The organism is Haloechinothrix aidingensis, from assembly GCF_013450155.1.
Classification (GTDB): Bacteria; Actinomycetota; Actinomycetes; order Mycobacteriales; family Pseudonocardiaceae; genus Haloechinothrix; species Haloechinothrix aidingensis.
In genome coordinates this window covers 401,415-459,085 of the sequence record NZ_JACCKD010000003.1, presented here as the reverse complement: position 1 = coordinate 459,085, position 57,671 = coordinate 401,415, and the positions used below count along the sequence as shown (strand labels likewise).

Here is a 57,671-nt window from a genome sequence, read left to right as displayed (position 1 = left end):
ATGGTGCGGTGGGATCCCGCGGGGTACGCCGAGCGTGAGCTCGCCGAGCGCGCCGAGCTGGGCTTTCCCCCTGCCGTGCGGATGGCGAGCGTGCAGGCGCGCGCCGACGTACTCGCGGATCTGCTGCTCGAGCTGCCGTTGCCCGACTCGGCCGAGGTGCTCGGTCCCGTCCCGGTCACGCCCGAGCGCGCGGGGGAGGAGGCGGAGCTCGAACGGGCACTGATCCGCGTGCCGCGCGCCGAGGGCAAGGCTCTGGCGGGCTCGCTCGCTGCGGCGCAGGCGCGCCGGAGCGCCCGCAAGGCGCGGGAGGCGGTACGCATCCAGCTCGATCCTCTCGAACTCGTGTAGCCGCGGCGCCCGGCTCGGCGCTCGCCGCGGCGCCAACGGTGCCCAGTAGACTCGACGCACTATGCGCTTGGTTTTCGCAGGAACCCCTGATACCGCGGTGCCCTCGCTGCGTGCGTTGATCGACTCGTCGCGCCACGAGGTCGTCGCCGTAACCACCAGGCCCGACGCCCCGGCCGGGCGTGGCAGGCACCTGATGCGGTCCCCCGTGGGCAGGGTCGCCGACGAGTACGGAATAGAGGTGTTGACGCCGTCCTGGGCGGGCGACCCGGACTACCTGGCGCGGCTCGCCGAGCTGGCACCCGACGTGTGCCCGGTGGTCGCGTACGGGGGGCTGCTGCCGCGGCAGGCGCTGGACGTGCCCGCGCACGGGTGGGTCAACCTGCACTTCTCGCTGCTCCCGGCCTGGCGGGGTGCCGCGCCGGTACAGGCGGCGATCCGCGCGGGCGACGAGATCACCGGGGCATCGACGTTCCACGTGGTTCCCGAGCTCGACGCGGGCCCCGTCTACGGCGTGGTGACCGAGACCGTGCGATCCGACGACACCGCCGGTTCGTTGCTCGAGCGCCTCTCCTACTCGGGCGCGGAGCTGCTGCTGTCGACTCTGGACGGTATCGCCGCGGGGACCGTGCAGGCCGTGCCGCAGCCCGAGGACGGGCGCAGCTACGCGGAGAAGATCACCGCGCAGGATGCCAGGGTGCGCTTCGGCGAGCCTGCCATCAGCGTGGACCGGCACGTGCGGGCGGTCACACCCGACCCGGGGGCATGGGCGGAGTTCCGCGGCAAGCGCATCAAGCTGTCACCCGTGCGTCCGCTGAACGCCGGCGGGGACGAGGCGGCGAACGCGGGCGACCTGGAGCCCGGAGAGCTGCACGTCGAACGGGACCGGGTGCTCGTGGGTTCGGCGACGGTCCCGCTGCTGCTCGGTGACGTGCAAGTGCAGGGCAAGAAGCGCATGACGGCCGCCGAATGGGCACGGGGGAGCAAGATCGAGCGTGGCGAGAGGCTGGTATGAGCACCGATAAGCGCAAGTCCCCCCGGCCGGCGAACAGCCGCCCCGCGCAGCGGAAGCAGGGGCCGCGCAGGCCGCCCGAGGTGGACGCGGCGCGGCAAGCGGCGTTCGACACGCTGCGCGCGGTACGGAGCAAGGACGCATACGCGAACCTGGTGCTGCCCGAGCTGCTGCGGGAGCGTCGTGTGACCGGGCGGGACGCGGCGCTGGCGACGGAGCTCGCCTACGGTACGGCACGCCTGTCCGGCCTGCTCGACGAGATCGTCGCGGCGTGCTCGGACCGGCCGCCCTCGGCGATGGACGGGGACGTGCTCGATGCGCTGAGGATCGGTACCTACCAGCTGCTGCGGACGCGGATCCCGCCGCATGCCGCCGTGACCTCGACCGTGGACCTCGCCCGGCTGGCAGCGGGGTCGCATGTGGCGGGATTCGTCAACGCCGTGCTGCGGCGAGTGTCGGCGGCGGGGGAGCCGGAGTGGGTCGAGCAGCTCGCGCCCGCCCGCGACACCGACCCGATCGGCCACCTCGGGATGCGCACGGCGCATCCCGGCTGGATCGTCCGGGCATTCGCGGAGGCGCTCGGCGACACCGGTGCGGAGCTGGAGGCCGCCCTCGAGGCGAACAACGTGCGGCCGGACGTACACCTGGCCGCGCGGCCAGGGGCGATCAGTGCCGACGAGCTCGCCGCGATCACCGGAGGTGAGGTAGCCCCGTACTCGCCCTACGGCGTCCGGCTGGAGCCGGGCGGCGGTGACCCGGCAGAATCCGGCCCGATCAGCGAAGGCCTCGCCGCCGTCCAGGACGAGGGCAGCCAGCTGTGCGCCCGCGCCGCGGCCGAGTACCCGCTGGACGGTACGGACGCGCGCTGGCTGGACCTGTGTGCGGGACCGGGCGGTAAGACACGCGTGCTGGGCGCGCTCGCCGCACTGTCCGGCGCCGAGCTGGACGCGGTGGAGCCTGCCGAGCACCGTGCGCGGATGGTCCGTGACGCCGTGCCGGACCTGCCGGTGACGGTGCACGTCACCGATGGCCGCGAGAGCGGCCTGCGGCCCGGTTACGACCGGGTGCTCGTGGACGCCCCGTGCACCGGCCTCGGGGCGCTGCGCAGGCGCCCCGAGGCGCGGTGGCGCAGGGTGCCCGGGGACGTCGCCGGGCTGACCAGGCTGCAGACCGAGCTGCTGAGCGCGGCGATGGACCTGGTACGCCCTGGCGGCGTGGTGTGTTACGTGGTGTGCGCGCCACACCTCGCGGAGACCGAAGGCGTGGTCGCCGACCTGCTGCGCAAGGCCGATGCGCACCGCGTGGACGCGCGGCCGCTCTTCGCGGGCGTTCCCGGCCTCGGAGACGGCCCGGACGTGCAGTTGTGGCCGCACCGGCACGGAACCGACGCGATGTACTGTGCACTCCTCCAGAAGTCGTAAGCGGCTCGGTAGACTGCACGGAGTGTTACCCCGTCCCGGAAGGCACCGGCCGACGCCCGGGCGTGTGAGAAAGAAGTGGAACCCAGCGTGACGAACAGGCCGATGATCGCCCCAAGCATCCTGTCCGCGGACTTCGCCCGGCTCGGTGAGGAGATCGAGGTCGTCTCCGGAACCGGGGACGCGCGGGCCGACTGGGTACACGTGGACGTCATGGACGGGCACTTCGTACCCAACCTCACCATCGGCCTGCCCGTCGTGGAGTCCCTGTCCCGGGTGTCGCGGGTGCCGCTCGACTGCCACCTGATGATCGAGGACCCGGACAGGTGGGCGCCGGACTACGCCGAACGGGGCGCGTACAACGTCACGGTGCATGCCGAGGCCGCGCACGATCCGGTGATGCTGGCCAAGAACCTGCGCGCCGCGGGCGCGCAGGCCGGCCTGTCCGTCAAGCCGGGCACGAGCCTCGAGGACTATCTGGAGGTGCTCAAGCACTACGACACCTTGCTGATCATGTCGGTGGAGCCCGGCTTCGGCGGGCAGTCGTTCATCCCGGAGGTCCTCGACAAGGTCCGGCGGGCGCGCAGGCTCGTCGACACCGGCCACCTGCGGCTGCTCGTGGAGATCGACGGGGGGATCAACGACGAGACGATCGAACAGGCTGCCGAGGCCGGGGTGGACTGCTTCGTGGCAGGCTCGGCCGTATACGGCGCCAAGGACCCGGGTGTGGCGATCGAGCGGTTGCGGGAGCGCGTGAACCGCTGCGGCGCACACCCATGACCCCAGCCGGACGCGTATGCCTGTCCCAGGCGATGCGGTGGTCCGCGCACGACCCGACTTTGAACAGCGGCCCCGAAGTGGGAGCCTGGACAGCACGAGGAGGCAGGCAATGTTCACCGGCATTGTCGAGGAGATCGGTGAGGTCGTCGGCATCGAGCAGGTGCCGAACGCCGCGCGGCTGACCGTGTCGGGGCCCCTGGTGACGACCGACGTACGGCACGGCGACTCGGTCTCGGTGAACGGCGTGTGCCTCACCGTGGTGGACGTGGCCGGGTCGCAGTTCACCGTGGACGTCGTGCACGAGACTCTGGAGCGGAGCAGCCTGGCGAAGGTTCACATGGGCGACCGGGTGAACCTCGAGCGCGCCACCGCCGCAGGCGACCGCTTCGGGGGACACATCGTGCAGGGCCACGTCGACGGGGTGGGCACCTACCTTTCCCGGGATCCTGCCGGCCTCACCCGCTTCTCCCTGCCGAAGCAGCTGAACAGGTACGTGGTCGAGAAGGGGTCGATCGCCGTGGACGGCGTGTCGTTGACGGTGACCGACATCACCGACGACGAGTTCTCCGTCGCGTTGATCCCGACCACGCTCGAGACGACCGTGCTCGGCGCCAAGTCCCCGTCCGACCCCGTCAATATCGAGGTCGACGTGGTCGCCAAGTACGTTGAGAAGCTGGTACGACCGCATCGTGACGATGCTGACTCCACCGACCCGTACCGGTCCGTCTCCGAGCACAATGGCGGTGAGCCGGAAGCCGAGGAGAGCGCATGAGCAACATCGAGCGGGCGGTCGCCGACATCGCCGCCGGTAAGCCAGTCGTCGTCGTGGACGACGAGGACAGGGAGAACGAGGGTGACCTGATCTTCGCGGCGGAGATGGCCACGCCCGAGCTCGTCGCGTTCATGGTGCGCTACACGTCGGGCTACATCTGCGTCTCGCTGACCGAGTACGACGCGGACCGGCTCAACCTGCCACCGATGTTCCACACCAACCAGGACGCGCGCGGTACGGCCTACACCGTCACGGTGGATGCCAAGGAAGGGATCGGCACCGGTATCTCCGCGTCCGACCGGGCCCGCACGATCAAGCTCCTGTCCGACCGTTCGGCGACCGCGGAGGACTTCAACCGGCCCGGTCACGTCGTCCCGCTGCGGGCCAAGGAGGGCGGGGTGCTGCGCAGGCCGGGGCATACGGAGGCCTCGGTGGACCTTGCCAGGATGGCCGGATTGCGGCCTGCCGGTGTGCTCTGCGAGATCGTCTCGCAGAAGGACGAGGGCGACATGGCCCGCTACGACGAGCTTCAGGTCTTCGCCGAGGAGCACGACCTCTGCCTCATCACCATCGCCGACCTGATCGCCTACCGTAAGCGCACGGAAAAGCAGGTGGAGCGAGTCGCCGAGGCGCGGGTGCCCGTGCGGGCGGGCACCTTCCGCGCGATCGGCTACGACAGCCTGCTGGACGGCATCGAGCACATCGCGTTCGTCTACGGCGACATCGGGGACGGCGAGGACGTCCTGGTGCGCGCCCACTCGGAGTGCCTGACCGGTGACGTGTTCGGTTCCCTACGCTGCGACTGCGGGCCGCAGCTCGACGCAGCGCTGGCCGCGGTGGCCGAGGAGGGGCGCGGCGTCGTGCTCTACATCCGCGGGCACGAAGGCAGGGGCATCGGGTTACTGCACAAGCTGCAGGCCTACCAGCTCCAGGACGACAACGGCCAGGACACCGTCGACGCGAATCTCGCGCTCGGGGTGCCCGCTGACGCGCGGGACTACGGCACGGGCGCGCAGATCCTCGTGGATCTCGGAATCAAGTCGATGCGGCTGCTGACGAACAACCCCGCCAAGCGCGTCGGGCTGGAAGGTTACGGGCTCCGGGTCACCGGCAGGGTCCCGCTGCCGACGTCGCCCAACGCGGAGAACTACGGGTACCTGCAGACCAAACGGGACCGGATGGGTCACGAGCTGACCAATCTGGAGCATTTCGACGAGGTGGGTGCCGCGGTGGACGGGGTCAAGCCCGCACGAACCGGTAACCCCCCTATCGGTAACGAGGACGGTGGTGTGCGGACATGAGCGGCCAGGGCAGGCCCGATACCTCCGTTGACCTGACAGGGTGCGAGAACCTGCGGCTGGCTATAGTCGCGACGCGCTGGCACGAGCGCATCACCGGCGGCCTGCTCGAGCGCGCCCACGCGGCGTGCGCGGCCGCCGAGCTGGACGAAGGACCGACCGTCGTGCGCGTCGCCGGTGCGATGGAGCTGCCCGTCGTCGCGCAGTCGCTGGCCAAGCACCACGACGCGGTCGTGGCACTGGGGGTGGTGATCCGCGGCGGAACCCCGCACTTCGAGTACGTCTGTGACTCGGTGACGGCCGGGTTGACGCGGGTGGCCCTCGACGAGTCCACCCCGGTCGGCAATGGCGTGCTCACCTGCGACACCGAGCAGCAGGCCCTGGACCGCGCCGGGCTCGCGGACTCGGTCGAGGACAAGGGGTTCGAGGCCACCGCGGCCGCGCTGGACACCGCGCACGTCCTGCGCGGGCTGCGCCAGCCGTGGACCGAGCGCGGGTTCGTCTAGCAGCCACCGGCACCGGGACCGATGTCGAACGGATGGGGATGTCGTGACGAGTAGCGAGGCTGACGCCGAGAAGGTCCAGTTCCGCCCCCGCCGGGTGATCTGGATGACGGTGCCGTGCGCGATCGCGCTCGTCGTCGTGTTCACCGTTGTCGGCGTGCTGCTGCGCGACTCCGACACCGGTGCGAACTTCTACCTCGCCGATCAGATCGCGATGGTCGTGATCGGGGTGATACTCGCCGGGCTGACGTTGCTCTGGGCGGTGCCGCGGGTGCGCGCCGACACCAGCGGTATCGAGGTACGCAATGTCCTGACGAAACGCACGTTCGCGTGGAGCGAGGTGCTGTCGGTGAGCTTCCCGGACGGCGCATCGTGGGCACGCCTGGAACTTCCGGACGACGAGTACCACGCCGTGATGGCCGTGCAGGCCGTCGACCGCCAGCACGCTGTCGACGCGGTCCGCGCGTTACGCAGGTTGCACAAACAGGCGCGGGAATCCCGGTAGCGAGAAGCCGACCGGCGCGAGCGGCGGCGCCTACAGGGACAGGTCCACCACGACGGGTGCGTGGTCGGAAGCGCCCTTGCCCTTGCGCTCCTCGCGGTCGACGTAGGCATCGGTGACCGCGCTCGCCAGCTGCGCGTTGCCGTAGGCCAGGTCGATACGCATCCCCTTGTTCTTGGGAAAGGCCAGCCCACGGTAGTCCCAGTAGGTGAACGGCTGGTCGTACTTCAGCGGGCGCGGCACGATGTCGCGCAGCCCGGCGTCCTGGAGCACACCCAGCGCCTTGCGCTCCGACTCGGTGATGTGCGTTGTCTGCGCGAACTCGGCGAGGTCCCAGACATCGTGGTCGGCAGGCGCGATGTTGAAGTCCCCGAGCACCCCGAACGGTACGGATGTGGTCAGCTCGGCGGCCGCCGTCGCGTGCAGCGCATCCAGCCAGCGCAGCTTGTACGCGAAGTGCGGGTGCTCGACGTCGCGGCCGTTGGGCACGTAGACCGACCACAGCCGGAGATCGCCGCAGGTCGCACCGATCGCACGTGGCTCGACCGTCTCGTCGGTGCCGTCGTCCGCCGCGTAGCCGGGCTCGTCGCGCAGGCCGCGGGTGACATCGGACAGGCCGACACGGGACACGATCGCGACCCCGTTCCAGCGGCCGGTGCCGTGCGCGGCGACCTCGTAGCCCAGCTCGGCGATCTCGTCGGTGGGGAAGTTCTCCGCGGCGCACTTCAGCTCCTGCAGGCACAGTACGTCCGGCGCGGCCGACCGCAGCCAGCTCACCAGGCGGGGCAGCCGCGCACCGACGGAGTTGACGTTCCAGGTGGCGATGCGCATGCGATGGGACCCCTTTCGTTCATCCGGTCGTCGCGAGGCGTGCTCCGGCAGCCGTGCCGCAGTGCAGCAACCAGGCTAGCCGACGTGCCCGGCAGGCGAGGAACAACCGTACGGCTATCCCCAACGGATCCGGACCGCCTCGGGCCATCGCCGGGGCAGCTCCGCGCTGCCCGCGACGTCGAGTGCGGTCAACGGCAGCCGGTTCCACAGCGCGAGGTAGACGTCGGAAGCGGCGCCGGAGACCACGGTGTCGGCGGGTGCCTGTGAACGCTCGACGGTGACAGGCCCGGAGCTGACGTGCAGCAACCAGCACGCCCCGGTGTCGGTGGTGCGTACGGACATCGACGTCGGAGGGTCGCTGTGCAGTCCCGTGCGGTCCCGCGGAACGAACGCGCCGAGCAGCTCGTCGATGCCGTCGGTGGCCACGTCCGGCCCGACCGGCTCGACCGCGCCGTCCGCTGACTCGACGTCCACCCGGTGCACGGTGGTCTCGTGTGCCTGGCGCCGTGCCCAGAACGCCAGCGGAGTCGGCGCGGTGAGGAACGCCCAGCACCGCAGGTCCTCCGGTGCGTTGCGCAGTGCCTTCAGCAGGTCCGTATGGCCACGGCGGAACCAGTCGATCAGCTCGGCGTCCGCGGGCAGGTGCGCGGAGATGTCCTCTGCCCGCTCCAGGTGCAGTGGTTCGCGACGGGGCTCCGTGACCACCGTGCCCGCCCAGCGGTGCACGCCGCCGATGTGCAGCAGGAGGTCCCGTACACGCCAGCCGGGGCAGGTGGGCACGTCCGCGTCCACTCCGACCCGTTCCGCGGCGCGCGCCAGGCGGTGCCCTTCCGACTCCAGCGTGGCGATCAGCTCGGAAACGTCCATGCGCCGGATGCTGCCATCCGGCACCGACGATCCGGCACGCGTCGCCGACCGCCACGGGGCGCCACAAGGCCGCTTACGGGGCCGCTTACGGGGGAGCCACCGGAGGTCCGTCCGCTACGCGGGCGCGGACGGCGTCGAGATAGTCTGGCGACGTGGCCGATCCGTCCACCTACCGACCAGCACCGCGAGACATCCCCGACGCGCCAGGGGTGTACCGGTTCCGCGACGCGCGCGGTCGCGTCATCTATGTCGGCAAGGCGAAGAGCTTGCGCAGCAGGCTCGGCTCGTACTTCGCCGACCTGGCCGGTCTGCACCCGCGTACGCGGCAGATGGTGACCTCGGCGGCGGGCGTGGACTGGACGGTGGTGAACACCGAGGTCGAGGCGTTACAGCTGGAGTACACCTGGATCAAGGAGTTCGACCCCCGGTTCAACGTGCGCTACCGGGACGACAAGTCCTACCCGGTGCTTGCGGTGACCATGAACGAGGAGTTCCCCCGACCGCACGTCTACCGGGGTCCGCGCAAGAAGGGCGTGCGCTACTTCGGGCCCTACACGCACGCGTGGGCGATCAGGGAGACGCTGGACCTCCTGCTGCGCGTCTTTCCCGCCCGTACGTGCTCGAACACCGTCTTCCGCAGGCATTCCCAGATCGGCAGGCCCTGCCTGCTCGGCTACATCGACAAGTGTTCGGCGCCCTGCGTCGGCCGGATCAGCGCCGAGGACCACCGCACGATCGTGCGGGACCTGTGCGACTTCCTCGGCGGCAACACCGACAGCATGGTGCGCTCGCTCGAGCGGCGGATGGCGCAGGCCTCCGAGGAGCTGGACTTCGAGCGGGCGGCGCGGTTACGCGACGACGTCGCCGCGCTACGCAAGGCGATGGAGAAGCAAGCGGTGGTGCTCGGTGACGGCACCGACGCCGACGTGGTCGCCTTCGCGCACGACGAGCTGCAAGCGGCTGTACAGGTCTTCCACGTGCGCGGCGGCCGGGTACGCGGGCAGCGCGGCTGGGTCGTCGACGTGGACGAGGACCCGTCCGCCGGGCAACACGGAGAGGACACGCAGGAGCGGGTGCTGGCGGGACTGGTGGACCAGTTCCTCACCCAGTTCTACGGTCAGCAGGCCGAGCTGGCCGCCGACGCCGACGGCAGTGGCCCGCCGGTACCGAAGCAGGTACTGGTCCCCGCGCTTCCCGGCGACTCCGATGCGTTGACCGCGTGGCTGAGCGAGCTACGCGGCTCCCGGGTCGACGTCCGGGTGCCGCGGCGCGGGGACAAGCGAACCCTCGCGCAGACGGTCCAGCGCAACGCAGCCGAGGCGCTGGCGCAGCACAAGCTGCGCAGGGCGGGGGACCTCACCGCGCGTTCCGCGGCGCTGTCCGAGCTCCAGGAGCATCTGGGGCTGGATACCGCTCCGCTGCGCATCGAGTGCGTGGACATCTCGCATCACCAGGGCAGTGACGTGGTCGCGTCGCTCGTGGTGTTCGAGGACGGAGCGCCGCGCAAGTCCGAGTACAAGCGGTTCGAGATCAAGGAGGCCGCGCGGCACGGTGACGTCGCCTCGATCGCCGAGGTCGTGCGACGCCGGTTCGCGCGCTACATGGCTGACACCGCTCAGGCTGCGAGGGACTCGGACGGGGAGCAGGCGTCCGGCAAGCCGGGCAGGTTCGCCTACCCGCCGAACCTGCTCGTGGTCGACGGCGCCGGTCCGCAGGCCACGGCAGCCGCCGACGCCCTCGCCGACCTCGGAGTCACCGATGTGGCCGTCGTCGGCCTCGCCAAACGGCTCGAGGAGGTATGGCCGCCGGCCGAACCCGATCCGGTGATCCTGCCGCGCTCCTCGGAATCGTTGTACCTGTTGCAGCGGGTGCGCGACGAGGCGCACCGGTTCGCCGTGCGGTACCACCGCACGAAACAATCGCGCCGGGTGGCTGCTTCGGAGCTGGACGGCGTACCGGGTCTGGGGCAGACAAGGAAGACCGCGCTGATCAAGCACTTCGGCTCGGTCAAGAAGCTCAAACAGGCCGGTGTGGACGAGATCGCCGCGGTGCGCGGGGTCGGACGGCACACGGCCAGGACCGTGTACACCGCGTTGCACGGTGAGGCAGGAGACGATGTGGCGAACGCGTCCGGTGCCGATACGGCTCACCGGCCGGACGCGCCCCCTTCGGACCCTGGAACGGACGGCACAGCGAACGGACAGGATCGGCGTGAGCGATGAGTAGCAACAGCGGACCGGCGGCTCCCAGCGACGTCGGCAGCCCGACGGGAATGGACGTCGCGGTCGTTACCGGGCTGTCCGGCGCGGGCCGCAGCACGGCAGCCAAATGCCTTGAGGACCTCGGGTGGTTCGTGGTCGACAACCTGCCACCCGAGCTGATCGTCACGATGGTCGAGCTCGGCGCCCAGGCACGGGGTGCGATCACCAAGATCGCCGTTGTCATGGACGTGCGCTCGCGCGCGTTCACCGACGACCTGTCCTCGGTGATCAAGGAGCTGGACGGCACCGGCTACAAGCCGCGCGTGCTGTTCCTCGAGGCCGCCGACTCGGTCCTGGTGCGCCGGTTCGAGGAGGTGCGGCGCGGCCATCCCATGCAAGGTGACGGCAGGCTCGCGGACGGTATCACCGCTGAGCGTTCGCTGCTCGAGCCGCTGCGTGACGAAGCCGACCTGGTGGTCGACACCTCCGCGCTCTCGGTGCACGAGCTACGCGCGAAGATCGAGGACGCGTTCGGCTCGGAGTCCAGCATGCGTACCCGGGTCACGGTGCTGTCGTTCGGCTACAAGTACGGCCTGCCGATGGACGCCGACCTGGTGATGGACGTGCGCTTCCTGCCGAACCCCTTCTGGATCCCCGAGCTGCGCGAGCTCAGCGGTGTCGACGGGGAGGTGCGCAACTACGTGCTGAGCCAGGAGGGCGCCGAGGACTTCCTCGACCAGTACCAGCAGCTGCTCAGGCTCGTCGGGGCAGGCTACCGCAGGGAAGGCAAGCGGTACCTCACCCTTGCCGTGGGATGCACCGGTGGTAAGCATCGCAGTGTCGCGCTGTCCGAGGAGCTCGCGCGCCGGATGTCCGCCGAGGACGGCACGACCGTGAAGGTCGTGCACCGGGATCTGGGACGCGAGTGAGGCGGTGGTATGCCGGACGAACGCCCACTCCGCGCCGTCGCGCTCGGCGGCGGCCACGGCCTGCACACCACGCTGACCGCGTTGCGCCGCATCACCAGCGATGTCACCGCGGTGGTCACGGTGGCGGACGACGGTGGCTCATCCGGCCGGCTGCGCCGCGAGCTGGGTGTGCTGCCGCCGGGTGACCTGCGACAGGCGTTGTCCGCGCTGGCCTCGGCCGAGGACGGTGATCCGCTGTGGCCACGCGTGTTCCAGAGCCGTTTCGGTGGGACGGGGGCGTTGGCCGGGCACGCCGTCGGCAATCTCCTGCTCGCCGGGCTCTTCGAGGTGACAGGGGACCCGGTCGCCGCGCTGGACGAAGCGTGCCGGCTGCACGGGATCTTCGGTCGTGTGCTCCCGATGTCGGCGGAGCCGTTGTGCATCGAAGCACAGGTGTCCGGCCTGAACGGGGAGGATGAACTTCACACGATCCGGGGGCAAGTGGCGGTTGCCAGCACGCCGGGAAAGGTACGGCGGATCAGCCTGACCAGTGAGCGGCGGCCCGGACAGAATCCGCATGCCTGCGATGATGCCGTCCAGGCTGTGCTCGACGCGGACGTCGTCCTGCTCGGACCGGGGTCGTGGTTCACGAGCGTTCTGGTGCACCTCCTGTTACCCGAACTGCGGCGGGCCCTGGTATACAGCCAAGCGGTCAAGGTGGTGATCTTGAATCTCGTCCCTCAGCCGGGCGAGACCGCGGGATTCTCGCCGGAACAGCATCTGGACGTACTCTGCGACCATGCCCCTGAGCTGACGATCGATGCTGTTATCGCCGATCGCGCGTCGGTCCCCACCCCTGACCGGCTGTACCGTGCGGCCGCGGAGATCGGCGCGCAGGCACAGCTCACGGACGTAGCCGCTCCCGACCAGCCGGGGCGGCACGCTCCGGATGCGTTGGCGACGAGTGTGCGAAAGGCTCTCGGGATACCCGAGGTCGGAATGGAGGGGTCATGGCGATGACCGCGGCGGTGAAGGACGAGCTCAGCCGTCTGCAGCTGAGCAAGGTCGGGCCGCGCCGGGCCGAGGTCGCGTCCATGTTGCGTTTCGCGGGGGGACTACACATCGTCTCCGGCAAGGTGGTCGTCGAGGCCGAGCTCGACACGGGTTCGGTCGCCCGCAAGCTCCGCAAGGAGATCTACGATCTGTACGGCTACCAGTCGGACGTGCACGTGATCAGTTCGAGCGGGCTGCGCAAGAGCACCCGCTACGTGGTCCGGGTGGTCGCCGACGGCGAGGGACTCGCGCGGCAGACCGGCCTGATCGATCAGCGCGGGCGGCCGGTACGGGGGCTGCCCGCGACGGTGGTGTCGGGTGCGCTGTCGGAAGCCGAGGCCGCGTGGCGGGGTGCGTTCCTCGCGCACGGCTCGCTGACCGAGCCGGGGCGTTCCTCGGCACTGGAGGTCACCTGCCCCGGTCCGGAGGCGGCACTGGCACTGGTCGGAGCCGCGCGCAGGCTCGGTATCACCGCGAAGTCCCGCGAGGTCCGGGGTGCGGACCGGGTCGTGGTGCGGGACGGCGACGCCATCGGCGCGTTGCTGACCAGGCTCGGTGCGCATACGAGCGTGCTGTCCTGGGAGGAGCACCGGATGCGCAGGGAGGTGCGGGCGACGGCGAACCGGTTGGCCAACTTCGACGACGCGAACCTGCGCCGGTCCGCCCGGGCCGCGGTGGCCGCGGCGGCGCGCGTGGAACGTGCGATGGACATCCTCGGCGAGTCCGCACCGGAGCACCTGAGCAGGGCGGGCCAGCTCCGCCTGTCCAACAGGCAGGCCTCGCTCGAGGAACTGGGGCAGCGGTCCGACCCGCCGATGACCAAGGACGCCATCGCCGGCCGGATCCGCAGGTTGCTGGCGATGGCCGACAAGCGCGCCAAGGAGCTCGGCATCCCGGACACCGAGTCCGCCGTCACCGACGATCTCCTCGAAGAGGAGAACGCTGAATGACGCTTTCGGTCCACGAGACGGACTGAAGGCGCCATTCAGCTCGACCAAGGGTGGGCGGGTGGTCGGGGAGTGAGCGAGGAGCGCTAACGTTGCGCGCTGTGCGTGAAGATGTGACCGAGCACCACGGGGCTACCGTGGACGGCGCGCTGTCTCGCAGGTTGAAGGCTCTGGCGTGCACCGCACCCCTGCACGATCTCGACGCGCGCAAGGCCAAGCTGGACTGGGCCGACGCGGGCGTGTACCAGATGGCGGAGATAGCGCTGCACACGATCGACCAGGTCACCGTAGCCATGGACTTCGACACCGGCGCGGACCACGAGCAGATCGTGCAGCGGCTCCTGCCGTTCATCGCCGCGCAGGCGCCGGAGCGCCCGCCGGCCGAGCACGAACGTGTCGCCCGGTGGGTGCTGGACAACCTGATCAACGTCGGCACCGTCGAGCGCGGCTTCCGGCACGTCTACGGCGCGGTCGGCTCGGACGGCAGCTACCAGCGCCGGGCGTTCGACTTCAAGTTGCTCGTCGAGCTCGCCACGCCCTCGGGTGAGGTCTACCTGCGGGCCAGCGACGAGGCGATCAACGTGCTCGTCGGAGCGTTGGACACCGACGTGGAGTCGGCGCAGGTGGCTGCCGAGGTCAAGCTGGAGAACCTCATCACGCGCGGGCGGCTCGCCGACGCCAAGCTGGCCGCGGAACAGGCCCGTTACCGCACCGTGCAGTACGGGGAGACGCTGCGCTCGATGCTGGAGGCCACCCGCAGGGACGTACGTACGGTGGACTGGGAAGAGGCCATCCCGCAGCTGCTCGACAGCGCGCTCGAGCACATCGAGTCCCGGTTCCGTGCCGAGAACGCGATCCTGCGCAACATCACGGCGGCACGGGACGAAGCGGACGACCCGGATCACAAGAAGCGCGCCGCGGAGCTGGTGGAGATCGTCTCGGACTGCATCACCCGGCATACCCAGCTGCAGGCCCGGCTGCAGGCCGCGGGTGCGACCTTCCGCGCGGAGCAGGACCGGCAGGAGTTCTCCGGTCCGGCGAGACGCGGCGGTGTGGACCTCTTCGGCCAGCTTCTCGTGCCGGCGCTGGGAGTGCCGGTCCGTGACGCAGTCACCCCCGTCGAGGAGTACTTCACCGCGGCGAGCGGAACCTCGGTCCCGGGGGCCGCGACGCTGCCGTCGCTGGTGTCGATGCTGCTGCGGCCCGCTCCGGAACGCGAGAAGGTGGTCGGCGAGATTCCCGACCCCGAGCTGACGCCGTCCGATCAGTCCGGCAGGTTCACCGACCGGCACTGGGAACTGGCCGATGAGCTGTTCAGCCGCTACGAGGCTCCCCGCAGACTCTCCGAGCTGCTGGAGGAAGCACGTGCCGTCGATGGCGAGCTTCCCCTGCTCGTCGCCCTCCGGGCGACGCACTCCTACGGTGCCGACGTGGCGACGGCGTTGCGGCAGGGTTCCGGTGCGGCACTGCTCGCCGTCGACGACGGCACGCCGTTGCGCGACGGCCGGTTCGGCGGCAGCGACCTGCTCGTGGCTATGGTCGCGCTGGACAGCGGGAGCGGCGACGGCGATGCGGAAGCCGACCGTGCCGTGGCCGCCGATGCGGCCGCGGTGGCGGTACCGGAGTGACGGCGGCGGTAGGCGCGACGACCCCGGCGCATGACCCCGGTGAGCGAACCCTGCGAACGACTCCGGGAACGTGACCCACGTGAACGAACCGTGCTTGAGGAGGTGCAGTGATGGGCGCGGCGGATGCCGAAGCAGCTGCCCGGTTGATCGCCTACGGCCTGCGGCCCAAACAGGTACCGGCACGGGACGCCGGTTACTCCGACCTGGTGCGGAAGTATCACGCGGACAGCCAGTTCAAGCAGCTGACGCACTCGGTCGCTGCCGGGCTCGGACTGCTGGTCCTGGAGGTGAACCAGCAGGCGGGCGCGGTCCTCGCGGCCACGGACGAGTCCGTCTTCGAGATCAAGATGGACAACTACGCGCGCCAGAGCAAGATCCGGGAGAGGAGGGAGACCGAGAAGGTGCTGCACGGTGTCATACACCTGGCCACAGCCGCGCTCGCGTTCCCCCGTCCGGATGATCTTGCCAATGACACCTACGTCGGACGAGTGTCGGTCGAGCAGGTGGACAGCGTGGTCCGGGAGGCGTGCCGCATCCTCGACGAGCGAGCCGCACAGGCCGACGAGAACGACGACCCCCTTTCCGACGCCCCTGAGCTGGAGCAGGCGTGGCGGGTATACGCTCGCAGACCCGCGGCCGCCGCCACCAAGGACGGCAGGCTCGCGCCGGACACCACGCGTGGCATGATCAGCCGTGCACTGCGGTTCCTCGCCGAGCAGGGATTCCTGGTGCACATCAACTCGGATCGCGGGGGCACGTACCGGACGACTCCGCGATACCAGATTCAGGTCCGTGAGCTCGCGGCGGACCGCGCGTTCAGCGAGCTGCTCGACCTCGACGTGGTCGCGGTCGCCGACGACGTCGGAACGTTGCGCGCAGCCAGCAGTGAGACGCTCTAGCGGTTGGACCGACCGCCGTCCGGTGGACGGGGCCTCCCTGTGGGGAGGTCGCGGCCGCCGGAACACCCCCATGGTGGTCGGACCAGAGCTCGAGGTGTATCAGTGGTTGGGCCGACGACAGTCCGGAGAGCGGGGCCTCCCCGTGGGGAGGTCGCGGCAACCGGAAACGCTACGGCGTTCGGACCGGAGGTCGAGGTATGTCAGCGGTCGCGTCGATCGCAGGACCACTCCGAGCCGGGCTGAGCGAGGGGACCTGACGCCGTCGCGGCGAGGGCGGGCCTGCGGGCGAACATGGAGCAACGGAGGTGCCGATGTACGAACTGTCCCGGGTGCGGCTGCACTCGGTCGGTCCGGCTGGGGCGCGGTACCAGGATGTCGTGCTGGACCTCAGCGGTGTCGGCGAGGTCGTGTCGGCGCCCGCGCAGGACGCGTTGTTCAGCGCGGGGGTGCAACTGTCCTCCGGCGCGGACGCCGAGGCGGCCGCGCCGGTCCGCAGGCCTTCCCCCGCGAGCGTGCTGTTCCTGGAGAACGGCGGCGGCAAGTCCGTGTTGATCAAGCTCATCTTCTCGGTGATGCTTCCCGGTAGACGGCAGGTCGTCGGCACGACGAACACGCGCGTGCTGGAGAAGTTCGTCGAGTCCAAGGACGTGGCACACGTCGTGCTGGAGTGGCAGCACACCCGGACCGGACAGCGCCTGATCACGGGAAAGGTGTCCGAGTGGCGTGGCCACGTGGTCTCCTCGGACCCGGCCAACCTGGTCGACTCGTGGTACTGCTTCCGGCCGAGCGTGACGCTCAACCTCGACTCGCTGCCGCTGACGTCGAACGGGCAGCTGCTGACCGTGTCGGCGTTCAAGGAAAGCCTGGACGCGCAGCACAAGGCCGAGCCGGAAGTGGACCTGTTCTGGACGCGCAAGCACAGGGACTGGACCGACCGGCTCGCGCAGCTGGGCTTGGACACCGAGCTGTTCCGCTACCAGCGCGCGATGAACGCGGGCGAGGGCGAGGCGGTCGACGCCTTCGCCTTCCAGACCGACGACGCCTTCGTCGAGTTCCTGCTGCGCGCGGTGATCGACGAGCAAGGTCCGGCGGACCTGGCCGACGTGCTCAGCAGTTACGCGGACAACCTCGCGCAGCGCGGCGAGCTGCTCGTCGAGCGCGACTTCGTCGCGGGTGCGCTCGAGCTGCTCGAGCCGCTCGTCGAGTCCTCCGACGCAGCGGCAGGCGCTCGCCAGGAAAGCGAGCGTGCGCGGGAGCAGGCGCGGGAGTTCGCGGCAGCGGTCGCCGCGCGGCGGCACGCGGAGTCCGAACGGTTGCAAGGGCTGCGCGACCACGTCGAGGAGCTGCGTACCGCGGAGCGCCTGGCCGAAGGAGACCACAGGAGGAAAGGCGCCGTGGTCACCGAGCTCCGCCGGGTCGTCGCCCTGCTGCGGCTCGACGCGGGGCAGGCCGATGCCGACCGCCTCGCCGAGCAGGTCGCCGAGGCCGACACCACGGCACGGGCATGGCGGGCCACCTCGACGGTACTGGCACATCTCAACGCCGCGCACAAGGCGAAAGCCACCCGCGAGCTTGTCGGCAACAGGGAAGAGCGCGCGCAGCCCGCGCTCGCTGCCAAGAACGCGGCGGCGACGGCGCTGGCCAGGGGACTGCTCGCGCTGGCAGAGGATGCCAGGGCGGACGCCGAGCACGCGGAACGGGCGGCCGAGTCGGCGCGGCGGTCGGCGGCGGACGCGCAGCACCAGCGGGACGAGGCGATGGCCAAGGCGGCCGAGCACAGCGCGCGTGCCGAGTCGCTCGACTCCCGGATCGCCGAGGTCGAGCAGCGCGTGCGGGAAGCTGTCGAGGCGGGAACCCTGCCGGAGGGCACCGACACCGACGGCGTCGCCGCGGCCGAGCGCAGCGCGCGCGAGGCGGCCGAGCGTGCCGAGCGTGACCTCGCCCAGCACGAGCGTGAGCTCGCCGAGATCGAGACGGAACACGCCGAGGCGACCGGGGCACTGCATACCGAGCAGCAGCGACGCAGCAGTGCGCGTGCGCGTGCCGAGTCCGCGCAGGCCGAGCTGGACCGGGCGAACGAACGCACCGAGGCACTCGCCGCGGACCCGCGCCTCGCCGAGTTGCTCGGCGGGGAGAGCGTGCACCTGGACGTGGACCTGCCCGTGCTGCTGAACCGGTTGTCCGAGGCGCGGAACAGGGCGGACCGGGAGGCCACGGAACTGCGGATGGCCGAGTCCGCCGATGAGCGCGCGCTGCAGGCGCTCGGGTCGGCAGGCCTGCTTCCCCCGCCCGAGGACGTGCAGCAGGTGCTGGACGTGCTGGAGGACGCCGGGATCACCGCGTGGTCCGGCCTGCGTTACCTGTCCACATTGAGCTCGGCACGTGCCGGGGACGTGCTGAACAGGTTCCCGCAGCTGGTGGGCGGGGTGCTGATCAACGATCCGTCCCGGGTCGAACGCGCGCGGGAGGTGTTGTCCGAGACCACGCTGTTGCCGCGCGCCGCCCTCGCTGTGGGGTGTACCCAGGCGGTCTCGGGCCCCGGGGACTCCGGTGGCTCCGGCGACACCGCCGCCCCTGACGGTGCGGGCAGCGCCGTGGCTCCGGGTGTGGAGTTCGTCATCCCACCGAACCCGGCGCTCTACGACGAGGATGCCGCCGACAGGGAACGTACCGCGATCACCAGGCGACAGGCCGAGCGCAAGCAGGAGCTGGCCCGGCTGGCCGAGCAGTCCTCATCGGACGCCGCTCTCGAGTGGAAGCTGCGTGCCTGGCGCGAGGAGTACCCGGCCGGGTCGGTGGCCACCCTCGCCGAACGGGCAGAGGAGGCCTGGTCGGAGTACGAGCAGGCAGGCGTCGCCGAGGCCCGCGCGTCCGAGACCGTCGAGTACGTGGCCCGTCGCCGCGCCGAGCTGCGCGAGCTGATCCCCGAGCTGCGTGCCTCGGTGCGGTCGGCGACCGAGCGCGTCCGCGAGCTCGGCGAGCTGTCCGGATCCGTGGCACGGGTGGGGCAGTGGCGCGACGAGGCCCGGGCGGCACGTGAGCAAGCCGAGCGGCTGCAGTCCGAAGCCTCCGACGCCGAGGCTGTCGCCGGGCGGTGGCGCGAGCAGGCGGCCGAGGAGCAGCGCACCGCGGACGGGCATCACCGCACCGTGGCCAGCGCGCGCGCCGAACTGGCCGAGGTGCCGGGGGGCGGGTCCGTCTCCACGGATGAGCCGGTGCCCGAGGAGCCGATCGACGTGCTGCGCCGGAGCCTGGCCGCGGCCGACGACGCCTACGCCAAGGTGGAGGTGGGCAACGACCTGCGCGCCGAGCTCGACCACTCCGAGCAGGCCGAGGCAGCGGCGCGCGCCGAGCTCGAGGCCCTCGACCCGGACGTGCGCGCGCTCGCCGAACACCTGCTGGAGACTCCGGACGGTGCCGACGCGGCATCCCGGGCGGCCGCGCAGCAGCGGGCCGAGCGGGAGCTGGACTCGGCGCAGGCACAGCGGTCGGATGCGGTGGCCGCTGTGGCCACCCAGCGGGCCGAGCTGGAGGCGTTGCCCGCTGCCCCGTCGGTTCTCGACGACTTCCAGCGACCCGGTTCGGTTGCCTACGGGCTCGAGCTGATCAGTAACGCGCGGGACGAGGTCGCGGCTGCCGCGCGCGAGCTGGAGGACCTGCAGCAGAAGCTGACCGAGGCCGAGGACGTGCTCGACGATGCCGAGTCGGCCGCGGCCGGGTTCGCGATGCTCGGCGACTCGATGGCCCCGATCGTCGGCGCGGGCGCAGGCGAGCGCACCGACGAGGTCGAGGCCTACGACGGGGACATCGAGTCGGCACGCTCGCGCTGGTCGGTGCTGAACTCCGCGCTCGCGGCGGCGGACGAGGCGGTCGCGGAGGCGGACAGGCGGGTGCGTGGCCAGGCCGACGCCCTCGTGGAGTACGCGGCAGAGGAACGCTTCGAGAAGCTGTCCAGCCCCGTCCGGCGGCAGATCGTCTCGGTGCGCAGGGACAAGCTCGGCGAGCATGCCAGGGAGTGGATCTCGGCGCTGCGTCCCCGGCTGCGCAGCCTCACCGGTGATCTCGAACAGATCGACAGGCACCGCTCGGGGATCGTCACGCGGCTGCAGGGCATGGTCGAGGGCGCGCTGCGGGTACTGCGCTCGGCGCAGCGGCTGTCACGCCTGCCCGATGGCCTCGGCGACTGGTCCGGTAGCGAGTTCCTGCGCATCCGTTTCACCGACCCCGACGAGTCGATGCTGGTCGAGCAGCTCGGTCAGGTCGTCGACGAGGTCGCTGCCGGGAAGTCGCCGGACGGCAAGGACGTCCGGCGCGACGGGATGTCCTTACTGCTGCGGGGCGTGCGAGCCGCCGTGCCGAAGGGGTTCCGTATCGACGTGCTCAAGCCCGATTCGGTGCTGCGTACCGAGCGGCAGCGGGTCTCGGAGATCAAGGACGTGTTCTCCGGAGGCCAGCAGCTGACCGCCGCGATCGTGTTGTACTGCACCATGGCGGCGCTGCGCGCGAACGACAAGGGCCGCACGCAGGAGTCGCATTCGGGCGTGTTGTTCCTGGACAACCCGATCGGCCGGGCGTCGGCGGGGTACCTTCTCGAGCTGCAGCGTGCGGTGGCACGCGCGCTCGGGGTGCAGCTGATCTACACGACGGGACTGTTCGACGCCGGGGCCCTGAGCGAGTTCCCCCTGATCATCCGCATGCGCAATGACGCCGACCTGCGTGCGGGCCGGAAGTACCTGGCCGTGGACGCCACGATGCGCGAGGCGGTCGAGTCGCTCGGCGAGCCGGACGGGGTGGGGCGTGTGTCGGCCACGCGCGTCTACGACCGGGGTGAGGCGTGAGGACTGACACGTCGGGACGGCCGGTCGGGCAGCGTGCTTCTTGATCGATCAACCTCTTCGGTATAGGCTGCGTGACCGGTACGGCGAGGCGCGCGGGGGCGCTCGGATCGACGCTGGCCAGCACGCTAGGCTGGCTGCGAGCTTTAGCCGCCGCGTGCAGCTGGGTACGCCCGGCCCGTAAGCAACCTGAGCAGACAAGGAGACCAGTGCAGTGACGGTTCGTGTAGGTGTGAACGGCTTCGGCCGGATCGGCCGCAACTTCTTCAGGGCCGTGCAAGCGAGCGGCCAGGACATCGAGATCGTCGCGTTCAACGACCTCGGTGACGTCGCCACGATGGCTCACCTGCTCGCCTACGACAGCGTCCTCGGCAGGCTGTCCGAGGAGGTCACCGTCAACGACGAGGGAATCTCCGTCGGCGGCAAGACGATCAAGACCTTCGCCGAGCGCGACCCGGCCAACCTGCCGTGGGGCGACCTCGGGGTGGACGTCGTCGTGGAGTCGACCGGCCTGTTCACCCAGGCCGACGCCGCGCGCAAGCACCTCGATGCCGGGGCACGCAAGGTCGTCATCTCGGCGCCCGCGAAGGGTGAGGACCTGACTGTCGTGCTGGGTGTCAACGACGACCAGTACGACGGTTCGCAGTCGATCATCTCCAACGCCTCGTGCACCACCAACTGCCTCGGGCCGATGGCCAAGGTGCTGCACGAGAACTTCGGCATCGAGCACGGGCTCATGACCACCATCCACGCCTACACCGCGGACCAGAACCTGCAGGACGGCCCGCACAAGGACCTGCGAAGGGCCAGGGCCGCCGGACTGAACATCGTTCCGACGAGCACGGGAGCGGCCAAGGCGATCGGCCTGGTGCTTCCGGAGCTCAACGGCAAGCTCGACGGGTACGCGCTGCGCGTCCCTGTCCCGACGGGCTCCACGACGGACCTCACCGCGACGTTGCGCACCGAGGCTTCGGTCGAGGAGGTCAACGCGGCGTTCAAGGCCGCGGCGGACGGCCCGCTGAAGGGGATCCTGCGCTACAGCGAGGAACCGATCGTCTCGACCGACATCGTGACCGACCCGGCTTCGACCGTTTACGACGCACCGCTGACCAACGTGATCGGCAACCAGGTCAAGATCGTCGGCTGGTACGACAACGAATGGGGTTACTCCAACCGCCTCGCCGACCTGGTCACGCTCGTCGGTTCGAAGCTGTCCTGACGTCATGGGCGAGCTCAAGACGGTCGATGACCTGATCTCGGACGGAGTCGCCGGGCGGAGCGTGCTGTTGCGCGCGGACCTGAACGTGCCGCTGGACGAGACCTCCGATACCGCCGTGGTGACCGACGACGGCAGGATCCGGGCGATGCTGCCCACCCTTGGCAGGCTGGTCGATGCGGGCGCGCGGGTCGTGGTGGCCGCGCACCTCGGACGCCCGAAGGGAGCTCCGGACCCGCGATACTCGCTTGCACCTGTGGCCGCGCGACTCGAGCAGCTGCTCGACCGTCCCGTCCGGCTCGCCGCCGACGTGACCGGTGCGGGCGCGCGGGCAGCCGTCGGCGAGATGACCGACGGCGCGGTCGTCGTGCTGGAGAACGTCCGGTTCGACGCGCGGGAGACGAGCAAGGACGACGCCGAGCGCGCGGAGCTGGCCGGGGAGCTCGCCGGCCTGCTCGGCACGAACGGCGCGTTCGTCTCCGACGGCTTCGGGGTGGTGCACCGCAAGCAGGCTTCGGTCTATGACGTCGCGCGGCTGCTTCCCGCCTACGCAGGCGACCTCGTGCTGTCCGAGGTCGACGTGCTTCGCACCCTCACCGGTGATCCCGCGAGACCGTACGCGGTCGTACTCGGCGGGTCGAAGGTCTCGGACAAGCTCGGCGTGATCGACGCGCTGCTACCCACAGTGGACCGCCTGCTCGTCGGGGGAGGGATGTGCTTCACGTTCCTCGCCGCGCAAGGCCACGAGATCGGTGACTCCCTCGTGGAGTGGGAGATGCTCGATGCCTGCAAGCGGCTGCTGTCCGAGGCCGGTGACGCGCTGATCCTGCCGAGCGACGTCGTGGTAGCCGACGCGTTCGCGGCGGACGCCAACACCCGGGTCGTCGCGGCGGACGCCATCCCGCACGGGTGGATGGGCCTGGATATCGGCCCGGACAGCGTGCGAACCTTCGCAGGCGCGCTGGCACCGGCACGGACGGTGTTCTGGAACGGGCCCATGGGCGTGTTCGAGATGGCCGCGTTCGCCGGGGGAACCAGGGGTGTGGCCGAGGCGATCGCCGATGTCGACGGGTTCAGCGTCGTCGGCGGCGGAGACTCGGCCGCGGCGGTGCGTACGCTCGGACTGCCCGACGAGCGGTTCGGGCACATATCCACGGGCGGCGGAGCGTCGCTCGAGTTTCTCGAGGGCAAGGAACTGCCCGGGGTCACGATTCTCGAAGAAGGGGGTGCCGCGTGACCGACAAGCCGTTGATCGCGGGCAACTGGAAGATGCACCTGAACCATCTCGAGGCGATCGCGCTGGTGCAGAAGATCGCGTTCACGCTGCCGGAGAAGTACTTCAACAGCGTGGACGTCGCGGTGCTGCCCCCGTTCACCGACATCCGCAGCGTGCAGACCCTGATCGAGGGGGACAAGCTGTCCGTCACGCACGGCGCTCAGGATGTCTCGGCGCACGAGTCGGGCGCTTACACCGGCGAGGTGTCCGGCGCCATGCTGGCCAAGCTCGGGTGCTCGTTCGTCGTCGTCGGGCATTCGGAGCGGCGTGAGCATCACGGTGAGACGGACGAGCTGGTCAACGCCAAGGTACGTGCCACGCTGGCCAACGGGATGACGCCGATCCTGTGCGTGGGGGAGAGCCTGGAGGTGCGGGAACAGAACGCGCATCTCGAGCACACCACCGAGCAGCTCGGCGCCGCGCTCAAGGGTGTGAGCGCCGCGCAGGCAGGCAACTGCGTCATCGCTTACGAGCCCGTATGGGCGATCGGTACGGGGCGGGTCGCCACACCGGCCGACGCCGAGGAGGTCTGCGCCGCGCTTCGGGAACGGCTGTCCGGTGACTACGGTGACGAGGTGGCCCGGCAGGTCCGGGTGCTCTACGGCGGCTCGGTGAAGTCGAAGAACATCGGTGAACTCGTCCAGCAGTCGAACATCGACGGGGCGCTGGTCGGGGGAGCCAGCCTCGACGCCGAGGAGTTCACCAAGCTCTGCGCGCTCGCCGCTGGTGGCCCGCTGCCGTAACCTGCTCGTCACCGGGTAGCCTGGTAGCCGATACGGTCCACTGGGGTCGGCCCGGCTGGCTCGACGTCACATCGTGAGGACGACATGGAATTCTTCCTGCGGGTACTTCTGGTGCTCAGCAGTCTCGCGCTGATCACAGCGGTACTCTTGCACAAGGGCCGCGGCGGGGGGTTGTCGTCGCTGTTCGGCGGCGGAACGCAGTCCAGCCTCGCCGGTTCGAGTATGGCCGAGAAAAATCTGGACAGGATCACGTTGGCCATCGGTGCCGTGTGGGTGATCTCGATCGCCGGTATCGGCCTGCTCATGAAGGTGTAGTGAAGCATGGCAGACGGGCAGGCAATTCGAGGCTCCAAGGTCGGGTCCGGTCCGGCGGGGGAGGCGGAGCGTGGTGAGTCCGCGCCGCGCCGCGTGGTCTCCTACTGGTGTGCCAACGGGCACGAGTCGACTCCGGCGTTCGCGACCGACGCCGATGCTCCGCGGGAATGGGAGTGCCAGCGGTGTGGCGTACCCGCCGGCCGTGACCGGGACAACCCGCCGGAGGCCCGGCGTACCGAGCCGTACAAGTCGCACTTCGCCTACGTTCAGGAGCGGCGCAGCGAGGAGGAGGGCCAGGCCATCCTGGCCGAGGCGCTCGAACGGATCCAGGAACGCCGCGGACGGTAGGCGCCAGGCAGGCACACGGTGCGGGCCCGGCCCGTCATCGCCGTAGCGGGTACCGCGCCGACACCTCGAAACCCCCGTCGTCTGTCGATCGTGCGTGGAACGTGCCATCGAGCTGCATGGCTCGTTCCGCGAGCCCGGCGAGCCCGTAGCCGCCGGACGGCGCCGTATGCGCCGGGCCGGTTCTCGGCGAGTTGCGGATCTCGACCCAGACGGCTTCGTGATCCGAGCCCAACCGTACGGTCGCCGTAGCCCCGGGCGCGTGCTTACGCACGTTGATCAACGACTCCTGCACGGTGCGGTAAATCGCCGTGCTCACGTCCTCGGGGATCCGTTCCGGCGGCATGGTGGGCTGCATCCGCACCGGTACCCCGATCGTCTCCGCCAGCTCCGCGAGCTCGTCGAGCCCGTGCCGCCGGGGCTCCTCGGCGGGGTTGTCCCGCAGCATGCTGATCACCGAGCGGAGCTCGTGGAGCGTGCGGGAGCTGAGCTGGTGAATGACCGAGCCCGACTCCCGAGCTGATTCCAGCGTCGGTGCCGACTCGAGCACGTTGGCCTGCATGGTGATGAGCGTGATGTCGTGCGCGACCACGTCGTGCATCTCGCGAGCCAGCCGGGCACGCTCCTCGTGCCGTGCGCTGCGCTGGTGCGCTTGCCGGTCCTGCTCCTGTAGCTCGGCGGCCTCGGCGGCGCGTTCGCGCCAGGCACGACGCTGCGCCGCGAGCACGCCGATGGCGTAGGCACCGGCCGCAAGGATGATCGAGGTCCCCGTGCCGAGCACGCGCTCGCGCCAGCCCCCGTCGAAGCCCGGGGTCACCAGCCAGGCCGGGACGGCAGCGAGCACGACCAGCGCCAGCGCGGCGTACGACCGGTGCGGCGAGCTCGTACGGTAGGCGACGTGGCCGAGCGCGATCATGGTGGCAAGCAACGACCAGCCGAGGACCATACCCGGCATGGTGGCCAGCAGCGTCACTCGCGGGTAGGCGTTGCGCGCGAGCAGTACGGCGCAGGCCAGGGCCGAGCACACCACGGCGGGTACGGGCGCGTCGGGGGGAAGGCGGAGCGGAACCTCGAGTGCGGCCACCATCACGACCGCTGCGTGGGCCGCGCACGCGCGCATGAGCCGCCAGGACGGCAGGCTCGCCGATCGGGTAGGCGTGCACGAGTGGCCGGTGCGCTCGCTCAGCCGGACGTTGTGTTGCAACGCCGACCCCGCCAGTCCGTACGTCTGCACTGTGGCAGGCCTCCGGTTCCTCAGCTGTCGCTGTCAGTCCCTCTACGAGAGGGGGAGTCCGTCACAGCGAGTCCGGGACGCGCGAACCGCCACCGACTACGGAAATGTGCGCGTGCAAACACCCCACGTGTGTGCTGAATGACGCTGTCAGTCCACGACGCGAGCTGAACGCGTCATTCAGAGCGCGGGAGACCGGCGGCGGCGTCGCGATCGAGCAGCCAGCGGGTGTGCGCGCGGCCGCACGCGCCTGCGACCGGCATCCGGCTTTCCGGCGCTCCGGCATAGGCGTCCGCGAGCACGTCGGCCTTGCCGGCACCGGAGGCGATCACCCACACCTCGGTGGCGCTGCGGATGGCAGGCAGGGACAGCGAGATCCTGGTCGGGGGAGGCTTCGGGCAGTCGCGCACGGCCACGACCAGCCGTTCTGTCTCGCGTACGGCAGGTGATTCCGGGAATATCGAGGCCACATGGCCCTCACCGCCCACGCCGAGCAGGACCACGTCGAACCACCCTGTCCCGCCACGCGCCGTCTCGGCACCGCCGGTACGGCCGTGCCCGCGGATCCGGCGTTCGTACCACTCGGCCGCGGCATCGGGGTCGCCTGCGAACTCGCCGTCCGAGGGCGGCATCGCGTGGATCCGCCGCGGGTCGGCGGGGACATGGTCCAGCAGCGCTTCCCTGGCCTGCTTCTCGTTGCGTTCCGCGTCGCCCGCGGGAACGAAGCGATCGTCACCCCAGAAGATGTCGAGGCGATCCCAGTCGACGGCCTGTGCCGCCGCGGACCGCGCGAGCTCGGCGAGCACGGCGATTCCGATGCCGCCTCCGGTAAGAGCGATCGACGCCGAACCGCGCGCGGCCTGCGTGTCGAGCACGGTGGTAACCAGCCGCGCGGCGCCCGCCGCGGCGAGCGCCTCCGCGTTGTCGTGCACGAGCACCTGCGGTGTGGTCGTCATGAGTCCGTCCCCGTTCCGTCGTCGGTGCGGTTGGCCGTGCCATGCAGCGCCACCCCGTAGACCTCGTCGGTCTCCAGCCGCCGCAGCTCCTCGGTAAGCGTCTGCGCCGTCGTGCGGCGTGGCAACGCGATCGTCCTGGGCGGCTGGTCGGGTTGGGTGAGCGTGCCGACGCGACCGTCGGGACGGTACAGCTCGACGGGCCCCGACGGGCGGTCGAGCGCCACGGCGGTGATGCCGCCCACTGTCGCGCCGCTCGCGGGATTGTCGGATACGCGCACGCGCACGCCCAGGTACTCGGCGAGCCAGCCCGCGAGCAGATGCACCGAGGGCGACCGTGGCTCGCCGGTGATCCTGGCCGCGGTCACGTCCTCGTACGGCGGCAGGTCGAGTGCCGCGACCAGCTGGGCACGCCAGTATGTCAACCGCGCCCACGCCAGGTCCGTGTCGCCGGGGCAGTACGAGCGTGCCCGTGCGCGCAGCGCGGTGAGAGGGTCGTGCTCGGCCTCCGAATCAGTGATCCGTCGCTGCGCGAGCGCCCCGAGCGGGTGCCGGATCGGGGCCTGCGGCCCGAACGACGGCCACCACGTGACGATGGGCGCGTCCGGAAGCAGCAACGGTACGACGGCACTCTCGGCGTGCCGCACGAGCTCACCGGACAGCCAGAACACGACCACCTCGCTCGCCCCGGCATCGCCGCCGATGCGGATCTGCCCGTCGATCCTGGTGGCGGCCTCCGGTGAGCCGCTGACCGTCACCAGGATCCGGCAGGGATGTTCCCGGCTTGCCTCGTTCGCGGCGCTGATCGCCTGCTCCACACCGTCGTGGCCGTCGAGGGGGACGACCAGGGTGAGTACCCTGCCGAGGGCCACCTGGCCGCCGTGCTCGCGCAGCTCGACGAGGCGCTCGTTGACCTGCGATGTGGTGGTCTCGGGAAGGTCGACGATCACGGTCGCCTCCAGTGCCTGCCGTGGCGGGTGAGCATCGTCTCCGCGGCGGACGGCCCCCAGCTGCCCGGGGAATAGGGCTCCGGCGAGCCGTGGTGGGCCCAGTGCTCCAGCACGGGGTCGAGTACCTGCCACGACAGCTCGACCTCGGCGTTGCTGGGAAACAGGGAGGGCTCACCGAGCAGGACGTCGAGAATGAGCCGTTCGTAGGCCTCCGGGGAGGACTCGGTGAACGCGTGCCCGTACCCGAAGTCCATCGTCACGTCGCGTACCTCCATGGCGCTGCCCGGCACCTTGGAGCCGAACCGCATCGTCACACCCTCGTCCGGCTGCACCCTGATCACCAGCGCGTTCTGACCGAGGTCGGAGGTCGACGTCGGTTCGAAGGGCTGGTACGGAGCGCGCTTGAACACCACGGCGATCTCGGTGACCCGCCGCCCGAGACGCTTGCCGGTACGGACGTAGAACGGCACCCCTGCCCAGCGCCGGTTCCGCACCGCCAGCGTCAACGCGGCATAGGTCTCGGTGCGCGAGTCGGGGGCGAACCCTTCCTCGTCGAGCAGGCCCACGACCCGGCGACCGCCCTGCCAGCCACCCGTGTACTGGCCCCTGGCGGTCGTGTGGCCGAACGGTTCGATCGCCTGCGTCGCGCCGAGCACCTTGGCTTTCTCCGCGCGGAGATGGTGCGGAGCGAACGTGAGCGGCTCCTCCATCGCCGTCAGCGCGAGCAGCTGCAGGAGGTGGTTCTGGATGACGTCGCGTGCGGCGCCGATCCCGTCGTAGTAGCCCGCGCGGCCGTCGAGGCCGATGTCCTCGGCCATGGTGATCTGCACGTGGTCGACGTGGTTGGCGTTCCAGACCGGCTCGAACATCTGGTTGGCGAAGCGCAGCGCCAGGATGTTCTGCACCGTTTCCTTGCCGAGGTAGTGGTCGATGCGGAACACCGACTCCTCGCCGAACACGGCATTGACCGCGGTGTTGAGCTCGCGCGCGCTGGTGAGGTCGTGACCGAACGGCTTCTCGATCACCACCCTGCGCCAGGAGTCCGCGCCGGGCTCGGCGAGACCGACCGCGGACAGCCCGTGGATGACGGAGTGGAAGGCGGACGGCGGGACCGAGAGGTAGAACGCGTGGTTGTTGCCGGTGCCGCGTTCGGAGTCCAGCTCATGGACCGTACCGGCGAGCCGCCGGAAAGCCTCGTGGTCGTCGAAGCTGCCTGAGACGAAGCGCAACCCGTCGACCAGGCGATGCCACACGGCGTCGTTGAACGGGGTACGCGCGTGCGCGGTCACCGCCTCAGCCATCATGTCGCGAAACTGCTGATCGGACCAGTCCCGTCGCGCGAAGCCCACCAGGGAGAAACCCGGTGGGAGCAAGCCGCGGTTGGCGAGATCGTAGACCGCGGGCAGCAGCTTCTTGCGCGCGAGGTCGCCGGTCACCCCGAAGATGACCAGGCTGGACGGCCCGGCCGTGCGGGGCAGGCGTTTGTCCCTCCGGTCACGCAACGGGTTGGCGTAGGCGGGTTGCACCCGCGCTCCGGTGTGCGGCGCCTGGGACGAGCTCATCGGCCTACAGGCGCTCGATGGCGGCGACCAGCTGGGCGAGCCCGGCGGCACGATCGGTCAGGTGCACGCGCAGCACGTCGAATCCGCGCTCGGCAAGCACCTGACCGTCGCCCTCGGCCTGAGCCAGCTGCAGCTGTGCCAGCGAGTACGGCATCTCCGGGACGGCGAGGTCGTGGTCGACGTCCCCGGTGATCTGCAGGAAGGCGCCGTTGGGATGGCCACCCTTGTGGTACTGGCCGGTGGAGTGCAGGAACCGGGGTCCCCATCCGAAGGTGACGTGCACACCGGCGCGCTTGGCCAGCTCCGGACGCAGCAGTGACGCGGACGCGTCGTCGAGCCTGTCGAGGTAGGCCTGCACGGCGAGGTAGCCGCGTACGGGCACGGCCGCGAGGAGCTCGCGCAGCGCCTCGTCGAGGGTCCCGGCCGCCGATCCCGTTCCGGTGTACACCTCGACGGCCCCGTCGACGACGCCGGGGCTTCCCGCCGAGCGCGCCCGGCCGGCAGCACCGCCGGTGCCGCCGTCGAGCAGTGCACGGGTGGCATGCTTGGCGGCCTCGACATCCGGCTGGTCGAAGGGGTTGATGCCGAGTAGCCGTCCTGCGATCGCCGTGGCGTACTCCCAGAGCAGGAACTGCGCGCCGAGAGGTCCTTCTGTCGAGAGCGCGGCACCGTCACGGGCGGGCCCGATCGCGACCGGCGTCGCGTCCGCGCCGGGTGTCCGGAAGCCCGGCGCGTCCGGGCTCTCCACCACGACCGGCAGCAGGCCCGTCCCGCGCTTGCCGGTGGACTCGGCGAGCAGCTGTTCGACCCAGTCACAGAACCCGGTGAGCGAACCGGGAGCACCCAGGTCGGTGTTGGTCAGCACCACCTTCTCGGCACCGGCGGTGTGCGCCGCCGCCAGCGCGCAGCCCAGCCGGTGCGCGGGGTTGTCCGCGGAGTCCGCGGACAGCGCGTCCGCCGCGCCTGCGGCCTGATCGAGCAGCCTGGCCACATCCGCTCCGGCCAGGCCGGCGGGGACCAGGCCGAAGGCCGTCAGCGCCGAGTAGCGCCCACCCACGTGCGGGTCGGCCAGGAACACCCTGCGGTATCCCTGCTGTTCGGCGAGCTCGGCCAGCGGGGTACCGGGGTCGGTGACCACGATCATGCGCGCGGCAGGGTCGATCCCGTCGGCTGCCATGGCCTCGGCGAACACCCGGCGCTGGCTGTCGGTCTCGACCGTGCCGCCGGACTTGGACGAGACCACCAGCGCCGTCCGGCTCAGATCCCCGGCGAGGGCGTCGGCGACCTGACCGGGATCGGTGGTGTCCAGCACGGTCAGCGCGACGCCCTCGGTGTTGGTGATCACTTCCGGTGCCAGCGACGAACCTCCCATGCCCGCCAGCACGATGCGATCGATGCCGTCGGCGTGCAGCTCGTCCCGCAGGGCGGAGATCTCACCGATCAACGCCCGGGAGGTCTGGTGCAGGGTGGTCCATCCGAGCCGGATCGCGGCTTCCGCCTCGGCCCCGGTTCCCCACAGCGTGGCATCTCCTGCGCCGATCCGGGAGGCGACTCCGTCCGCGACGACCTCGCCGATCAGCGGTTGTGCGGCGGCGTCGAGATCCGCGCTGACGATGTTGACGGCGACGGCCTCACCCATTCGCGCGCTCGCTGTCGTACGCGCGGTCGAGCTGGTCGCGCACGGTGTCGAGCAGCTCGGTCCAGGACTTCTCGAACTTGACGACGCCTTCCTGCTCGAGGGTGGCGAACACGTCGTCGACGTCGATGCCTGCCGCGACGAGGTCGTCGAAGACAGCCTGGGCCCGCGCGGCCGTCCCCGTCACCGTGTCGCCGCGGATCTCGGCGTGGTCGGCGACGGCGTGCAGGGTGCCCTCCGGCATGGTGTTCACCGTGCCTGCCGCGACGAGCTCGTCGACGTAGCGCGTATCGGAGTACGACGGGTCCTTGACCCCGGTCGAGGCCCAGAGCGGTCGCTGCGGACGTGCGCCGGCGCCCGCGAGCGCGGCCCACCGCGTGCCGGAGAACTCCTCGGCATACGCGGCGTAGGCCAGCCGCGCGTTGGCGATCGCCGCCTTGCCGAGCAGCGCCGTAGCGGCATCGCCACCGAGCCGCTGGAGCCGCTTGTCGATCTCGGAGTCGACGCGGGAGACGAAGAACGAGGCGACCGAGGCGATCGAGGCGATGTCGTGCCCGTTCGCTCCCGCCTGCTCGAGCCCGGTCATGAACGCGTCGATGACCTGCCTGTACCGCTGGATCGAGAAGATCAGGGTGACGTTGACGCTGATCCCGCTCGCGAGCGTGCGGGTGATCGCAGGCAGCCCTTCCTCGGTCGCAGGGATCTTGACGAGCAGGTTCGGCCGGTCGACCGTCTTCCACAGCTCAGCGGCCTCGGCCACGGTGCCCTCGGTGTCGCGGGCGAGGCGCGGGTCGACCTCGATGGACACCCGGCCGTCGACGCCTCCCGAGGCGTCGAACACGTCCCGGAACAGGTCGCAGGCGTCGGCGACGTCGGCCGTGGTGATCTCCCGGACAGCGGAGTCGACGTCGGCGCCGCGTTCGGCCAGCGAGCGGACCCGATCGCGGTATGCGGCACCGGAGGCGAGCGCACCGGCGAAGATCGTCGGGTTGGTTGTCACCCCGGTGACCCGGAAGTCGCGGATCAGCTCGGCCAGGTTGCCGGACTCGAGCCGCTCCCGCGACAGGTCGTCGAGCCAGACCGACACTCCGTGCTCGGTGAGCCGGGTCAGTGGATCAGTCGAGGTCATTCGTACCGAACTCCCTTCGTCGTGAGGTACGGTGCGCCCTCACCGGCCAGTGTTGCCGATCGTGCGGCGGGCGGCATCCGCGACGGCTTCGGCGGTGATGCCGAACTCGCGGTACAGGGTCTGGTAGTCGGCGGAGGCACCGAAGTGTTCCAGCGAGACGACCTCACCGGTGTCGCCGACGAGGCGGTGCCACGACTGGGCGATGCCGGCTTCCACGGCCACCCGGGCCCGCACCCGCTTGGGCAGGACCGACTCCCGGTAAGCGGCGTCCTGGGCATCGAACCACTCGACGCACGGCATCGACACGACCCGCGCGCCGACACCGTCGTGCGCGAGGGCCTCGCGGGCGGCCACGGCGAGCTGTACCTCCGAGCCCGTGGCGATCAGCACGACGTCCGGGTCGCCCTCGGTGTCGGCCAGCACGTAACCGCCGCGCCGGACCCCGTCCGCGTCGGTGCCCTCGAGTACCGGCACGTTCTGGCGGGTCAGCGCCATGCCCGTCGGGGCGTCGGTGGTCTCCAGCGCGCACTGCCACGCGGCCGCGGTCTCGTTGGCGTCGGCGGGACGTACCACGTTCAGCCCGGGGATCGCACGGAGCGCGGCCAGGTGCTCGACGGGCTGATGCGTGGGGCCGTCCTCGCCGAGACCGATCGAGTCGTGGGTCCAGACGTAGATGACCGGCCTGCGCATCAGCGCGGCCAGCCGCACGGCGGGGCGCATGTAATCGCTGAAGATCAGGAAGGTCGCGCCGTAGGGCCGCGTGTGGCCGTGCAGGGCGATGCCGTTGAGGATGGCCCCCATGGCGTGCTCGCGCACGCCGAAGTGCAGGTTACGGCCGTAGGGCTGGGCGGTGAACATCTTGGTGCTCGCGCTCTCCGGCCCGAACGAGTCGGAATTCTTGATCACCGTGTTGTTGCTCTCCGCGAGGTCCGCGGATCCGCCCCACAGCTCGGGAAGCACGTCGCCGATGGCATTGAGCACCTCGCCGGAGGCCTTACGGGTCGCGATCGGGCTCGCGCCGGGTTCCCAGGAGGGAAGCCGCTGCGTCCATCCCGCCGGCAGCTCGCGTGCGGCCAGCCGCTCGGCCAGCGCCTTGCGTTCCGGGTTCGCGGCCGCCCACGTGTCGTACCGCTGCTGCCACTGTGCGTGCGCCTGCCGTCCCCGTTCGACGACGCCACGGACGTGCGCCAGCACGTCGTCGTCGATCGGGAACCGGCGCTCCGGGTCGAAGCCGAGTGCCTTCTTGACCTCGGCGACCTCGTCGGCGCCGAGTGCCGCGCCATGCGCCTTGCCGGTGTTCATCGCCGTCGGTGCCGGGTAGCCGATGACGGTACGCAGCACGATCAGCGAGGGGCGGTGGACCTCCGCCTTGGCCGCGTCCAGCGCGCGCTGGATGCCGACGACGTCCTCACCGCTGTCGACGACCTCCACGTGCCAGCCGTAGGCCGCGTAGCGCGCCGCGGTGTCCTCGTCGAGCGCGATCGCGGTGTCGTCCTCGATCGAGATCTGGTTGTCGTCGTAGATCACGATGAGGTTGCCCAGCTCCTGCCTGCCGGCCAGCGAGGACGCTTCCGCCGTGACGCCCTCCTCGATGTCACCGTCCGAGGCGATCACGTAGATGTGGTGGTCGAATACGCTCGCACCACGGGGGCTGTCCGGGTCGAACAGGCCCCGTTCCCGCCTGGCGGCCATGGCCATACCCACCGCGTTGGCCAGTCCCTGGCCGAGCGGGCCGGTGGTGGTCTCCACGCCGGTGGTGTGCCCGTACTCGGGATGGCCCGGTGTGCGCGACTCCCAGCGGCGCAGTTGCTCGAGGTCGTCGAGCTCGAGCCCGTAGCCGGAGTAGAACAGCTGGATGTACAGGGTGAGGCTGCTGTGACCCGCGGAGAGAACGAACCGGTCGCGACCCCACCAGTCGGGACTGGTCGGGTCGTGCCGCATCACCCGCTGGAACAGCGTGTAGGCGACGGGGGCGAGGCTCATCGCGGTGCCGGGGTGTCCACTGCCACAGTGCTGTACCGCATCCGCGGCGAGTACTCGCATGGTGTCGACCGCCCGGGTATCGAGCTCGGTCCAGTCCGGCGGTGTCGTCCGGCGCAGACGTGGGTTCTCCTCGCTGACTGACGTGATGTCCGACACTGAATTCCTTCTTCGTTTCACGGTGTACCTGTGTTGTGTCTGTTCGCCTGCCGTTCGCTACCTGACCGTCGACCGTTCCTTCAGCGGGGAAGGGGTGTGCCCGCCGCCGTCCGACCACCGGTCACCGCCCACGGTCGTGCCCGGTAACCGGTGGTCGCCGGGGGTGACCGATGGTGCGGCACGAAGGCAGTGGAGCGTTGCGAGCACGGGGCAACGGTCAGCGCCGCACGACACCGGTCCAGCGTAATGGTTACCGGCGCGTAGCAGGCAGCGCGAGTGCCGCGCGTCTCGCGCACGTACCCGCCGCAGCCGCTACCCGGCGACGTGACTACCATGAGTTTTCGTGAGCTGAGAGGGCTGTTCACTCGACTGCGGGCTCGCGTCGGCGGTGGAGCCGCGTGGGCGGGGCGACGTGGTCGCGGTGATCTGCCCGTTTCGTGGACAAGGTGGCGGGCGAGGTTCCTCGTGTGCCGAGGGAGGCCGGCACACTATGGCGCGGGGCCCGAAGGGAGCGACATGACGTTGGTCAACGCTGGTGAATCCAGCGAGGCGGACGCCAACGTTTCCGGGGCGTGTGCCGGCGGGCCGGGCAGCACCGGGCGTGTCGGCCCGGTGACCGGGGCCTTGCGCGCCGCGTCGCGCCGCGCGGGTGCCTACGCCGCGCTGGCCAAGCCGCGAGTGATCGAGCTGCTGCTGGTTACCACGATCCCGGCCATGTTCCTCGCGGGCCGCGATATTCCCTCGCCCGTGCTCGTGCTGGCCACGTTGCTGGGCGGCACGATGGCCGCCGGCAGCGCGAACGCGTTGAACTGCGTGCTCGACGCGGACATCGACCGCGTGATGAACCGGACCAAGAAGCGTCCTCTCGTGCGCGACTCCGTTCCCCGTGGCCGCGCGCTGATCTTCGGGCTGGCACTGGGCGTCGCGTCGTTCACGGTGCTCTACGTCACCGTGAACCTGCTCGCCTCGATCCTGGCCGTGGCGACGATCGCGTTCTACATCCTGGTGTACACGCTGGTCCTCAAGCGGCGTACCGCGCAGAACGTCGTCTGGGGCGGGGCGGCCGGATGCATGCCCGTGGTCATCGGCTGGGCGGCGGTGACAGGCACGGTGGAATGGCCCGCCTTCGTGATGTTCGGGGTGATCTTCTTCTGGACACCGCCGCACACCTGGGCGCTGGCGATGCGCTACCGGGAGGACTACGAGCGCGCCGGGGTACCGATGCTGCCGGTGGTAGCCACGCCGCAACACGTTGCCCGGCAGATCGTCATCTACTCGTGGGTCATGGTGGCCTGGACCCTCCTGCTGGTGCCCGCCACGAGCTGGATCTACACGCTGTTCGCCATGCTGGCAGGCGCGTGGTTCCTGTTCTACGCGCACAGGCTGTACGCCTCGGTACGGGACGGGGAGAAGACCAAACCGATGGCGCTGTTCCACCGGTCCAACACCTACCTGATGATCGTGTTCTGCGCTCTGGCCGTGGACTCGGCGATCGGGCTACCGGTCCTCGGGCTGCCGCTGTAGCGCACGCTTGCCGGGTGGGGCATCCGGCCGCGGCGCGGGGCTAGCGCGGCCGTCGCCGTTTCCTGGCACCGCTTCGTCGAGTTCTGTACGTTGGATGGTCGGCCTCGTCCCCTCAGGGACCGCACGAGCAGGAGTGGGGGTTCATCGCCGATGACGCGGGAGCGCGCGGGCAACTCGACGTCCTCGCCCGACGGGCACGCCACAGCGGGACGGCACACCGGCGACGAGAGCGCGCTGGAGTACGAGCAGCGGTACGTGACCATGCTCTACGGCAAGCTCGACCGGGAGCGCGCCGCCACGTCGGCGGAGCTGTCCAGGACGCTCGGCAATACGGGCGGGACCCCGCAGGAGCGCACCGAGCGGGACGTCGCGGCGACGATGCTGCGCGAGCGGCACGCACAGCTGGAAGGGGTCGAGGCCGGCCTGTGCTTCGGCAGGCTCGACAGCACCGACGGAACCAGCATGCACATCGGGCGTATCGGGCTGTTCGATGAGGACGACGACTACGAGCCGTTGCTGATCGACTGGCGGGCCCCGGTCGCCCGGCCGTTCTACCTGGCTACCGCGGCCTCGCCGCAGGGCGTCCGGTTACGGAGGCACCTGCGGCTGCGGCTGCGCGCCGTGACGGAGATCGACGACGAGGTCCTCGACCTCGACGCCGAGGACACCGGGCACGATCTCGGCCTCGCGGGGGAGGCCGCGCTGCTCGCGGCGCTGAACAAGCAGCGCGGCGAGCACATGCAGGACATCGTGGCGACGATCCAGGCCGAGCAGGACCGGATCATCCGGGCGGAGGCGACCGGAACGCTGGTCGTGCAGGGCGGTCCGGGGACCGGGAAGACGGCGGTGGCGCTGCACCGTGCGGCGTACCTGCTCTACGAGCACCGCTCCGCGCTGTCCAGCAGGGGTATCCTCGTGCTGGGTCCGAACTCGACGTTCTTGCACTACATCGGCCAGGTACTGCCCTCGCTCGGGGAGACGGGCGTGTTGCTGGCCACCATGGGTGAGTTGTTTCCCGGCATCAGGGTCCGGGGGGTCGACAGCCGTGCCGCCAGTGCGGTCAAGGGCCGGGAGTCCATGGTGGACGTATTGCGCGCGGCGGTGGCCAACCGGCAGCTGGTGCCGGACGAGCCCGTCACGGTGCGGGCCGAGCGGGACACCCTCGTGCTCGATCCCGACACGTGCGGCAAGGCCAGGCAGCAGGCACGCGACAGCGGCAAGCCGCACAACCTCGCCCGCAGGGTGTTCCACGGCGTCATGCTCGACGCGCTCGCGAGACAGGCAGCGGAGCGCCTGACCAGCGAGGTCCTGGACGACGTTCCGGAGGCCGGATACACGGAGGACGAGGACCCCACCGCGCAGCTGCTGGACAGTACCGACGTCGCCGAGATCGAGGCGGAGCTGGCCCAGGACGGCGCGGTGCGTGCCGCGCTGGATGAGCTGTGGCCGGAGTACACCCCGCAACGGCTGCTCGGTGAGCTGCTCACCGACCGGCGGGATCTCGCGGCCGCCGCCGCGGGCCATCTCGACGACACCGAGATCGACGCCGTGCTGCGCACCAAGTCCATCGCGTGGACTGCCTGCGACGTACCGCTGCTCGACGAGCTCGCCGAGCTGCTCGGTGTGGACGACACCGAGTCACGTGAGCGGCGCGCGCAGGCCGAGCGCGAGGAACTCGCCTATGCCCAGGGCGTGTTGCACGTCATGGAGCAGGACGACGAGCTCGCCGACGAGGAGCGCTTGCAGGTCGGGGACATTCTCGACGCCGAGCTCCTCGCGGAACGGGAACGCCAGCGCAGCGAGATGACGGCCGCCCAGCGTGCCGCGGCGGATCGCACGTGGACGTTCGGGCACGTCATCGTGGACGAGGCGCAGGAGCTCACCGCGATGGACTGGCGGTTGATCATGCGCAGGTGCCCCAACCGATCCATGACCGTGGTGGGCGATGTGGCCCAGACCAGCGCGCCCGGTGGGGCCTCGTCGTGGGGCGAGATGCTGTCGCCCTACGTGGCGGACCGGTGGCGGCTCGCGGAGCTGACCGTCAACTACCGCACGCCCGCCGAGATCATGGATGTCGCCAGCACGGTGCTGGCCGAGTTCGCGCCGGAGGTGCGGCTGCCGGACGCCGTGCGCGAGACCGGGGTTGCCCCCTGGGAGATCGAGGTGGCAGGCGAGGACGTCGCGGGCGAGGTACATGATCTGGTCGTCACGGAGCGGCGGGAGGTGGGGGAGGGCACGCTTGCCGTGGTGTGCCCGCGACATCGCGAGGAGGATCTCGCCCGGTCGATCCAGTACGAGCGCGTGTCGGTGCTGCGGGTCGAGCAGGCCAAGGGGCTCGAGTTCGACGGTGTGATCGTCGTCGCGCCGGAGGAGATCATCCGGGAGTCCGCGCGCGGGCACAACGACCTGTTCGTCGCACTGACGCGATCGACCCAACGGCTCGGCATCGCGCATCCGGCCGGTGACCACACCACCGGTGCTGGGACGGGGCGTGCGTTGACCGGTGCGGTGCGCCGGAGATCACACGGCTGAGCAGGCTGGACGGGACGGCCCCGTCCGGCGCAGGGCGGAGCGGGTGAACCGATAAGCTTGCTGCCATGCGGAAACCAGGCAAGATCATGACCGCGGTCGCTGCCGCGCTTGTCATCGGGGCGTGCAACCCGCCCGGTGAACAGCCTTCCGAGGAGCCGACCGGTGCCGATATGACCCCGATCGAGGAAGCCGACGGCGGTGAGAACGCGGACGGCGGGCAGGAGTGCACGGCGGACGACTTCACCGTCGATGGCGAGCCCGGTGAACGGCCGGAGATCACAGCTCCTGACGAGTGCACACCGCCCGACGAGCTGCTGATGGAGGACCTCGAGGAGGGCTCGGGGGAGGAAGCCCGGGAAGGCAGCTCGGTCGAGGTGCACTACCACCTGGTTAGCTTCTCGGAGGGCGAGGTGATCGATACCTCGTGGGACCACGACAAGACGTTCACCGTCGACAATGTCGGGGCCTCCGAGGAGGTCATCGACGGGTGGAACGAGGGACTACTCGGAATCACCGAGGGCAGCCGGAGGCTGCTGGTCGTTCCGCCGGAGCTGGGCTACGGGGAGCAGGGCAGCCCGCCCGATATCGAACCAGGCGAGACGCTGGTTTTCGTCATCGATGCCATGTCGGTGAGCGGTCCGGCCGGGTAGCGTCTCCCGCGTACCGACGCACGACGTCCCGGGAGTCCCCGGCGGCGTCGTGCGTCAGGTGCTCGCACCTCACGCACACCGTCCCTGGCACTCCTTTCACGGGACGAGCAGGAGCTTCCCCGTGGTACGGCGGCCTTCCAGGTCCTCGTGCGCCCGAGCGGCGTCGGAGAGCGCGTATGTCCCTCCGATCCGGACGGTGACAGCGCCGCGGGCGACGGCATCGAAGAGCTCGCCTGCTCGCCACTCCAGCTCGTCCCGGGTGGCCAGGTAGTCCGCCAGCTTGGGGCGGGTGAGAAACACCGAGCCCGCGCTGTTCAGGCGCTGCGGGTCGACGGGCTCGACCGGCCCGCTCGCGGCGCCGAACAGCGCGACCGTGCCGCGCCTGCGCACCGCGGCGAGGCTGCCGTCGAACGTCGCGCGCCCGACGCCGTCATAGACGACATCGGCCCCTGCTCCGCCGGTAAGCGTGCGTACCCGGCTGCCGAAGTCCGGGTAGCCCACCACCAGGTCCGCGCCCGCCCGGGTCGCGAGCCGTTCCTTGTCCGGAGTGGATACCGTCGTGACGACGGTGGCCCCCCGGGCTTTCGCCAGCTGGATGAGCAGCAGACCCACCCCGCCCGCGCCGGCATGCACGAGTACGGTCTCGCCTGCCGACACCGGATGCACCGATGCCACGAGGTAGTGCGCGGTCATTCCCTGCAACATCAGTGCCGCCGCCGTGCGGCTGTCGACCGCGTCCGGGATCGGCACCGCCTCGGCGGCCGGGACCCGCACCCGCTCGGCGTAACTGCCCTGGACACCCGCCCACGCGACCCGGTCGCCGGGTGCGAACGCGGACACCTCGCCGCCGACGGCGCGGACCGTGCCCGCCCCTTCCATACCGGCCACGAACGGCAGGTCGAGCGGGTAGGCGCCGCTGCGGTGGTAGGTGTCGATGAAGTTCACACCCGCGGCATCGGTATCCACGAGTAGCTCCGCGTCGCCGGGACCGCCTGCGGGCTCCTCGGCGAGCTCCAGGACCTCCGGTCCACCGGTACGCGTGACCCTGACCACTCTCGGCATGTGTACTCCTTTCCGCCGCGGAGCCTGTGGCGCGGTACGCCTGCGCTGCCCCTACACTAGGGTGCCGTGGCTGACACGACTGAGCAGAGTAGCGAGGCCGAGCAGGCCCCGAGGAAGAGGGACATCGCCGTGGCGCGGCAGTTCGTCGAGGAGCACGGCAGCCCTGCGCGTGCGGTGGTGCAGGCCATCGGCCGCAGCGGCGCACGGGTCGTCCTCGTCGGCGGGGACGGTGCGATGGGCGATGTCTTCGTGCCGTCGACAGCGGCAGGCAACGCGCTGGTCGGCGCGGTAGCCGACCTGGACGAGTCGAGCTGGGACGCCGAGACGGTGAACGCCACCGAGATCGGGGCGGAGCATCGCCGCAAGATGGGCCGTTCGTTGACCCGGCGCTGATCCGATGCCCGCGCTCGTGTACCTGGCAGGGTGTTCCGCCCTGCCGCACGGGGACGGTGACGAGGCCGACCTGCTGGTCGCACTGTCCGAGCTGGACTGCGAGGCCCGGTGGATCGTCTGGGACGACCCGGACAACCGCGCGCATGAGGCCGACCTGGTGGTGTTGCGCGCCACCTGGGACTACGCCGAGCGGCGTGCCGAGTTCCTCGACTGGTGCGCCTCGGTGCCGAACCTGCTCAACCCGGCAGGTGTCGTGCGGTGGAACCTGGACAAGTCCTACCTCCTCGACCTGGCTGGCACGGGCCTGCCGATCGTTCCGACCGAGGTGATCCATCCCGGCGAACGCCCCCGCTGGCCGGAGACCGAGTTCGTGGTCAAGCCGGTCGTCGGAGCGGGCTCGCGGGGAGCGCGACGGTTCGCGGCAGGGTCGTGGGACGGGGCGGAGAAGCACCTGGCGAGCGTGCACGGCGGCGGGGTAGCCGCCCTCGTGCAGCCGTACCAGCCGCGCGTCGACAGCGAGGGCGAGACGGCGATGGTCTACGTCTCCGGCGCGTACTCGCACGCGTTCCGTAAGGGGCCGATGCTGGCAGGCGGGGACTGGGACGGTTCGGGGCTGTTCGCCAGCGAGAAGCTCGCGGTGGCCGAGCCCGGCCCGGCTACGCGGCGGCTGGCCGAGGACACGCTCGACGCGGCGAGTGGCGTTCTCGGCATCCCGCGCCGGGATCTGCTGTACGCGCGCGTCGACGTGGTCTCCTCGGCGGACGGGCGGCCGTTGCTTCTGGAGCTGGAGCTGAGCGAGCCGTCCCTGGGGCTGACCCACGCGGGCGGGGATGCCTCGGCGCGGTTCGCCTCCGCCATCAGGTCACGCTTGCGGTCCTGAGCCCGCCCGCCACCGGGCAGGCTCGCAGGGGGTTTACCGGGGTTGCTCAGCGGGCCCGATCGGCGAGACCGGGCACGGCAGCGGGTCCGGAGACCTCCCGTGGCGCCGGACCGCGGTCCCGGCCCGCGCACCAGAGCGTGGCCGTTGTGATCAGCACGGCGAACGAGCCGAGCACGTGCAGCGAGACCAGGGGGTCCGGCACGCCCAGCCGGTACTGCACCACCCCGAGCGAGCCCTGCGCGAGCACCACGCCGCACAGCAGGGCGTATCGCCGGGTGAACCGGGTCGGTGCGCCGCGCGCGACGAGCAGGCCGAGGGCCGCCAGGACCAGCAGGAACACCGCGACGGCTGCGGCGTGCACCGTGGTCACCACGTCCAGCGGTACGTCCAGCCGCTCGGTGTCGGGATCGCCAGCGTGCGGGCCCGCGCCGGTGACCACCGCACCGGACACCACGATGGCACCGATCACCACCCCGAGCGCGACCAGCAGCGCGCGCCCCCGCTCGCCGAGATGGAACCGGCCGGGCCGGTCTCCCTCGTTGAACGCGTGAGCCAGCAGCACGGCGAGCCACACCAGGATCGTGGAGGCAAGGAAGTGGGTCGCGACCATCCACCAGACGAGGTCGGCCTGCACGGTCAGCGCCCCGATACCACCCTGGAGGGCGACACCGCCGAGGATGACCCACGCCAGCCGCACGGGCCGGTCGCGTCCCGGATGTGCGCGGCGGATGCGCAGTGCCGTGATGAGCGCGGCGACGGCGACGAGTACCACGACCACGGTCAGCAACCGGTTACCGAACTCGATCCACTGGTTGAGCATCGGGTAGTCGGGATGCGGTCGCGGGGTCATCGCCCCCGTGTGGCACTGCGGCCAGGTGGGGCAGGCGAGACCGGAGTCGGTGACCCGTACCACGGACCCGGTGACACCGATACCCGCCTGCGTCGCGACGGTGGCCGCACCGACGACGGCGAGAACCCTCGCGGAGGGATGGGGGAGCCGGTCGAGCAGCGACCGGGCGACGGTGGATACGGCGAGAAGCACGCGGGCAGGCACGGAGCCGGCAGGCAGCCGATCGAGCCGGGATTTCGCGGACACGGTTCGATGGTATGGCGCACCGTGGCCGGTCCCCGCCGCGGGTGGGTATCAGGTCAGCCGCGTGGTGCGGGTCGCAACGGCCGCCGCGGCCGCGGCCCAGACCATGAGGACTGCCAGCGAGGTCCACGCCGTGGCGCCGTCGATCAGCGCGGCACGGAGCCCGTCGGCCAGCGCGCCGGACGGCACCAGCGTGACGACGTGGGCGATGCCTTGCGGGAACGCGGACGGGGCGAGCAGGATGCCGCCTGCCAGCAGCAGCACGAACCACACGACGTTGGCGAGCGCCAGCACGATGTCGGCCCGCAGCGCGCCGCCGAGCAGTACGCCGAGCGCGCCGAAGGCGGCGGTTCCCGCCACGAGCAGGACCGTGGCCGGCAGCACACCGGAGAGCTCGGGTCGCCAGCCGAGAGCCAGCGCGACGAGGGTGACCAGGCACACCTGAATGAGCACCACCACCAGCGCCGCCACCATGCGCCCGCAGACGAGCAGCCAGCGCGGCAACGCGGTCGCCGCGAGCCGCTTGAGCACCCCGTACTTGCGGTCGAAGCCCAGTGCGATGGCCTGCCCTGTGAACGCCGAGGACAGCACGGCCAGCGCGAGTATGCCGGGGGCGACCTCGTGCACGCGAGCGCCCGTGCCGCCGGAGCCTGTGACCGCGCCGTCCACGCCGGGCAGCACGTCCAGCAGGCTGAGCGCTACCAGCAGCGCGATCGGGATCAGCACCGTCAGCAGCAGCTGCTCACCGTGCCGCAGCGTCAGCAGTGTCTCCACGCGCGCGTGCTCGAGCAGCATCCTGATCCGGCTGCCCGCGCCGGGCGCGGGCGCGAACGTTCCCGGTGCGAACCGGCTCGGGGGGTTGCCTGCGGAAGGCCCTGCGGTACTCACGAGCGCAACTCCCGTCCGGTCAGCTCGAGGAAGACCTCTTCGAGGTCGCGCCCCCCGACGTGCAGGTGCTCGGCGAGCACGCCCTGTTGGGCACACCACGCCGTGACGGTGGACACGACCTGCGGGTCCACATGGCCGTCCACCCGGTAGGTACCGGGCGTGAGCTCGCGCACCAGGTAGTCCTCCGGGAGGGCGGCGGCGAGCAACCCGGTATCGAGGCCGGCCTTCGCGCGGAACCGGATGTGCCCGACGGCCGGATCGCTCGCGGTGAGCGTCCGCGGCGAGCCGTCCGCGATGACCCGGCCCCCGTCGACGATCACGATGTGGTCGGCCAGCGTCTCGGCTTCCTCCATCATGTGTGTGGTGAGCAGGATGCTCACGCCGTCCGCACGGAGAGCGGCAAGCAGGTCCCACACCAGGAGGCGGGCCTGCGGATCCATACCGGCGGTCGGCTCGTCCAGGAAGACGAGCTCCGGCCTGCCGACGATGGCGCAGGCCAGTGACAGTCGCTGTTGCTGGCCACCGGACAGGCGCTTGAACGGGGTGCGCCTGCACTCCCGCAGGCCGAGGGTGTCCAGCAGCCACCCGACGTCGAGCGGGTGACGCGCGCAGCTGGCCACGAGCCGGAGCATCTCCTCGGCCCGCACCCCGGGGAACGCGCCGCCGCCTTGCGGCATCGCACCGATCCTGCTGCGCAGCGCGGCACGCTCGGCAAGCGGATCCCGGCCGAGTACCCGGACCGTTCCCGTGTCCGGCCGGATATGGCCCTCGCACACCTCGACGGTGGTGGTCTTACCGGCCCCGTTCGGGCCGAGCAACGCCAGCAGGTGCCCCCTGCGCATGGTGAGCCCGATGCCGTTCACGGCGGTGACGGTGCCGAACCGCTTGACCACTCCGGTGATCTCGAGTGCCGGCGTCGCGGCGTCCGCCCGGTCACCGGTACTGTCCCGCGCCGATTCCGCGGGTAGATCCCCGTCGGCGAGGCGTACGGATGGTGTCGCGGGCTCGTTCACAACTACCAAGGGTAAAACGTGGCCGTCGTCCGCCGCTGGTCGGCGGTACCTTACCGGCGTTACCGCGCCCGGTGGCCGGTCCGGGGCGCGTCCACCCGGACCCGGATGGTGATGTGCCTCACCTGACGCAGGCCCGGCTTTGCCGTTGGGACAGAAATACGACACACTTGTGTTGTGAAATTACGCGAAGCCGTCAGCGAGTCGACCGAGCATGGCCGTGGCCCACGTGACCATGCAGGTGCTGGCGCGCCCGCGCAGTTCACCCATGACGGCCGTACTCGCGACGAGGTGGCTCGGTTGCTGCTGGAGCAGGGCCCGATCTCCGCGGGAGCGGTGGCTCACACGCTCGGCATCAGCCCCACCGCGGTGCGCCGTCATCTCGACGCCCTGCTCGCAGACGGGGAGGCCGACACCCGGGACGCTCCGGCGCGAGCACGCCGAGGCCGGGGGCGCCCGGCGAAGCTGTTCCTGCTGACCGACGCCGGCAGGGCCAGGTTCGGGCACGCGTACGATGATCTCGCCGTGTCGGCGATCCGGTTCCTCGCCGAGCACGGTGGCGAGGAGGCCGTGCGACGGTTCGCCGAACACCGCGTCGCCAAACTCGTCGGCCCGTACCGCGACACGGTCGCCGGCCAGCCCGATCTCGAGAGACGGGCGGAGGCGCTGGCGGGAGCGTTGTCCCGGGAGGGTTACGCTGCATCGACAGCCGAAGTGGGTGTCGGGGAACAGCTGTGCCAGCACCACTGTCCCGTCGCTCATGTGGCCGCGGAGTTTCCACAGCTGTGCGAAGCGGAAACCGAGGCGTTCGCCGAGCTACTCGGAACGCATGTGCAGCGCCTGGCAACCATTGCGCGCGGGGACGCCGCGTGCACCACGCACGTACCCGCGGAGGACCCGCAGGGTAGACAAGCACCAACTCCGAACGGAGGGGAGCCCGCATGACTGCCGCTCCAGAGCAGCCCACCACAGCGGCGCCCGCGACCGCGGGGCAGGACCAGCTGTCCCAAGAGGAAACGATCGCGGCGCTGGGTAAGTACGAGTACGGCTGGGCCGACTCCGACGACGCGGGCGCCAAGGCGCGCCGCGGCGTGGACGAGGATGTCGTCCGGGAGATCTCGCAGAAGAAGGACGAGCCCGAGTGGATGCTGGAACGGCGTCTGAAGGCCCTGAAACTCTTCGATCGTAAGCCGATGCCGACCTGGGGCGCCGACCTCTCGGAGATCGACTTCGACTCGATCAAGTACTTCGTGCGTTCCACCGAGAAGCAGGCGCAGAGCTGGGACGACCTGCCGGAAGACATCAGGAACACCTACGACCGGCTCGGCATCCCCGAAGCGGAGAAGCAGAGCCTGGTCGCCGGTGTGGCAGCCCAGTACGAGTCCGAGGTCGTCTATCACCAGATCCGCGAGGACCTGGAGAAGCAGGGCGTGCTGTTCCTGGACACCGACACCGGCCTGCGGGACTACCCGGAGCTGTTCGAGGAGTACTTCGGCTCGGTGATCCCCGCCGGGGACAACAAGTTCTCGGCGCTGAACACGGCCGTGTGGTCCGGCGGCTCGTTCATCTACGTGCCGAAGGGCGTGCACGTGGACATCCCGCTGCAGGCCTACTTCCGGATCAACACCGAGAACATGGGCCAGTTCGAGCGCACGTTGATCATCGTCGACGAGGACGCCTACGTGCACTACGTGGAGGGCTGCACCGCGCCGATCTACGACTCGGACTCGCTGCACTCCGCCGTGGTCGAGATCGTGGTCAAGAAGGGCGCACGGTGCCGGTACACCACGATCCAGAACTGGTCGGGCAACGTGTACAACCTGGTCACCAAGCGTGCCAAGGCCGAAGAGGGCGCCACCATGGAGTGGGTCGACGGCAACATCGGCTCGAAGGTGACCATGAAGTACCCCTCGGTCTTCCTCACCGGCGAGCACGCCAAGGGTGAGGTGCTGTCGGTGGCGTTCGCTGGCGAGAACCAGCACCAGGACGCCGGGGCCAAGATGGAGCACCTCGCCCCGCACACCTCCTCGTCCATCGTGTCCAAGTCGGTCGCGCGCAACGGGGGGCGGACCTCCTACCGTGGCCTGGTCAAGGTCGCCAAGCGCGCCCACCACGCGAGCTCCACGGTCAAGTGCGATGCCCTTCTCGTGGACACGGTCTCGCGTTCGGACACCTACCCCTACGTCGACATCCGCAACGACGACGTCTCGATGGGGCACGAGGCGACGGTGTCCAAGGTCAGCGATGACCAGCTGTTCTACCTGATGCAGCGGGGCCTGACCGAGGACGAGGCGATGGCGATGATCGTGCGTGGCTTCGTGGAGCCCATCGCACGGGAGCTGCCCATGGAGTACGCGCTCGAGCTCAACCGCTTGATCGAACTGCAAATGGAAGGAGCCGTCGGCTGATGACAGCCACGGGTGTGGAAGAAGACCACTCGGGTGCCGGTTCCGCGGCCGGCACCGACAACAACGTCGCCACCGCCGTGGAGGCGGCCGTTCCGGCCGCCTCCCGGGGGGAGCGTTTCACCGGGTTCGACGTCGAGGCCTTCGAGGTGCCCGGCGGACGGGAGGAGAACTGGCGCTTCACCCCGATGAAGCGCCTGCGCGGGTTGCACGACGGCAGCGCGGTCGCCGACGGCAAGGCTGTCGTGGACGTGGAAGGTCCCGAGGAGATCACCGTCGAGACGGTGGATCGCGCCGACGGGCGGCTCGGTCAGGCCGGCGCGCCGAGCGACAGGGTGGCCGCGCAGGCCTTCAGCGCGTTCACCCACGCGACGGTCGTGACGGCTCCGGGCGACACGAAGCTGAGCAAGCCCGCGACGGTCCGGGTCACCGGCCCCGGCGAGGGCAGGACGGCTTACGGTCACGTGCAGATCCGGGTGGAGCCGTTCGGCGAGGCGGCCGTGGTGCTGGACCATGTGGGATCCGGGACCTACGCCGACAACGTGGAGTTCGTGGTCGGCGACGGTGCGAAGCTGACCGTGGTGTCGGTCCAGGACTGGGCCGACGACGCCGTGCATGTCTCCGAGCAGCATCTCCGGCTGGGACGGGACGCCACACTCAAGCACACCGTCGTCACGCTCGGCGGCGACCTCGTGCGGGTGTCGCCGACGGCCCGGTTCGGCGACTCCGGTGGCGACGTCGAGATGCTCGGCCTGTACTTCGCCGACGCGGGGCAGCACCAGGAGCATCGCCTGTTCGTCGACCATGCGCAGCCGCACTGCAAGTCCAACGTGCTCTACAAGGGAGCCCTGCAGGGTGACGGTGCGCACTCGGTGTGGATCGGGGATGTGCTCATCCGCGCCGCGGCGGAGGCGACGGACACCTTCGAGCTCAACCGGAACCTGGTGCTGACCGAAGGTGGGCGTGCCGACTCGGTGCCCAACCTGGAGATCGAGACCGGCGAGATCGAGGGCGCGGGGCACGCGAGCGCGACCGGCAGGTTCGACGACGAGCAGCTGTTCTACCTGCAGTCCCGCGGGATCGCCGAGGACCAGGCTCGCAGGCTCGTCGTCCGCGCCTTCTTCCACGAGATCCTGATGAAGATCGATGTCCCCGAGGTGCGGGAACGGCTGGAGGCCTCCATCGAGGCCGAGCTCGAAGCGGTCAACGCGTAGTACCGAGCACGTCCCCACATACCCATCACGTTCCGGCAAGCGGTGAGAGTAGGAAACGAACACACATGGCCACACTGGAAATCAAGGACCTGCACGCCAGCGTCGTGACCGACGAGGGCGCCAAGGAGATCCTCGCGGGCGTCAACCTGACCATCCGGTCCGGTGAGACGCACGCGATCATGGGGCCGAACGGCTCCGGCAAGTCGACGCTGTCGTACGCCATCGCCGGTCACCCGCGCTACAAGGTCACCTCCGGCGAGGTACTGCTCGACGGGGAGAACGTGCTCGAGATGGGCGTCGACGAGCGGGCTCGCGCCGGGCTGTTCCTCGCGATGCAGTACCCGGTCGAGGTGCCCGGCGTCTCGATGTCCAACTTCCTGCGCAGCGCGGCGACGGCGGTGCGGGGAGAGGCACCGAAGCTGCGCCACTGGGTCAAGGAAGTCAAGGACGAGATGGGCAAGCTCGACATCGCGGGCGAGTTCGCCGACCGCAGCGTCAACGAGGGATTCTCCGGTGGTGAGAAGAAGCGGCACGAGATCCTGCAGCTGAGCCTGCTCAAGCCGAAGTTCGCGATCCTGGACGAGACCGATTCGGGCCTGGACGTGGATGCGCTGCACGTGGTCTCGAAGGGCGTCAACGAGTTCCGGGAGAACAACGACGCCGGGATCATGCTGATCACCCACTACAGCAGGATCCTCAAGCACGTCGAGCCGGACTACGTGCACGTCTTCGCCGAGGGCAGGATCGTCGAGTCCGGCGGCAAGGAGCTTGCCGACGACCTGGAGGCGAACGGCTACATGAAGTTCACCGGGCAGGCGGAGCCGGCGAAGGCGTGAGCCACGTCCTGATACGAACCCGGGACGACGAGCACGGACGAGAGGAGGCGGCACGATGACAACCAGCACGGTTGATCACGAGCAGCGCCACGTTCCGGAGCCGCTGGACGTCGCCGCCCTCCGCGCCGACTTCCCGATCCTGGCGCGCACCGTGCGAGACGGGAGTCCGCTGGCGTACCTGGACTCCGGTGCGACGTCGCAACGCCCGAACCAGGTGCTCGACGCGGAGCGGTCCTTCCTGACGACCTGCAACGCCGCGGTGCACCGGGGGGCTCACCAGCTGGCCGAGGAAGCCACCGACGCCTACGAGCACGCACGTGCGACGATCGCCGCGTTCATCGGTGCGGATGTCGGTGAGCTGGTGTTCGTCAAGAACGCCACCGAAGGCATCAACCTGGTGACCTATGCGATGGGCAACGCGGCGACCGCCGGGGACGAGGCGGCCCGGTTCCGGCTCGGACCCGGCGACGAGGTCGTGGTCACCGAGATGGAACACCACGCGAACCTCGTTCCGTGGCAACAGGTGTGCCGGCGTACGGGTGCGACCCTGCGGTGGCTCGGCGTCACCGATGACGGGCGTCTCGACCTCGACGACGTGCCCGAGGTGATCACCGACCGCACGAAGGTGGTCGCGCTGACCCACCAGTCCAACGTGCTCGGCACGATCAACCCGCTCGCGCCCGTCGTGCGTCGCGCCAACGAGGTCGGCGCGCTGACCGTGCTCGACGCGTGCCAGTCGGTGCCGCACGGCGCGGTGAACGTGGCGGAGCTGGGTGTGGACTTCGCCGTGTTCTCCGGGCACAAGATGCTCGGCCCGTCGGGCATCGGCGTGCTCTACGGCCGCCGCGAGCTGCTCGAGGCGCTTCCGCCGTTCCTGACGGGTGGCTCGATGATCGAGCAGGTCTGGATGGAGACCTCGACGTTCGCGCCGCCACCACAGCGGTTCGAAGCCGGTGTCCCCATGACCTCTCAAGCGGTCGCTCTGGGTGCGGCCGTGGACTACCTCTCGGCGATCGGCATGGACCGTATCGCTGCGCACGAGCACGCACTGACCGAGGCCGCGGTCACCGAGCTCGACGCGATCGACGGCGTCCGCATCATCGGGCCCACGGAGGTCGTCGACCGCGGCGGGGCGGTGTCGTTCGTGGTCGACGGTGTGCATCCGCACGACGCCGGGCAGGTGCTCGACAGCCTGGGCCTTGCCGTACGCGTCGGCCATCACTGCGCGTGGCCGTTGCATCGCAGGATGGGCGTGCCCGCGACGGTGCGGGCGTCGTTCTACCTGTACAACGAGCACTCCGAGGTCGAAAGGCTCGCCCGGGGGGTGCGCGAGGCGCAACGATTCTTCGGGGTGGTGTGACGCCGTGCAGCTGGAGAGTATGTACCAGGAGATCATCCTGGACCACTACAAGAACCCGAACGCCAGGGGGTTGCGCGAGCCCTACGACGGCGAGTCGTTCCAGGTCAACCCCACGTGTGGTGACGAGGTCACGCTCCGTGTGAAGGTGGACGGTGACAACGGCGAGTCGCGCGTGACCGACGTGTCCTACGACGGCCAGGGATGCTCGATCAGCCAGGCCTCGGTCTCGGTGCTGACCGAGCTGGTCACCGGGCGTACCGTACGGGAAGCCTGTACCACCATGGAGGCGTTCGTCGAGCTCATGCAGGGACGAGGCCAGGTCGAGCCCGACGAGAACGTGCTCGCCGACGGCGTCGCCTTCGCCGGCGTCGCCAAGTACCCTGCGCGGGTGAAATGCGCCCTTCTCGGGTGGATGGCGTTCAAGTCCGCGCTCGTGGAGGCCGGGCAGAGTCCGGAAGCGAATGGAGTTGAAGTGACGTGACCCAGGACCAACAACAGGCGCCTGAAGCCGCAACCACCGATCCGCGCGCGGGGCGTACGGCTGCCGACCTGCCGGAGCCGGATGCGCCCGCGACGGGCGAGGTCGCCAAGATCGAGGACGTCGAGGAAGCGATGCGCGACGTCGTGGACCCGGAGCTCGGCATCAACGTCGTCGACCTCGGCCTCGTCTACGGCATCCGGGTCAGCGAGAGCAACGTCGCCACCATCGACATGACTCTCACGTCGGCGGCGTGCCCGCTGACCGACGTGATCGAGGACCAGACGTCCTCGGTGCTGGTGGGCAACGCCCCCGTCGTCTCCGACTACGAGATCAACTGGGTGTGGACGCCGCCGTGGGGTCCGGAGAAGATCACCGACGAAGGCCGCGAGCAGCTCAGGGCGCTCGGCTTCACGGTGTGACCCACCCCCTCTCGGTCGGGGCACCTCGGTGCGGTGCTGGATCGAGCACGACGCGGGGTGTCACGACCAGCTGTCGGTGAGGCGCTCGAACCGTGCTGGTGATTCCCGCAACCGCTGCGTGGCCCGAGCGTACGACTGGCGGGAGTTGGCCTGCGAGGATTCCGGCGTCTCGGCGATCGACCGGTGGTCATTGCCGAACACCGCGCGCAACACGAACACCGCCCGCTCGGCCGGTGCCAGCTGTTCGAACGATGCCAGTAGCGCCATCGACACCGATTCGCGCTGCGGTGCGAACTCCAGCGGGCCCAATGTCCCGTCCTCGGTACCCACCGGCTCCGGCAGCCATGGACCCACATACTGCTCGCGCCTGACGCGCGCCGAGTTCAGGTGATTCGGACACCGGTTGGTCACCGCTTTCGCCAGCCACGCTCCGGGTGATTCGATCACAATGGAACGCTGCCGAATACCTGTTCGGCAGCGTTCCGGCCGGACACCACGCCGTCCCGTCCGCTACGGTGCGATTTCGCATGTGCGACCACGCGCGGACGCCCGATGCTAGGCTCGGCGCAGCGCGCTGGCGCAGGTCGACACGCACGTCGGCTACCTGGGCGTATCGTGTGCCGCGTAGGCACGGTGACCGAATTGACGGGTACGTCGTAGACCCGCTTTGGAGGAGAGTTTCATGGGGATAGCTTTGATCCTGACGCTCGTCGGGGTGCTGCTTCTCGCTGCGATCATCGTCTTCGTGGTGATCTCGACGTACAACGGACTCGTCCGGCTCCGCAACGCGTACAAGAACGCGTTCGCGCAGATCGATGTGCAGCTGACGCGGCGTCACGACCTGATCCCGAACCTCGTCGAGACCGCCAAGGGGTACATGCAGCACGAGAGGGAGACGCTCGAAGGCGTGATCTCCGCCCGCTCGGGCGCGGTCGACGCGCAGGAGCAGGCACGCAACAACCCCGGTGACCCGAACGCCATGCAGGAGCTGTCCGGGGCGGAGAACATGCTGACCCAGTCGCTCGGCAAGCTGTTCGCGCTGTCCGAGTCGTACCCGGACCTCAAGGCGAACCAGAACATGATGCAGCTGTCCGAGGAGCTGACCTCGACCGAGAACCGCGTCGCGTTCGCCAGGCAGAGCTTCAACGACGCGGTGATGGCCTACAACAACAAGCGCGAGGCCTTTCCTGGGAGCCTCATCGCCGGGACGTTCGGCTTCGAGGCGGCCGCACTGCTCGAAGTGGATGATCCCGGGAAGCGCGAGGCGCCCGAGGTATCGTTCTGATCCTTCGAGTCGAGACGGGCTGTAGATGAACTTCTTCGAACGCCAGCACCAGGTGCGGCGGATCTCGCACCGGCTGGTGCTGCTCTTCCTGACCGCCGTGCTCGGCCTCGTCCTGCTGGTCAACCTGATCGCGCTGACCGCGTTCGACGTCTGGTCCGCACCGGCGGCGGACCTGTTCACCGCCATCATCGTCATCAGCGCGATCACGATCGCGATCATCGGCCTGACCTCGCTGGTTCGCATGGCCTCGCTCAAGAACGGCGGGGGTGGCGCGGTCGCGCGGAAGCTGGGAGGTGTCTACGTACCGGAGGACACCCGCGACCCGCAGCTACGCAGGCTGCGTAACGTGGTCGAGGAGATGGCCATCGCCTCCGGCGTCGGCGTACCCGAGGTGTACGTGCTCGCGCAGGAAGACGGGATCAATGCCTTCGCGGCAGGCTGGTCACCATCGGACTCGGCGGTGGCGGTCACGCGCGGCGCTCTCGAACGGTTGAACCGTGACGAGCTCCAGGGTGTCATCGCGCACGAGTTCAGCCACGTCATCAACGGGGACATGCGGCTGAACATCCGCCTGATGGGGGTGCTGTTCGGCATCATGGCCCTGGCCGTCGCCGCGCGGATCGGGCTGTACTCCGCTCGCGGGCGCAACGCCGCACCGATCCTGATGGTCGCGCTCGGTGCGCTGATCGTCGGGTACATCGGCGTGCTGATGGGCAGGCTGATCAAGGCGGCGGTGTCGCGGCAGCGGGAGTACCTCGCCGACGCCTCGGCCGTGCAGTACACCCGCCAGACCGAGGGCCTCACGGGTGCCCTCAAGAAGATCGGAGGCATCGACGAGGGGTCGAAGCTCCGGGACGGGCACGTCGAGGATGTCAGTCACATGCTCTTCGGTGAGGGCATGAACTTCTCCAACGCGTTCGCGACCCACCCGCCGCTGCACGAGCGCATCAAGACGCTCGACCCATCGTTCGACCCTGCGGAGCTCGACGAGCTCTCGAAGCGATGGTCCTCCACGCCACCGTCGGGAATGCAGGAGGACAAGGCGAAAGGGCTCGCGGAGGGCCTGGCATCCGGCGCCGCACCGGCAGAACAGGAACCGGGCGGGCAGGGGACACGCGCCGCACAAGGACACCAGGTCCCGGTGCAGTCGCGGGACGTCGTGGCCGGTGTCGGCTCCCCGGAAGCGGCGTCCTACCAGCAGGCGGGTGAGATCCTGCGACGCATTCCCGAAGAGCTGATGAACGGGGCGCGCGATCACGAACGGGTCGTCCCCGTCGTGTTCGGGCTGCTGTTCTCGGAGCAACAGGACGTGCGCACCCGGCAGTACCACGCGCTCGCGGGTAAGCACGGCCAGCAGATGGCCGACGCCGCCTGGAGCGAGGCGCAGGGCCTTGCCCAGCTGGATCCGGGGTTGCGGTTGCCGTTGCTCGAGGTCGCCTTCTCGGCACTGCGGAACCGGCACCGGAACGAGCTCAACCCGATCATGGACAGTGCCGCCGAGCTCATCGGTGCGGACGGCAGGCTGAGCATGTTCGAGTACTGCCTGGGCACCCTGCTGCACAGGGAGCTGTACGAGGCGATCCATCACAGCTCCCCGTGGCGCGCCCCGCGACGGCACACGCTCGCGGGCAACGCGGAGCCGATCGCGAAGCTGCTCGCCGTGCTGGCGCGCGCCGGGCAGGTCGATGACCAGGCGGCGGAGGCCGCATACCTCGCGGGCATGGCACGGCTGCTGCCGAACGCGCGGGTACCGTTCGGTCTGCCCGAGAAGGGGCTCGTCGAGCTCGACGCGAGCTGGCCCGCGCTGGACGGATTGGACAGCAGGGAGAAGCAGTACGTCGTGGCGAGCATGGTGGACGTCATCAGCCACGACGGCGTGGTCACTGTCGAGGAAGCCGAGCTGCTGCGCACGGTGTGCGCGCTGCTGCACTGCCCGCTTCCGCCGCTGGAAGGCGTGCACGGCCCCGGAACCGGCGGCGTGCCGACCACCTGACGGGTGCGCTACAGGAGGTGCCGCCGCAGACGCCGGGGTGCGGCGGCGAACACGGCGCGCATGGCCGCGACGGTGCCGAGCACATCCTCCCGCCCGGACAGGAACGCACGCTGGTGCTGCGCGGGGAGGTCGAAGAACAGCTCGAAGAACTCCGGTAGCGCGTCGGCCGGCATCGCCAGCAGGGCACGCATGCCCTTACGTCGCAGGGCGTGCACCGTCACGGCCGCCGGGGACCACACCTCGTTCCTGGCGACGCGGGCGGCGGGCCGGTGGCCGCGCCGCAGTCCGTCGGCGAGGGACGCCGCCACGCGCGGGGCGAGCTCGAGCGCGGTCGCCAGGTGGTAGCCGGTCGCCGGGTGTACCAACCCGGCTGCCACCCCGAACGGCACAACAGGGCGGGCTCGCGCCGCCGGTCCCGCACGACCGGTACCGAGATCCAGGGGGATGCGCACGAACTCCGTCGCGCGTGCCGCGGGGTTCAGGCCCGCCGCGGCCAGCCGGGTTCGCAGTCTCCGCTCCAGCAGGGGGTGGCTCAGGCCCGGCCGGTGCGCCAGGCACGTCTCTTCCAGCAGCACCCGGTTCCCCGGCAGTGGGAGCGCGTACAGGAAGCTGGCGGGCTCGCCTGCCAGCGGAGCGTGTGACCAGTCCATGAACAGCGCGGTGGAAGCTGCGTCGCCGACGACGGCGCCCGCTTCCTCGGTGGTCACGACGACACCGGTGGCCGTCTGCTCCGCGTGCGGGGCCCGTCGCGGCCACCGGCGTGGTAACCCATGGGCCGCCCCGGTGGCCTCGACCACGACGCGGGCACGCAGCGTGCCCCCTCCGGTGAGGTCGATCACGGTGCCGTGCCGGAGCGGGCGCAATGCGCGGGCGTACCCCGCGACCGTACGGACGTCGCTGTCGCGTAGCAGGTCACCGAGGCGCGTGTTGTCGAGCACCGTATAGCGGCGGGGGAGGTAGCGGGATCCGGGCGTGCGTACCCGCGTACGCGCGGGTGCCACGGCGACGGCGGGCAGGGCCCAGGTGGGTAACTCGTCGTGCCATGCGCCGTAGGTCGCCGGCCAGGAGCGGTGCGGGTCCTGGTCGACCAGCGCGGTCAGCAGGCCCGCGCGAGCGCAGGCGCGTGCCACCGCCCAGCCCGCTGGACCACCACCGAGCACCGCGACATCGAACACGCCCTCGAGGCTATGCCACCACTACCGGTCCGGGCTCGCGCGTGGCGGGGAAGCGAGGATTACGGTAGAGGGGTGAGTGGGATGACAAGCAGTACCGATGATGCCGCCGGAGGCCGGACGGCCCGCAGGGACGCGACGGCCGCCGCGGCCGAGAGCTCGAACGCGGCGTTTCGCACCGACCGGGACCGCATCGCCACATCCCCGTTCTTCGCCCGGCTCGGAGGCGTGACCCAGGTCGTCAGCACGACCGACTCGGGCCTGCTGCACAACAGGCTCACGCACAGCCTGAAGGTGGCACAGGTCGCGCGTGCGATCGCGGATCGGCTCACCGCCGACGCGAGCGACGCCGCGGTGGTCGACAAGCTCGGTGGATGCGACCCCGATGTGGTCGAGGCCGCCGCGCTTGCGCATGACCTGGGGCACCCGCCGTTCGGGCACCTCGGCGAGCAGGTGCTCGACGAGGTGGCGCGGGAACGTTTCGGGCTCACCGACGGGTTCGAGGGCAACGCGCAGACGTTCCGGATCCTCACCACGACGGACGTACGCGGCCCGACGGCCGTGGGGCTCGATCTGACCGCGGCGGTGCGGGCAGCGGTGCTGAAGTACCCGTGGGCGCGCCTCGGTGTGCCCCAGCCACACCCGTCCGCGATGGCGGTGCCGCCCCGCGGGGCCGGTGAGCCCGCCGAGGCTCCCGGCACCGGTTCGAGCAAGTACTCGGCCTACTTCACCGAGCTCGACGACGTCGCGCAGGCGCGCGAGCCGTTCCGGCGATACATCGAGCCGTGGCAACAGACGGTCGAGGCCTCGGTGATGGATACTGCCGACGACATCGCCTACGCCATCCACGATCTGCAGGACTTCCACCGCATCGGCGTGCTCCAGCAGGCGAGCGTGGCAGGGGAGCTGGAGCAGTGGACCCGGCACGCGCTCGAGCTGTCGACGGTGCCCGAGGAGAGGATGGCCACCCGGGACGGGCGCTCGGGGTACTCGCTGGAACGGCTCCGTCGCCGGTTGCACGCCAAGGACTCGTGGATCGTCGACGACGACGCCTTCGCGTACGCGGTAGCCAGGGTGCGCCGTGAGCTGGTCGACGGGTTACTCGCGGCCGTGTTCGACGGTTCGGTCGAGGCCGAGCAGGCGATCGCCGAGTTCTCGACGCGCTGGACCGAACGGCTGGTGGAGGGGATCGTCCTCACCGAGTCACCGTCCACCCGGTCGGGGCACGTGACGCTGCGCACCGAGCAGTGGCACGAGGTGCAGATCCTGAAGTGGGTACACAGCCGGTTCGTGTTGCTGCGTCCCGACCTGGCGCTGCACCAGCGAGGGCAGGCTTCGTTGCTGCGGAACCTGGTCCGCGAGCTGGACGAGTGGGTACGCGACGGCAGCGAGTGGTACCGCATCCCGCGCAGGTTGCACGACCTCGTCGAGCTGGCCACGACCGAGTACCAGCGCCTCGACAGGGACAGTCCCGAGCTGCTGCGACTCGCGCGCCCGGCAGGCGCGGGACACGAGTACGACATCCGGACGCTCGCGCGGGGCCGTGCGATCGTGGACTTCGTGGCGTCGCTGACGGACAAGCAGGGGGTCGCGCTGCTTGACTCGCTGTCCGGGCGGGCGCTGACTCCGTGGTCGGAGTCGTTCGTCCTGTGAAGGCACGCCAGGTCGCGGGCGGTGGCCGTGCGGTGGAGGTCCCACCGGAACGGTTGCGGCGGTGGTTCGACAACTTCGCGGCCCGAAACGGCGGGATCCGTGACACCCGGCGCACCCCGGAAGCGGTCACCGTCACCGGTGGAAACGGCACCACGGCGACGGCAACGGTGCCGTTCGCCCCGCTCCCGCCCCGCGTCGACGGGCACGCCTCGGTGCCCGGCCTCGCCGTGGACGAGCTCGTCGAGCATGCCTGCCGGGAGAGGCGTATCGGGTTGATCCTGGTCCGGGCCGGTGCGCACAGCGTCGGGATAGCCGATGGCGACTCCGTGGTGGCCTCGCGTACCGACCGTCATCACGTGCAGGGCCGTACCTCCGCGGGTGGCTGGTCCCAGCAGCGCTTCGCGCGCAGGCGGCAGGGGCAGGCGCGGCAGGCGTTGCGCAGGGCGGCCGACGATGTCGCGGAGGTCGTGCTCGCCGAGGTCGAGCGGCTGGACGCGGTGATTCTCGGCGGTGACCGGGCGGCGCTG

51 protein-coding genes (2 of these 51 cut by a window edge) are annotated in these 57,671 nt (G+C 70.2%); 36 read left to right on the top strand and 15 right to left on the bottom strand.

Annotation, left to right across the window (positions count from 1 at the left end; all coding sequences use genetic code 11):
- From H0B56_RS10505 to H0B56_RS10470, 8 genes are all read left to right on the top strand, one after another.
- Nucleotides 1-348, top strand: the 3' portion of a protein-coding gene (locus H0B56_RS10505) for a primosomal protein N' (protein ID WP_246361023.1). It extends 1,665 nt beyond the left edge of the window; only the last 348 of its 2,013 coding nucleotides appear in the window; the start codon falls outside the window, past its left edge; the stop codon is at nt 346-348.
- A 61-nt stretch (nt 349-409) separates the two neighbouring features.
- Entirely contained in the window at nt 410-1,360 is a 951-nt protein-coding gene (gene fmt, locus H0B56_RS10500; protein WP_180892780.1) for a methionyl-tRNA formyltransferase, read from the top strand.
- Entirely contained in the window at nt 1,357-2,778 is a 1,422-nt protein-coding gene (locus tag H0B56_RS10495; protein WP_180892779.1) for an RsmB/NOP family class I SAM-dependent RNA methyltransferase, read from the top strand. The genes fmt and H0B56_RS10495 overlap by 4 nt, the downstream gene beginning before the upstream one ends.
- A 102-nt stretch (nt 2,779-2,880) precedes the next feature.
- Entirely contained in the window at nt 2,881-3,555 is a 675-nt protein-coding gene (gene rpe, locus H0B56_RS10490; protein ID WP_180892966.1) for a ribulose-phosphate 3-epimerase, read from the top strand.
- Between the two features lie 109 nt (nt 3,556-3,664).
- On the top strand, nt 3,665-4,327 hold the full coding sequence (locus H0B56_RS10485; RefSeq protein ID WP_180892778.1) for a riboflavin synthase: 663 nt from the start codon (nt 3,665-3,667) through the stop codon (nt 4,325-4,327).
- Complete coding sequence (locus H0B56_RS10480) at nt 4,324-5,628, top strand: bifunctional 3,4-dihydroxy-2-butanone-4-phosphate synthase/GTP cyclohydrolase II (RefSeq protein WP_180892777.1); 1,305 nt, start codon at nt 4,324-4,326, stop codon at nt 5,626-5,628. Before H0B56_RS10485 ends, H0B56_RS10480 begins: the two co-directional genes overlap by 4 nt.
- Nucleotides 5,625-6,131, top strand: a complete 507-nt coding sequence (ribH, locus tag H0B56_RS10475) for a 6,7-dimethyl-8-ribityllumazine synthase (RefSeq protein WP_180892776.1) — start codon at nt 5,625-5,627, stop codon at nt 6,129-6,131. The genes H0B56_RS10480 and ribH overlap by 4 nt, the downstream gene beginning before the upstream one ends.
- Before the next feature lie 103 nt (nt 6,132-6,234).
- The gene (locus H0B56_RS10470) at nt 6,235-6,633 is read left to right on the top strand and encodes a PH domain-containing protein (protein ID WP_180892965.1); all 399 of its coding nucleotides are present in this window, start codon (nt 6,235-6,237) and stop codon (nt 6,631-6,633) included.
- 30 nt (nt 6,634-6,663) lie between these two features.
- On the opposite strand, the gene H0B56_RS10465 is transcribed toward H0B56_RS10470, so the two are convergent.
- Nucleotides 6,664-7,461: an exodeoxyribonuclease III gene (locus tag H0B56_RS10465; protein ID WP_180892775.1), complete on the bottom strand. Its 798-nt coding sequence runs from the start codon at nt 7,459-7,461 to the stop codon at nt 6,664-6,666.
- Nucleotides 7,462-7,575: 114 nt separating this feature from the next.
- Nucleotides 7,576-8,328, bottom strand: coding sequence for a maleylpyruvate isomerase family mycothiol-dependent enzyme (locus H0B56_RS10460; protein WP_180892774.1), 753 nt, complete (start codon nt 8,326-8,328; stop codon nt 7,576-7,578).
- 152 nt (nt 8,329-8,480) lie between these two features.
- On the opposite strand from H0B56_RS10460, the gene uvrC reads away from it, so the two are divergent.
- The 12 genes from uvrC (at nt 8,481) to H0B56_RS10400 (ending at nt 24,697) form a co-directional block, all read left to right on the top strand.
- Entirely contained in the window at nt 8,481-10,550 is a 2,070-nt protein-coding gene (gene uvrC, locus H0B56_RS10455; RefSeq protein WP_180892773.1) for an excinuclease ABC subunit UvrC, read from the top strand.
- Between the two features lie 50 nt (nt 10,551-10,600).
- The gene (gene rapZ, locus H0B56_RS10450; RefSeq protein WP_089301236.1) at nt 10,601-11,458 is read left to right on the top strand and encodes an RNase adapter RapZ; all 858 of its coding nucleotides are present in this window, start codon (nt 10,601-10,603) and stop codon (nt 11,456-11,458) included.
- Nucleotides 11,459-11,467: 9 nt separating this feature from the next.
- Nucleotides 11,468-12,457, top strand: coding sequence for a gluconeogenesis factor YvcK family protein (locus tag H0B56_RS10445; RefSeq protein ID WP_180892772.1), 990 nt, complete (start codon nt 11,468-11,470; stop codon nt 12,455-12,457).
- Nucleotides 12,448-13,440, top strand: coding sequence for a DNA-binding protein WhiA (gene whiA / locus H0B56_RS10440; protein ID WP_089301104.1), 993 nt, complete (start codon nt 12,448-12,450; stop codon nt 13,438-13,440). Before H0B56_RS10445 ends, whiA begins: the two co-directional genes overlap by 10 nt.
- 98 nt (nt 13,441-13,538) lie before the next feature.
- Nucleotides 13,539-15,065, top strand: coding sequence for a hypothetical protein (locus tag H0B56_RS10435; RefSeq protein WP_180892771.1), 1,527 nt, complete (start codon nt 13,539-13,541; stop codon nt 15,063-15,065).
- A 110-nt stretch (nt 15,066-15,175) separates the two neighbouring features.
- Nucleotides 15,176-15,964 carry a hypothetical protein gene (locus H0B56_RS10430; protein WP_180892770.1) on the top strand — a complete coding sequence of 263 codons (789 nt, stop codon included), beginning with the start codon at nt 15,176-15,178 and terminating at the stop codon, nt 15,962-15,964.
- 311 nt (nt 15,965-16,275) lie between these two features.
- Entirely contained in the window at nt 16,276-20,802 is a 4,527-nt protein-coding gene (locus tag H0B56_RS10425; protein ID WP_180892769.1) for a coiled-coil domain-containing protein, read from the top strand.
- A 211-nt stretch (nt 20,803-21,013) separates the two neighbouring features.
- Nucleotides 21,014-22,018: a type I glyceraldehyde-3-phosphate dehydrogenase gene (gap, locus tag H0B56_RS10420; protein ID WP_180892768.1), complete on the top strand. Its 1,005-nt coding sequence runs from the start codon at nt 21,014-21,016 to the stop codon at nt 22,016-22,018.
- Between the two features lie 4 nt (nt 22,019-22,022).
- Nucleotides 22,023-23,252, top strand: a complete 1,230-nt coding sequence (locus tag H0B56_RS10415; RefSeq protein ID WP_180892767.1) for a phosphoglycerate kinase — start codon at nt 22,023-22,025, stop codon at nt 23,250-23,252.
- The gene (gene tpiA, locus H0B56_RS10410) at nt 23,249-24,034 is read left to right on the top strand and encodes a triose-phosphate isomerase (protein WP_180892766.1); all 786 of its coding nucleotides are present in this window, start codon (nt 23,249-23,251) and stop codon (nt 24,032-24,034) included. Before H0B56_RS10415 ends, tpiA begins: the two co-directional genes overlap by 4 nt.
- Nucleotides 24,035-24,118: 84 nt before the next feature.
- Nucleotides 24,119-24,349, top strand: a complete 231-nt coding sequence (gene secG / locus H0B56_RS10405) for a preprotein translocase subunit SecG (protein WP_089301098.1) — start codon at nt 24,119-24,121, stop codon at nt 24,347-24,349.
- A gap of 6 nt (nt 24,350-24,355) precedes the next feature.
- Complete coding sequence (locus H0B56_RS10400) at nt 24,356-24,697, top strand: RNA polymerase-binding protein RbpA (RefSeq protein ID WP_089301097.1); 342 nt, start codon at nt 24,356-24,358, stop codon at nt 24,695-24,697.
- Between the two features lie 34 nt (nt 24,698-24,731).
- Here H0B56_RS10400 and H0B56_RS23235 read toward each other — a convergent pair whose 3' ends face one another.
- From H0B56_RS23235 to tkt, 7 genes are all read right to left on the bottom strand, one after another.
- Nucleotides 24,732-25,928 carry a histidine kinase gene (locus H0B56_RS23235; RefSeq protein ID WP_180892765.1) on the bottom strand — a complete coding sequence of 399 codons (1,197 nt, stop codon included), beginning with the start codon at nt 25,926-25,928 and terminating at the stop codon, nt 24,732-24,734.
- Between the two features lie 173 nt (nt 25,929-26,101).
- The gene (pgl, locus tag H0B56_RS10390; RefSeq protein ID WP_180892764.1) at nt 26,102-26,881 is read right to left on the bottom strand and encodes a 6-phosphogluconolactonase; all 780 of its coding nucleotides are present in this window, start codon (nt 26,879-26,881) and stop codon (nt 26,102-26,104) included.
- Nucleotides 26,878-27,828, bottom strand: coding sequence for a glucose-6-phosphate dehydrogenase assembly protein OpcA (locus H0B56_RS10385; RefSeq protein ID WP_180892763.1), 951 nt, complete (start codon nt 27,826-27,828; stop codon nt 26,878-26,880). The genes pgl and H0B56_RS10385 overlap by 4 nt, the downstream gene beginning before the upstream one ends.
- On the bottom strand, nt 27,825-29,390 hold the full coding sequence (gene zwf / locus H0B56_RS10380; RefSeq protein ID WP_219632557.1) for a glucose-6-phosphate dehydrogenase: 1,566 nt from the start codon (nt 29,388-29,390) through the stop codon (nt 27,825-27,827). The genes H0B56_RS10385 and zwf overlap by 4 nt, the downstream gene beginning before the upstream one ends.
- A 4-nt stretch (nt 29,391-29,394) precedes the next feature.
- Complete coding sequence (locus H0B56_RS10375; protein WP_180892762.1) at nt 29,395-31,029, bottom strand: glucose-6-phosphate isomerase; 1,635 nt, start codon at nt 31,027-31,029, stop codon at nt 29,395-29,397.
- Nucleotides 31,022-32,155, bottom strand: coding sequence for a transaldolase (gene tal / locus H0B56_RS10370; protein ID WP_180892761.1), 1,134 nt, complete (start codon nt 32,153-32,155; stop codon nt 31,022-31,024). The genes H0B56_RS10375 and tal overlap by 8 nt, the downstream gene beginning before the upstream one ends.
- Before the next feature lie 39 nt (nt 32,156-32,194).
- On the bottom strand, nt 32,195-34,294 hold the full coding sequence (tkt, locus tag H0B56_RS10365) for a transketolase (protein WP_180892760.1): 2,100 nt from the start codon (nt 34,292-34,294) through the stop codon (nt 32,195-32,197).
- Between the two features lie 516 nt (nt 34,295-34,810).
- On the opposite strand from tkt, the gene H0B56_RS10360 reads away from it, so the two are divergent.
- The 3 genes from H0B56_RS10360 to H0B56_RS10350 all read left to right on the top strand — a co-directional run bounded on the left by H0B56_RS10360 (nt 34,811) and on the right by H0B56_RS10350 (nt 39,000).
- On the top strand, nt 34,811-35,818 hold the full coding sequence (locus H0B56_RS10360; RefSeq protein WP_180892759.1) for a heme o synthase: 1,008 nt from the start codon (nt 34,811-34,813) through the stop codon (nt 35,816-35,818).
- 261 nt (nt 35,819-36,079) lie between these two features.
- Nucleotides 36,080-38,350, top strand: a complete 2,271-nt coding sequence (locus tag H0B56_RS10355; protein ID WP_246361074.1) for a UvrD-helicase domain-containing protein — start codon at nt 36,080-36,082, stop codon at nt 38,348-38,350.
- A 65-nt stretch (nt 38,351-38,415) separates the two neighbouring features.
- Entirely contained in the window at nt 38,416-39,000 is a 585-nt protein-coding gene (locus tag H0B56_RS10350; RefSeq protein WP_180892757.1) for an FKBP-type peptidyl-prolyl cis-trans isomerase, read from the top strand.
- A gap of 96 nt (nt 39,001-39,096) precedes the next feature.
- On the opposite strand, the gene H0B56_RS10345 is transcribed toward H0B56_RS10350, so the two are convergent.
- Complete coding sequence (locus H0B56_RS10345; protein ID WP_180892756.1) at nt 39,097-40,062, bottom strand: quinone oxidoreductase family protein; 966 nt, start codon at nt 40,060-40,062, stop codon at nt 39,097-39,099.
- A 66-nt stretch (nt 40,063-40,128) separates the two neighbouring features.
- Between H0B56_RS10345 and H0B56_RS10340 the strand changes: the two genes are divergently transcribed.
- Both H0B56_RS10340 and H0B56_RS10335 read left to right on the top strand, forming a co-directional pair.
- A complete protein-coding gene (locus tag H0B56_RS10340) occupies nt 40,129-40,455 on the top strand; it encodes a hypothetical protein (RefSeq protein ID WP_180892755.1) in 327 nt (108 codons plus the stop codon).
- 4 nt (nt 40,456-40,459) lie between these two features.
- The gene (locus tag H0B56_RS10335) at nt 40,460-41,335 is read left to right on the top strand and encodes an ATP-grasp domain-containing protein (protein ID WP_180892754.1); all 876 of its coding nucleotides are present in this window, start codon (nt 40,460-40,462) and stop codon (nt 41,333-41,335) included.
- Between the two features lie 46 nt (nt 41,336-41,381).
- On the opposite strand, the gene H0B56_RS10330 is transcribed toward H0B56_RS10335, so the two are convergent.
- The 3 genes from H0B56_RS10330 to H0B56_RS10320 form a co-directional block, all read right to left on the bottom strand.
- The gene (locus tag H0B56_RS10330; RefSeq protein WP_180892963.1) at nt 41,382-42,377 is read right to left on the bottom strand and encodes a COX15/CtaA family protein; all 996 of its coding nucleotides are present in this window, start codon (nt 42,375-42,377) and stop codon (nt 41,382-41,384) included.
- A gap of 102 nt (nt 42,378-42,479) precedes the next feature.
- Nucleotides 42,480-43,223, bottom strand: a complete 744-nt coding sequence (locus H0B56_RS10325) for an ABC transporter permease (RefSeq protein WP_180892962.1) — start codon at nt 43,221-43,223, stop codon at nt 42,480-42,482.
- Nucleotides 43,224-43,312: 89 nt separating this feature from the next.
- Nucleotides 43,313-44,218, bottom strand: coding sequence for an ABC transporter ATP-binding protein (locus H0B56_RS10320; RefSeq protein ID WP_343063855.1), 906 nt, complete (start codon nt 44,216-44,218; stop codon nt 43,313-43,315).
- 285 nt (nt 44,219-44,503) lie between these two features.
- Between H0B56_RS10320 and H0B56_RS10315 the strand changes: the two genes are divergently transcribed.
- From H0B56_RS10315 to H0B56_RS10285, 7 genes are all read left to right on the top strand, one after another.
- Nucleotides 44,504-45,271, top strand: coding sequence for a winged helix-turn-helix transcriptional regulator (locus H0B56_RS10315; protein ID WP_180892752.1), 768 nt, complete (start codon nt 44,504-44,506; stop codon nt 45,269-45,271).
- The gene (sufB, locus tag H0B56_RS10310; RefSeq protein WP_180892751.1) at nt 45,268-46,734 is read left to right on the top strand and encodes a Fe-S cluster assembly protein SufB; all 1,467 of its coding nucleotides are present in this window, start codon (nt 45,268-45,270) and stop codon (nt 46,732-46,734) included. The genes H0B56_RS10315 and sufB overlap by 4 nt, the downstream gene beginning before the upstream one ends.
- Nucleotides 46,734-47,945, top strand: a complete 1,212-nt coding sequence (sufD, locus tag H0B56_RS10305; protein ID WP_180892750.1) for a Fe-S cluster assembly protein SufD — start codon at nt 46,734-46,736, stop codon at nt 47,943-47,945. Before sufB ends, sufD begins: the two co-directional genes overlap by 1 nt.
- Nucleotides 47,946-48,010: 65 nt before the next feature.
- On the top strand, nt 48,011-48,781 hold the full coding sequence (gene sufC, locus H0B56_RS10300; protein ID WP_180892749.1) for a Fe-S cluster assembly ATPase SufC: 771 nt from the start codon (nt 48,011-48,013) through the stop codon (nt 48,779-48,781).
- Nucleotides 48,782-48,836: 55 nt separating this feature from the next.
- Nucleotides 48,837-50,141: a cysteine desulfurase gene (locus H0B56_RS10295; protein WP_180892748.1), complete on the top strand. Its 1,305-nt coding sequence runs from the start codon at nt 48,837-48,839 to the stop codon at nt 50,139-50,141.
- A 4-nt stretch (nt 50,142-50,145) separates the two neighbouring features.
- The gene (gene sufU / locus H0B56_RS10290) at nt 50,146-50,622 is read left to right on the top strand and encodes a Fe-S cluster assembly sulfur transfer protein SufU (RefSeq protein WP_089301079.1); all 477 of its coding nucleotides are present in this window, start codon (nt 50,146-50,148) and stop codon (nt 50,620-50,622) included.
- Nucleotides 50,619-51,041 (top strand): iron-sulfur cluster assembly protein, encoded by a 423-nt coding sequence (locus H0B56_RS10285; protein ID WP_180892747.1) that lies wholly within the window; start codon nt 50,619-50,621, stop codon nt 51,039-51,041. Before sufU ends, H0B56_RS10285 begins: the two co-directional genes overlap by 4 nt.
- Before the next feature lie 60 nt (nt 51,042-51,101).
- Here the strand turns inward: H0B56_RS10285 and H0B56_RS10280 are convergent, their stop codons facing one another.
- A complete protein-coding gene (locus tag H0B56_RS10280) occupies nt 51,102-51,395 on the bottom strand; it encodes a sigma-70 family RNA polymerase sigma factor family protein (RefSeq protein WP_180892746.1) in 294 nt (97 codons plus the stop codon).
- Between the two features lie 328 nt (nt 51,396-51,723).
- On the opposite strand from H0B56_RS10280, the gene H0B56_RS10275 reads away from it, so the two are divergent.
- Entirely contained in the window at nt 51,724-52,326 is a 603-nt protein-coding gene (locus tag H0B56_RS10275; RefSeq protein WP_180892745.1) for a LemA family protein, read from the top strand.
- A 25-nt stretch (nt 52,327-52,351) separates the two neighbouring features.
- Nucleotides 52,352-54,319: a M48 family metallopeptidase gene (locus H0B56_RS10270; protein ID WP_180892744.1), complete on the top strand. Its 1,968-nt coding sequence runs from the start codon at nt 52,352-52,354 to the stop codon at nt 54,317-54,319.
- A gap of 8 nt (nt 54,320-54,327) precedes the next feature.
- On the opposite strand, the gene H0B56_RS10265 is transcribed toward H0B56_RS10270, so the two are convergent.
- On the bottom strand, nt 54,328-55,494 hold the full coding sequence (locus tag H0B56_RS10265) for a lycopene cyclase family protein (RefSeq protein ID WP_180892743.1): 1,167 nt from the start codon (nt 55,492-55,494) through the stop codon (nt 54,328-54,330).
- An 81-nt stretch (nt 55,495-55,575) separates the two neighbouring features.
- Between H0B56_RS10265 and H0B56_RS10260 the strand changes: the two genes are divergently transcribed.
- Nucleotides 55,576-57,144, top strand: coding sequence for a deoxyguanosinetriphosphate triphosphohydrolase family protein (locus H0B56_RS10260; RefSeq protein ID WP_180892742.1), 1,569 nt, complete (start codon nt 55,576-55,578; stop codon nt 57,142-57,144).
- Nucleotides 57,141-57,671 carry the 5' portion of an acVLRF1 family peptidyl-tRNA hydrolase gene (locus H0B56_RS10255; protein ID WP_180892741.1) on the top strand. 162 nt of this gene lie beyond the right edge of the window, so 531 of the gene's 693 nt are visible here — the first part of the coding sequence; the start codon lies at nt 57,141-57,143; its stop codon lies beyond the right edge, outside the window. Before H0B56_RS10260 ends, H0B56_RS10255 begins: the two co-directional genes overlap by 4 nt.

Bases quoted from the DNA above. Each gene is read 5' to 3' on its own strand.
- H0B56_RS10465 (WP_180892775.1), bottom strand. From the start codon at position 7,461: ATGCGCATCGCCACCTGGAACGTCAACTCCGTCGGTGCGCGGCTGCCC.
- tal (WP_180892761.1), bottom strand. From the start codon at position 32,155: ATGACCTCGACTGATCCACTGACCCGGCTCACCGAGCACGGAGTGTCG.
- H0B56_RS10400 (WP_089301097.1), top strand. From the start codon at position 24,356: ATGGCAGACGGGCAGGCAATTCGAGGCTCCAAGGTCGGGTCCGGTCCG.
- H0B56_RS10460 (WP_180892774.1), bottom strand. From the start codon at position 8,328: ATGGACGTTTCCGAGCTGATCGCCACGCTGGAGTCGGAAGGGCACCGC.
- H0B56_RS10425 (WP_180892769.1), top strand. From the start codon at position 16,276: ATGTACGAACTGTCCCGGGTGCGGCTGCACTCGGTCGGTCCGGCTGGG.
- ribH (WP_180892776.1), top strand. From the start codon at position 5,625: ATGAGCGGCCAGGGCAGGCCCGATACCTCCGTTGACCTGACAGGGTGC.
- whiA (WP_089301104.1), top strand. From the start codon at position 12,448: ATGGCGATGACCGCGGCGGTGAAGGACGAGCTCAGCCGTCTGCAGCTG.
- H0B56_RS10355 (WP_246361074.1), top strand. From the start codon at position 36,080: ATGCTCTACGGCAAGCTCGACCGGGAGCGCGCCGCCACGTCGGCGGAG.
- H0B56_RS10495 (WP_180892779.1), top strand. From the start codon at position 1,357: ATGAGCACCGATAAGCGCAAGTCCCCCCGGCCGGCGAACAGCCGCCCC.
- H0B56_RS10470 (WP_180892965.1), top strand. From the start codon at position 6,235: ATGACGGTGCCGTGCGCGATCGCGCTCGTCGTCGTGTTCACCGTTGTC.
- H0B56_RS10445 (WP_180892772.1), top strand. From the start codon at position 11,468: ATGCCGGACGAACGCCCACTCCGCGCCGTCGCGCTCGGCGGCGGCCAC.
- rpe (WP_180892966.1), top strand. From the start codon at position 2,881: ATGATCGCCCCAAGCATCCTGTCCGCGGACTTCGCCCGGCTCGGTGAG.
- H0B56_RS10260 (WP_180892742.1), top strand. From the start codon at position 55,576: ATGACAAGCAGTACCGATGATGCCGCCGGAGGCCGGACGGCCCGCAGG.
- sufB (WP_180892751.1), top strand. From the start codon at position 45,268: ATGACTGCCGCTCCAGAGCAGCCCACCACAGCGGCGCCCGCGACCGCG.
- secG (WP_089301098.1), top strand. From the start codon at position 24,119: ATGGAATTCTTCCTGCGGGTACTTCTGGTGCTCAGCAGTCTCGCGCTG.
- H0B56_RS10295 (WP_180892748.1), top strand. From the start codon at position 48,837: ATGACAACCAGCACGGTTGATCACGAGCAGCGCCACGTTCCGGAGCCG.
- H0B56_RS10430 (WP_180892770.1), top strand. From the start codon at position 15,176: ATGGGCGCGGCGGATGCCGAAGCAGCTGCCCGGTTGATCGCCTACGGC.
- H0B56_RS10275 (WP_180892745.1), top strand. From the start codon at position 51,724: ATGGGGATAGCTTTGATCCTGACGCTCGTCGGGGTGCTGCTTCTCGCT.
- rapZ (WP_089301236.1), top strand. From the start codon at position 10,601: ATGGACGTCGCGGTCGTTACCGGGCTGTCCGGCGCGGGCCGCAGCACG.
- zwf (WP_219632557.1), bottom strand. From the start codon at position 29,390: ATGAGCTCGTCCCAGGCGCCGCACACCGGAGCGCGGGTGCAACCCGCC.
- sufC (WP_180892749.1), top strand. From the start codon at position 48,011: ATGGCCACACTGGAAATCAAGGACCTGCACGCCAGCGTCGTGACCGAC.
- H0B56_RS10325 (WP_180892962.1), bottom strand. From the start codon at position 43,223: ATGCTGCTCGAGCACGCGCGCGTGGAGACACTGCTGACGCTGCGGCAC.
- H0B56_RS10270 (WP_180892744.1), top strand. From the start codon at position 52,352: ATGAACTTCTTCGAACGCCAGCACCAGGTGCGGCGGATCTCGCACCGG.
- pgl (WP_180892764.1), bottom strand. From the start codon at position 26,881: ATGACGACCACACCGCAGGTGCTCGTGCACGACAACGCGGAGGCGCTC.
- sufD (WP_180892750.1), top strand. From the start codon at position 46,734: ATGACAGCCACGGGTGTGGAAGAAGACCACTCGGGTGCCGGTTCCGCG.
- H0B56_RS10485 (WP_180892778.1), top strand. From the start codon at position 3,665: ATGTTCACCGGCATTGTCGAGGAGATCGGTGAGGTCGTCGGCATCGAG.
- H0B56_RS10345 (WP_180892756.1), bottom strand. From the start codon at position 40,062: ATGCCGAGAGTGGTCAGGGTCACGCGTACCGGTGGACCGGAGGTCCTG.
- H0B56_RS10360 (WP_180892759.1), top strand. From the start codon at position 34,811: ATGACGTTGGTCAACGCTGGTGAATCCAGCGAGGCGGACGCCAACGTT.
- fmt (WP_180892780.1), top strand. From the start codon at position 410: ATGCGCTTGGTTTTCGCAGGAACCCCTGATACCGCGGTGCCCTCGCTG.
- H0B56_RS10480 (WP_180892777.1), top strand. From the start codon at position 4,324: ATGAGCAACATCGAGCGGGCGGTCGCCGACATCGCCGCCGGTAAGCCA.
- H0B56_RS10375 (WP_180892762.1), bottom strand. From the start codon at position 31,029: ATGGGTGAGGCCGTCGCCGTCAACATCGTCAGCGCGGATCTCGACGCC.
- H0B56_RS10350 (WP_180892757.1), top strand. From the start codon at position 38,416: ATGCGGAAACCAGGCAAGATCATGACCGCGGTCGCTGCCGCGCTTGTC.
- H0B56_RS10335 (WP_180892754.1), top strand. From the start codon at position 40,460: ATGCCCGCGCTCGTGTACCTGGCAGGGTGTTCCGCCCTGCCGCACGGG.
- H0B56_RS10415 (WP_180892767.1), top strand. From the start codon at position 22,023: ATGGGCGAGCTCAAGACGGTCGATGACCTGATCTCGGACGGAGTCGCC.